The sequence below is a fragment of the Virgibacillus halodenitrificans JCM 12304 genome (genome assembly GCF_001310895.1).
Taxonomy (GTDB): Bacteria; Bacillota; Bacilli; order Bacillales; family Amphibacillaceae; genus Virgibacillus_Q; species Virgibacillus_Q halodenitrificans.
In genome coordinates this window covers 57672-113813 of sequence record NZ_BAZS01000008.1, presented here as the reverse complement: position 1 = coordinate 113813, position 56142 = coordinate 57672, and the positions used below count along the sequence as shown (strand labels likewise).

At 36.8% G+C, this 56142-nt stretch carries 57 protein-coding genes, 1 pseudogene and 1 other annotated feature (1 of these 59 cut by a window edge); of the genes and pseudogenes, 42 read left to right on the top strand and 16 right to left on the bottom strand.

The genetic code is table 11. The features are described 5' to 3' along the window. Positions 1 to 925: 925 nt before the first annotated feature. The 3 genes from JCM12304_RS06820 to JCM12304_RS06810 form a co-directional block, all read right to left on the bottom strand. Positions 926 to 2116 carry a dicarboxylate/amino acid:cation symporter gene (locus JCM12304_RS06820; protein ID WP_060679270.1) on the bottom strand — a complete coding sequence of 397 codons (1191 nt, stop codon included), beginning with the start codon at positions 2114 to 2116 and terminating at the stop codon, positions 926 to 928. A 155-nt stretch (positions 2117 to 2271) separates the two neighbouring features. Next, positions 2272 to 2493: a hypothetical protein gene (locus JCM12304_RS06815; RefSeq protein ID WP_223280606.1), complete on the bottom strand. Its 222-nt coding sequence runs from the start codon at positions 2491 to 2493 to the stop codon at positions 2272 to 2274. A gap of 82 nt (positions 2494 to 2575) precedes the next feature. Next, positions 2576 to 3838 (bottom strand): BaiN/RdsA family NAD(P)/FAD-dependent oxidoreductase, encoded by a 1263-nt coding sequence (locus JCM12304_RS06810; RefSeq protein ID WP_060679268.1) that lies wholly within the window; start codon positions 3836 to 3838, stop codon positions 2576 to 2578. Positions 3839 to 4018: 180 nt separating this feature from the next. Here JCM12304_RS06810 and JCM12304_RS06805 point away from each other — a divergent pair, with 180 nt between their 5' ends. The 6 genes from JCM12304_RS06805 (at position 4019) to JCM12304_RS06780 (ending at position 8776) form a co-directional block, all read left to right on the top strand. Then, positions 4019 to 5638 carry a putative polysaccharide biosynthesis protein gene (locus tag JCM12304_RS06805; RefSeq protein WP_060679266.1) on the top strand — a complete coding sequence of 540 codons (1620 nt, stop codon included), beginning with the start codon at positions 4019 to 4021 and terminating at the stop codon, positions 5636 to 5638. Between the two features lie 13 nt (positions 5639 to 5651). Next, complete coding sequence (locus JCM12304_RS06800; RefSeq protein ID WP_060679264.1) at positions 5652 to 6374, top strand: pseudouridine synthase; 723 nt, start codon at positions 5652 to 5654, stop codon at positions 6372 to 6374. Between the two features lie 6 nt (positions 6375 to 6380). After that, positions 6381 to 6962: an RNA 2',3'-cyclic phosphodiesterase gene (gene thpR / locus JCM12304_RS06795; RefSeq protein ID WP_060679262.1), complete on the top strand. Its 582-nt coding sequence runs from the start codon at positions 6381 to 6383 to the stop codon at positions 6960 to 6962. Then, positions 6943 to 7407, top strand: coding sequence for a hypothetical protein (locus tag JCM12304_RS19965; RefSeq protein ID WP_060679260.1), 465 nt, complete (start codon positions 6943 to 6945; stop codon positions 7405 to 7407). The genes thpR and JCM12304_RS19965 overlap by 20 nt, the downstream gene beginning before the upstream one ends. Beyond that, the gene (locus JCM12304_RS19960) at positions 7365 to 7874 is read left to right on the top strand and encodes a hypothetical protein (RefSeq protein WP_256200777.1); all 510 of its coding nucleotides are present in this window, start codon (positions 7365 to 7367) and stop codon (positions 7872 to 7874) included. The genes JCM12304_RS19965 and JCM12304_RS19960 overlap by 43 nt, the downstream gene beginning before the upstream one ends. A gap of 83 nt (positions 7875 to 7957) precedes the next feature. Continuing rightward, a complete protein-coding gene (locus tag JCM12304_RS06780) occupies positions 7958 to 8776 on the top strand; it encodes a phosphotransferase family protein (RefSeq protein WP_019378177.1) in 819 nt (272 codons plus the stop codon). Here JCM12304_RS06780 and JCM12304_RS06775 read toward each other — a convergent pair. Next, on the bottom strand, positions 8763 to 9050 hold the full coding sequence (locus tag JCM12304_RS06775; protein ID WP_019378176.1) for a YtzH-like family protein: 288 nt from the start codon (positions 9048 to 9050) through the stop codon (positions 8763 to 8765). The genes JCM12304_RS06780 and JCM12304_RS06775 overlap by 14 nt on opposite strands. Before the next feature lie 78 nt (positions 9051 to 9128). On the opposite strand from JCM12304_RS06775, the gene trmB reads away from it, so the two are divergent. Continuing rightward, on the top strand, positions 9129 to 9767 hold the full coding sequence (trmB, locus tag JCM12304_RS06770) for a tRNA (guanosine(46)-N7)-methyltransferase TrmB (protein ID WP_060679256.1): 639 nt from the start codon (positions 9129 to 9131) through the stop codon (positions 9765 to 9767). Between the two features lie 256 nt (positions 9768 to 10023). Here the strand turns inward: trmB and JCM12304_RS19525 are convergent, their stop codons facing one another. Continuing rightward, a complete protein-coding gene (locus JCM12304_RS19525; protein WP_060679254.1) occupies positions 10024 to 10272 on the bottom strand; it encodes a hypothetical protein in 249 nt (82 codons plus the stop codon). Between the two features lie 194 nt (positions 10273 to 10466). Between JCM12304_RS19525 and JCM12304_RS06760 the strand changes: the two genes are divergently transcribed. Next, on the top strand, positions 10467 to 11321 hold the full coding sequence (locus JCM12304_RS06760; RefSeq protein WP_060679252.1) for a YtnP family quorum-quenching lactonase: 855 nt from the start codon (positions 10467 to 10469) through the stop codon (positions 11319 to 11321). A gap of 39 nt (positions 11322 to 11360) precedes the next feature. On the opposite strand, the gene JCM12304_RS06755 is transcribed toward JCM12304_RS06760, so the two are convergent. Next, positions 11361 to 11675: a PepSY domain-containing protein gene (locus JCM12304_RS06755; protein WP_019378173.1), complete on the bottom strand. Its 315-nt coding sequence runs from the start codon at positions 11673 to 11675 to the stop codon at positions 11361 to 11363. Between the two features lie 178 nt (positions 11676 to 11853). Here JCM12304_RS06755 and JCM12304_RS06750 point away from each other — a divergent pair, with 178 nt between their 5' ends. Continuing rightward, positions 11854 to 12921 (top strand): M42 family metallopeptidase, encoded by a 1068-nt coding sequence (locus tag JCM12304_RS06750; protein ID WP_060679250.1) that lies wholly within the window; start codon positions 11854 to 11856, stop codon positions 12919 to 12921. 109 nt (positions 12922 to 13030) lie between these two features. Continuing rightward, positions 13031 to 13537, top strand: coding sequence for a DUF84 family protein (locus tag JCM12304_RS06745; protein ID WP_060679248.1), 507 nt, complete (start codon positions 13031 to 13033; stop codon positions 13535 to 13537). A gap of 32 nt (positions 13538 to 13569) precedes the next feature. Here the strand turns inward: JCM12304_RS06745 and JCM12304_RS06740 are convergent, their stop codons facing one another. Beyond that, positions 13570 to 14010 carry a YtoQ family protein gene (locus tag JCM12304_RS06740; RefSeq protein WP_060679246.1) on the bottom strand — a complete coding sequence of 147 codons (441 nt, stop codon included), beginning with the start codon at positions 14008 to 14010 and terminating at the stop codon, positions 13570 to 13572. A gap of 186 nt (positions 14011 to 14196) precedes the next feature. On the opposite strand from JCM12304_RS06740, the gene JCM12304_RS06735 reads away from it, so the two are divergent. From JCM12304_RS06735 to motS, 12 genes and pseudogenes are all read left to right on the top strand, one after another. Beyond that, entirely contained in the window at positions 14197 to 14514 is a 318-nt protein-coding gene (locus JCM12304_RS06735; protein WP_060679244.1) for a thioredoxin family protein, read from the top strand. 32 nt (positions 14515 to 14546) lie between these two features. Then, on the top strand, positions 14547 to 15350 hold the full coding sequence (locus JCM12304_RS06730; RefSeq protein ID WP_060679243.1) for a DUF1444 domain-containing protein: 804 nt from the start codon (positions 14547 to 14549) through the stop codon (positions 15348 to 15350). Between the two features lie 16 nt (positions 15351 to 15366). Next, a complete protein-coding gene (gene ytpR, locus JCM12304_RS06725; RefSeq protein WP_019378167.1) occupies positions 15367 to 15975 on the top strand; it encodes a YtpR family tRNA-binding protein in 609 nt (202 codons plus the stop codon). A 115-nt stretch (positions 15976 to 16090) separates the two neighbouring features. Beyond that, positions 16091 to 18417: pseudogene (locus JCM12304_RS06720) on the top strand (DNA translocase FtsK). A gap of 97 nt (positions 18418 to 18514) precedes the next feature. Beyond that, the gene (locus tag JCM12304_RS06715) at positions 18515 to 19627 is read left to right on the top strand and encodes a nicotinate phosphoribosyltransferase (protein ID WP_060679241.1); all 1113 of its coding nucleotides are present in this window, start codon (positions 18515 to 18517) and stop codon (positions 19625 to 19627) included. A 124-nt stretch (positions 19628 to 19751) separates the two neighbouring features. After that, complete coding sequence (murC, locus tag JCM12304_RS06710) at positions 19752 to 21053, top strand: UDP-N-acetylmuramate--L-alanine ligase (protein WP_019378164.1); 1302 nt, start codon at positions 19752 to 19754, stop codon at positions 21051 to 21053. A gap of 308 nt (positions 21054 to 21361) precedes the next feature. Continuing rightward, positions 21362 to 21766, top strand: coding sequence for a DUF948 domain-containing protein (locus tag JCM12304_RS06705; RefSeq protein ID WP_060679239.1), 405 nt, complete (start codon positions 21362 to 21364; stop codon positions 21764 to 21766). Between the two features lie 23 nt (positions 21767 to 21789). Beyond that, on the top strand, positions 21790 to 22221 hold the full coding sequence (locus tag JCM12304_RS06700) for a YtxH domain-containing protein (protein WP_019378162.1): 432 nt from the start codon (positions 21790 to 21792) through the stop codon (positions 22219 to 22221). Between the two features lie 349 nt (positions 22222 to 22570). Continuing rightward, complete coding sequence (locus JCM12304_RS06695; protein ID WP_019378161.1) at positions 22571 to 23659, top strand: bifunctional 3-deoxy-7-phosphoheptulonate synthase/chorismate mutase; 1089 nt, start codon at positions 22571 to 22573, stop codon at positions 23657 to 23659. 154 nt (positions 23660 to 23813) lie between these two features. Continuing rightward, entirely contained in the window at positions 23814 to 24809 is a 996-nt protein-coding gene (gene ccpA / locus JCM12304_RS06690; protein WP_019378160.1) for a catabolite control protein A, read from the top strand. A 56-nt stretch (positions 24810 to 24865) separates the two neighbouring features. Further along, positions 24866 to 25690, top strand: coding sequence for a flagellar motor protein MotP (motP, locus tag JCM12304_RS06685; protein WP_060679237.1), 825 nt, complete (start codon positions 24866 to 24868; stop codon positions 25688 to 25690). Continuing rightward, positions 25680 to 26468, top strand: a complete 789-nt coding sequence (gene motS / locus JCM12304_RS06680) for a flagellar motor protein MotS (protein WP_019378158.1) — start codon at positions 25680 to 25682, stop codon at positions 26466 to 26468. The genes motP and motS overlap by 11 nt, the downstream gene beginning before the upstream one ends. Positions 26469 to 26705: 237 nt before the next feature. Here motS and JCM12304_RS06675 read toward each other — a convergent pair whose 3' ends face one another. From JCM12304_RS06675 to JCM12304_RS06660, 4 genes are all read right to left on the bottom strand, one after another. Further along, a complete protein-coding gene (locus tag JCM12304_RS06675) occupies positions 26706 to 27863 on the bottom strand; it encodes an acetoin utilization protein AcuC (RefSeq protein WP_060679235.1) in 1158 nt (385 codons plus the stop codon). Then, the gene (locus tag JCM12304_RS06670; protein WP_019378156.1) at positions 27860 to 28513 is read right to left on the bottom strand and encodes an acetoin utilization AcuB family protein; all 654 of its coding nucleotides are present in this window, start codon (positions 28511 to 28513) and stop codon (positions 27860 to 27862) included. The genes JCM12304_RS06675 and JCM12304_RS06670 overlap by 4 nt, the downstream gene beginning before the upstream one ends. Beyond that, the gene (locus JCM12304_RS06665; protein ID WP_019378155.1) at positions 28514 to 29167 is read right to left on the bottom strand and encodes a GNAT family N-acetyltransferase; all 654 of its coding nucleotides are present in this window, start codon (positions 29165 to 29167) and stop codon (positions 28514 to 28516) included. Positions 29168 to 29645: 478 nt separating this feature from the next. Continuing rightward, positions 29646 to 32642 (bottom strand): transglycosylase domain-containing protein, encoded by a 2997-nt coding sequence (locus JCM12304_RS06660; RefSeq protein ID WP_060679233.1) that lies wholly within the window; start codon positions 32640 to 32642, stop codon positions 29646 to 29648. Between the two features lie 116 nt (positions 32643 to 32758). Next, positions 32759 to 32981: a binding site (T-box leader), on the top strand. A gap of 92 nt (positions 32982 to 33073) precedes the next feature. Between JCM12304_RS06660 and tyrS the strand changes: the two genes are divergently transcribed. Beyond that, entirely contained in the window at positions 33074 to 34345 is a 1272-nt protein-coding gene (tyrS, locus tag JCM12304_RS06655) for a tyrosine--tRNA ligase (protein WP_060679231.1), read from the top strand. A gap of 290 nt (positions 34346 to 34635) precedes the next feature. On the opposite strand, the gene rpsD is transcribed toward tyrS, so the two are convergent. Beyond that, a complete protein-coding gene (gene rpsD / locus JCM12304_RS06650) occupies positions 34636 to 35238 on the bottom strand; it encodes a 30S ribosomal protein S4 (RefSeq protein WP_019378152.1) in 603 nt (200 codons plus the stop codon). Positions 35239 to 35579: 341 nt separating this feature from the next. Here rpsD and JCM12304_RS06645 point away from each other — a divergent pair, with 341 nt between their 5' ends. Further along, on the top strand, positions 35580 to 37430 hold the full coding sequence (locus JCM12304_RS06645; RefSeq protein ID WP_060679229.1) for a sensor domain-containing diguanylate cyclase: 1851 nt from the start codon (positions 35580 to 35582) through the stop codon (positions 37428 to 37430). Between the two features lie 238 nt (positions 37431 to 37668). Here the strand turns inward: JCM12304_RS06645 and msrC are convergent, their stop codons facing one another. Beyond that, positions 37669 to 38151 carry a free L-methionine (R)-S-oxide reductase MsrC gene (gene msrC, locus JCM12304_RS06640; RefSeq protein ID WP_060679227.1) on the bottom strand — a complete coding sequence of 161 codons (483 nt, stop codon included), beginning with the start codon at positions 38149 to 38151 and terminating at the stop codon, positions 37669 to 37671. Positions 38152 to 38278: 127 nt separating this feature from the next. Here msrC and refZ point away from each other — a divergent pair, with 127 nt between their 5' ends. From refZ to JCM12304_RS06615, 5 genes are all read left to right on the top strand, one after another. Further along, positions 38279 to 38905 (top strand): forespore capture DNA-binding protein RefZ, encoded by a 627-nt coding sequence (gene refZ / locus JCM12304_RS06635; RefSeq protein ID WP_082387996.1) that lies wholly within the window; start codon positions 38279 to 38281, stop codon positions 38903 to 38905. A gap of 185 nt (positions 38906 to 39090) precedes the next feature. Further along, positions 39091 to 40782 carry a septation ring formation regulator EzrA gene (gene ezrA, locus JCM12304_RS06630; RefSeq protein WP_060679225.1) on the top strand — a complete coding sequence of 564 codons (1692 nt, stop codon included), beginning with the start codon at positions 39091 to 39093 and terminating at the stop codon, positions 40780 to 40782. A 71-nt stretch (positions 40783 to 40853) separates the two neighbouring features. Continuing rightward, positions 40854 to 41993: a cysteine desulfurase family protein gene (locus JCM12304_RS06625; RefSeq protein ID WP_060679223.1), complete on the top strand. Its 1140-nt coding sequence runs from the start codon at positions 40854 to 40856 to the stop codon at positions 41991 to 41993. A 6-nt stretch (positions 41994 to 41999) separates the two neighbouring features. Continuing rightward, on the top strand, positions 42000 to 43202 hold the full coding sequence (gene thiI, locus JCM12304_RS06620; RefSeq protein ID WP_060679221.1) for a tRNA uracil 4-sulfurtransferase ThiI: 1203 nt from the start codon (positions 42000 to 42002) through the stop codon (positions 43200 to 43202). A 916-nt stretch (positions 43203 to 44118) separates the two neighbouring features. Continuing rightward, positions 44119 to 44319: an alpha/beta-type small acid-soluble spore protein gene (locus tag JCM12304_RS06615; RefSeq protein ID WP_060679219.1), complete on the top strand. Its 201-nt coding sequence runs from the start codon at positions 44119 to 44121 to the stop codon at positions 44317 to 44319. Positions 44320 to 44374: 55 nt separating this feature from the next. Here JCM12304_RS06615 and JCM12304_RS06610 read toward each other — a convergent pair whose 3' ends face one another. Further along, positions 44375 to 45175 (bottom strand): NAD kinase, encoded by an 801-nt coding sequence (locus JCM12304_RS06610; protein ID WP_019378566.1) that lies wholly within the window; start codon positions 45173 to 45175, stop codon positions 44375 to 44377. A 346-nt stretch (positions 45176 to 45521) separates the two neighbouring features. Here JCM12304_RS06610 and JCM12304_RS19520 point away from each other — a divergent pair, with 346 nt between their 5' ends. The 6 genes from JCM12304_RS19520 (at position 45522) to JCM12304_RS06580 (ending at position 49841) form a co-directional block, all read left to right on the top strand. Then, positions 45522 to 45920, top strand: coding sequence for a DUF2953 domain-containing protein (locus JCM12304_RS19520; protein WP_172675261.1), 399 nt, complete (start codon positions 45522 to 45524; stop codon positions 45918 to 45920). Then, on the top strand, positions 45893 to 46354 hold the full coding sequence (gene ytfJ, locus JCM12304_RS06600; protein ID WP_060679215.1) for a GerW family sporulation protein: 462 nt from the start codon (positions 45893 to 45895) through the stop codon (positions 46352 to 46354). The genes JCM12304_RS19520 and ytfJ overlap by 28 nt, the downstream gene beginning before the upstream one ends. An 88-nt stretch (positions 46355 to 46442) precedes the next feature. Next, on the top strand, positions 46443 to 46943 hold the full coding sequence (tpx, locus tag JCM12304_RS06595) for a thiol peroxidase (protein ID WP_019378569.1): 501 nt from the start codon (positions 46443 to 46445) through the stop codon (positions 46941 to 46943). A 176-nt stretch (positions 46944 to 47119) separates the two neighbouring features. After that, positions 47120 to 48124: a class I SAM-dependent methyltransferase gene (locus JCM12304_RS06590; protein WP_060679213.1), complete on the top strand. Its 1005-nt coding sequence runs from the start codon at positions 47120 to 47122 to the stop codon at positions 48122 to 48124. Then, a complete protein-coding gene (locus JCM12304_RS06585; RefSeq protein WP_060679211.1) occupies positions 48117 to 49307 on the top strand; it encodes an acetate kinase in 1191 nt (396 codons plus the stop codon). Before JCM12304_RS06590 ends, JCM12304_RS06585 begins: the two co-directional genes overlap by 8 nt. Before the next feature lie 21 nt (positions 49308 to 49328). Further along, positions 49329 to 49841, top strand: coding sequence for a MogA/MoaB family molybdenum cofactor biosynthesis protein (locus tag JCM12304_RS06580; protein ID WP_060679209.1), 513 nt, complete (start codon positions 49329 to 49331; stop codon positions 49839 to 49841). Positions 49842 to 49873: 32 nt separating this feature from the next. On the opposite strand, the gene JCM12304_RS06575 is transcribed toward JCM12304_RS06580, so the two are convergent. Beyond that, on the bottom strand, positions 49874 to 50302 hold the full coding sequence (locus JCM12304_RS06575; protein WP_040955106.1) for a universal stress protein: 429 nt from the start codon (positions 50300 to 50302) through the stop codon (positions 49874 to 49876). Between the two features lie 130 nt (positions 50303 to 50432). Here JCM12304_RS06575 and JCM12304_RS19515 point away from each other — a divergent pair, with 130 nt between their 5' ends. The 7 genes from JCM12304_RS19515 (at position 50433) to JCM12304_RS06545 (ending at position 55492) form a co-directional block, all read left to right on the top strand. Next, positions 50433 to 50597: a hypothetical protein gene (locus JCM12304_RS19515; protein ID WP_019378574.1), complete on the top strand. Its 165-nt coding sequence runs from the start codon at positions 50433 to 50435 to the stop codon at positions 50595 to 50597. A gap of 173 nt (positions 50598 to 50770) precedes the next feature. Further along, the gene (locus JCM12304_RS06570) at positions 50771 to 51280 is read left to right on the top strand and encodes a DUF4178 domain-containing protein (protein ID WP_060679207.1); all 510 of its coding nucleotides are present in this window, start codon (positions 50771 to 50773) and stop codon (positions 51278 to 51280) included. A 12-nt stretch (positions 51281 to 51292) separates the two neighbouring features. Then, complete coding sequence (locus tag JCM12304_RS06565; RefSeq protein WP_060679205.1) at positions 51293 to 51961, top strand: PspA/IM30 family protein; 669 nt, start codon at positions 51293 to 51295, stop codon at positions 51959 to 51961. A 69-nt stretch (positions 51962 to 52030) separates the two neighbouring features. Then, complete coding sequence (locus JCM12304_RS06560) at positions 52031 to 52666, top strand: DUF4247 domain-containing protein (protein WP_060679204.1); 636 nt, start codon at positions 52031 to 52033, stop codon at positions 52664 to 52666. A gap of 15 nt (positions 52667 to 52681) precedes the next feature. After that, positions 52682 to 53077: a DUF350 domain-containing protein gene (locus JCM12304_RS06555; RefSeq protein WP_019378578.1), complete on the top strand. Its 396-nt coding sequence runs from the start codon at positions 52682 to 52684 to the stop codon at positions 53075 to 53077. Positions 53078 to 53179: 102 nt separating this feature from the next. Continuing rightward, positions 53180 to 54730: a polyamine aminopropyltransferase gene (locus JCM12304_RS06550; RefSeq protein WP_369813141.1), complete on the top strand. Its 1551-nt coding sequence runs from the start codon at positions 53180 to 53182 to the stop codon at positions 54728 to 54730. Positions 54731 to 54811: 81 nt separating this feature from the next. Next, entirely contained in the window at positions 54812 to 55492 is a 681-nt protein-coding gene (locus JCM12304_RS06545; RefSeq protein WP_019378580.1) for a metal-dependent hydrolase, read from the top strand. Positions 55493 to 55533: 41 nt separating this feature from the next. On the opposite strand, the gene JCM12304_RS06540 is transcribed toward JCM12304_RS06545, so the two are convergent. Beyond that, positions 55534 to 56142, bottom strand: the 3' portion of a protein-coding gene (locus tag JCM12304_RS06540) for a prepilin-type N-terminal cleavage/methylation domain-containing protein (protein WP_060679202.1). The gene runs 255 nt beyond the window's last position; only the last 609 of its 864 coding nucleotides appear in the window; its start codon lies beyond the right edge, outside the window; the stop codon is at positions 55534 to 55536.

Here is a 56142-nt window from a genome sequence, read left to right as displayed (position 1 = left end):
ACAATTCAAAAAGCATTGTGATACGTAGAGTATCGCAATGCTTTTTTATATGGGTGATTTCTAGGATGAATTGTCATACCGCGCCAGTTTATTTTTGAAGGTTTCGGGTCCGTAAATATTGATTAGAGATAAAACTTGAGACAGTCATTATGAATTGTGCTATATAGCTCATCTCTAATGGACAAAATCCCCATCCAAACGCCAGGAACTGTCCAATAGCACCTCCCTAATGGACAAAATCCCCATCCAAACGCCAGGAACTGTCCAATAGCTCATCTCTAATGGACAAAACCTTCATCCAAACGCCAGAAACTGTCCAATAGCACCTCTCTAATGGACAAATTCCTATTCAAACGCCAGAAAGTGTCCATTAGATCATCTCTAATGGACAAAAGCCCCATCCAAATGCCAACAACTGTCCAATAGCACCTCTCTAATGGACAAAAGCCCCATCCAAATGCCAACAACTGTCCAATAACTCATCCCTAATGGACAAAAGCCCCATCCCAACGATAGAAGCCTAGCTAATAGCAACAATAACTTAAAATTTAGAAATTCTATGAATGTAAAACGAGAAGATTATCATATGAACTAATAGTAGGTGAGGGGAAGAGCTTATTAAAAGAGAGGGAATAAATTATTTCTTCTAAGAAAATAGGCTGTAGGCTAGCTACTAAGAAACAAATTGATGAAAAACTAAAGAGCTATAAGTGCCACATTAGAGCTCATCCGCTTATAAAAAAACTAGCGATAAATTAGCATGCTTTCTCTAAATTTAAGTGAAATTTTGTTATAGAAAAACGCAGAAGGGCAATGTTCTTGGAAGATTGAGTAGTTAAATAAACCTAACTCAGGATTAGAAAGACAGTGCCTTGGGGTGTGCACTGTCTGACTTCCTAAAGTTAAAAAATATCCTTATTTATTTTTATAATGCTTCAACTTGTTCTGTTTCTGTATGGTTCTTGTTTTTGCTTAATGAGTTTGTTATTGAAGTGATAGCGCCATCTCCTGTAACATTACATGCAGTACCAAGACTGTCTTGAGCAAGATATAGTGCAATCATTAAGGATACCATTGTAGGACCAAATCCAAGCATCGATTCCAACAAACCGATTGCTGCCATTACTGCTCCCCCAGGTACCCCTGGTGCAGCTACCATAGTAACCCCTAACATTAATATAAAAGGGAATACTGCAGAAAATGTAGCCGTATCTCCTTGTAGAAACATAACTGCAAGTGCACAGCTAACTAATGTTATCGTGCTTCCTGATAAATGAATATTAGCTAATAATGGTACGGTAAAGTCGGCAACTCTATCACGTACTTTAAGTGTTTTTGTATGTTTTAGTGTAACAGGAATTGTAGCTGCGGATGATTGAGTTCCCAATGCAGTAAAATATGCTGGTAACATTCTTTTAAGCATAGAAAATGGGTTCTGTTTACTTAATGTTCCTGCAACTGTGTATTGAACCGTTAGATAAAGTATATGTAGAATAACGATCATAACAAATACTTTTGCAAATACACTTAAAATAGTACTTACTTGTCCAGCATAAGTCATATTTGCGAATATCCCAAAAATGTGAAAAGGTAAAAGTGGAATAATTACTTTTTCGATAACCAAATGGATAATATCACGGAATTCTTCTGTAAATCGTAACAAGGTATCACCTTTTATTGAAGCAATTCCCAATCCAATTACAAAAGAGAGAAGCAAAGCTGTCATTACTCCCATTAATGGAGCCATTTCTACTTCAAAAAAAGCTTTACTCAAACCTTCACTGGGATCAGAAAACGCTTTCAACGATTGACCGCTCAGTAAAGTTGGATAGATTGATTTAGCCACGATAAATGCTAAAACACCTGCTAAAATTGTTGACGTATATGCAATAGCTCCAGTTAGACCTAAAAATTTTCCTGCACCTCTTCCCATAGAGCCAATCCCGGGTGCTATAAAACCTAGAATAATTAATGGAATTACAAAACCGAGAAAATTACCAAAAAGCCCGTTAAATGTAGCGAATAATTGAATCCACCATTCATTTGAGAAAGAGCCGATGGCAATACCTAAAACAATTGCGATTATTATTTTAATTAATAGTCCAATGCCCTTCAATGATGTTACCTCCTTTTATGTAATACACCTATTCTACAATACAATATCGTATTTCGTCTAATATATTTTTAAGAAACAAATCCAAACCATTAAAGCTTGCTGAGCAGTAAAAAGAACAACGTACCTATCTAAATGACAGGTACGCTGTATTCTGTCTAGCTCATACCAAAGGGACCAAGCTGTTGAGAGTTACTTTGATTTCCATTCGTTGACATTTGTGTGACGAATGGGATCATTTTCTGCATGGTTTGTCCAAAATTTTGATTGCTTTTGGTCATTGTATAAAATGTTGCTGCTCCAACACCTACGGAAGCAATAATTGGTATCCACATTCCATTTTTTTGCATTTCATACTCCATCCTCTCATGATCCTTCATTTTGTACCCAAATTATCTTGGAAAGGTAATCGCCTTCCAGACATTCTTAGGTTGGCACTTATGAAAGAAATCATTCTAGGTATCATCTGCCAGAAACTTCTTTTGCTGCATTAACCCCAGCGAGTCTGCCTGTTACTAGTGCAGAGGTAATATTATAACCCCCCGTATAACCATGGATGTCTAAAATTTCTCCACAAAAATATAGGCCGTGCATTTTCTTTGATTGCATTGTATTTGGGACAATTTCTTTAATAGAAACACCGCCACCTGTGACAAAAGCTTTTTCTAATGGAAGTGATCCATGAACATGGAAGGTAAAATGTTTCATATCGTGAAGAATTGCTCGTATGGATTCCTTAGCAATATTAGCGGCCTTTTGCTCTTCAGCTACATTATTTTTTTGCAGAATATATTGCAGGAATCGTTCTGGAACAATCCCTTTAAAAATATTTTTTATAGTCTTCTTAGGATTTTTCTTAAGCATTGTATTTATTTCTCTAAATAAAGCTTCTTCATTGTGGTCAGGTAAAGCATCAATTTCTATTGGTATTTCTTCCCGGCCTTTCATCAATTCTTTTACTACAAATTGTGAACAACGAAGCACCGCTGGTCCGGAAATGCCAAAATGAGTGAAAATCATATCCATCTCATGAGTAATAATTGGTTTGCTTTTTTTATTTAATACCGATACAGCAACATTTCTAAGCGATAATCCTTGTAAGTCTTTGTTTTTTATAAAATCTTCTTTAGAAGTGAGAGCCACTTCTGTTGGATATAGTGTTGTAATGGTATGGCCTGCTTTTTTTGCCCATGCATAACCATCACCTGTGGATCCGGTGTGTGGGACGGCCTTTCCTCCAACAGCAATAATTACGGCATTCGTTTCTATTTTTTCGCCATCTGAGAGAATAATCGTATGTCCTTCTTCTGAGTAATGAATAGCTTTCACGGATGTATTTTTACGAACATCAACATGCAGCTTTTCCATCTTGTTAAGTAGAGAATCAACAACTGATTGGGCAGAGTTAGAAACAGGAAACATTCTCCCATGATCTTCTTCTTTCAGTTGGACACCAAGGTCTTCAAAGAAGCGAATAATATCATAATTATTAAATACAGAAAATGCACTATATAGAAATCTCCCATTACCAGGGATATGTTTAATTACTTCTTCTTCCGGCAGACGGTTGGTAACATTACATCTCCCGCCACCAGAAATAGCAAGCTTTTTACCGAGTTTTTTTCCTTTTTCAAGCAGCAAAGTTTTTGCTCCATGTTCAGCTGCTGCTATGGAAGCCATTAAACCAGAAGGCCCACCACCGATAACAATTACATCATAAGTCACTATACTTCATTCCTTTCCTATGTATCTTACCACTTGCAGGTTGTTCTGCTCAATATTTACATATGGAAAACAAATATATTGTCACTTTTTAGTTGTGTAAGAAACGACATATTATATAGGATAGAAGACGAAGTGTGATAAAATAACAATAAAATTAATAAAGGTAATGCAGGTGAAATAATGTCGAATATTGTCAGAGGCACTATGCTACTAACTGGTGCATCGTTTTTATCAAAATTTCTTGGAATGATTTATGTTATTCCATTCAATGCTTTAGTAGGTGAGACTGGTGGTACGTTATTTGCTTATGCGTACACACCCTATAGTATTTTTATAAGTATCTCTACTGTAGGAGTCCCATTAGCAGTATCAAAGTTTGTTTCGAAATATAACGCAGTTGGTGATTATGAAACTGGTATGCGGATGTTTAAGGCTGGGATTTCTTTAATGGCAGTAACAGGTTTCTTAGCTTTTCTTACGATGTTTTTCAGTGCAGACTGGCTTGCGGGAAGAATGATTACTAGCGATGATCCAGTTAATATAACTGTGAATGATGTGGCTTTTGTTATTCGAATGGTAAGTGTCGCTCTAATCGTAATCCCAGCAATGAGTATTGTAAGAGGCTTCTTTCAAGGGCATAATTCAATGGGACCGACTGCTGTCTCTCAGGTTGTTGAGCAAATTATTCGTATTGTGTTTTTATTAGGGGGAGCATTTGTCATCCTCAAGTTTATGAATGGGACCATCACTGCAGCGGTTGGTTTTTCCACCTTTGCAGCATTTATTGGTGCCATGGCATCCTGTCTGGTCTTGTTTGTTTACTGGAAAAAAAGAAAAACTTATTTAAATAGACAAATTGAGCAGCAAACATATACACACGAAATACCTAAGAAAGATTTATTTATTGAAATTTTCCGTTATGCTGGCCCTTTTGTTTTAGTGGGACTAGCCATACCGCTGTATCAAATGGTTGATCAATTTACATTTGAGAGAGCAATGGTTGCTGCAGATCAAAAGGATATTTGGGAATTTGCTTATTCGGCAATTAACTTTTATGGACATAAATTAGTAATCATACCTATTACGCTGGCTACAGGGTTGTCACTGGCTATTTTACCGACGCTAACTAATTCGTACACCCAGCAAAATAGGCAATTGCTTAACAAACAAATAAATCAGGCTTTACAAATTATTCTTGTACTTGTCATACCAGCAGTAGTTGGCATGTCAATGCTTGCAAACGAGGCATATGGATCACTATATGGTATGGGTAAAATTGAAACTACTGGTACTTTACTTGCCTGGTATGCACCTGTTGCACTGCTTTTTGCCTTGTTTAGTGTTTCTTCCTCTATTTTACAAGGGATCAATCAACAAAAATACGCGGTATTTAGCCTGCTGGCAGGCCTGTTAATAAAAGTTTTATTTAACATTCAACTTATCTATATTTTTGGTGCAAAAGGGGCAATCTTTGGTACGGCTCTTGCAGCTGGAACTGCAGTTGCAATGAATCTATGGCGTATCCGCTCAGCAATTGATTTTTCCTTTAAGGAAATTATTAAGCGTACGATACTTATAGGGATTTTTATTCTCTTTATGTGTATAGCTATTTTACTCACCAAATATATTTTTGGTTTCTTCCTGCCATTTGAAGAGCAACGTTGGGCAGCATTAGTAATGCTTATTATAGGTGTAGGTATCGGTGGTATGGTTTATTTATGGTTTGCATATAAATCCACCCTGTTGGAACGTGTATTGGGTGAAAAAGTTCGCTTCTTAGATCGATTTTTAAGTAAATAAGGGAGGCGGTAGAATGCGACTTGATAAGTTACTGTCTAACAGTGGTGTTGGTACGAGAAAAGAAGTAAAAGCGCTGCTAAAAAAGAAACATGTGAAGGTAAATGATCTGATAATAAAGGACGGGAGTAAACATATAAATCCCGAAAAAGATATAATAAAAGTTAATGAAGAAATTGTTTATTATCAAAAATATATTTATTTAATGCTGCATAAACCTTCAGGCTGTATCTCGGCAACAGTAGATAAGCAGGAGAAAACAGTTATTGACCTTCTTGGTAAAGAACTCCAACATTATAAGCCTTTTCCTGTAGGCAGATTAGACAAAGATACAGAAGGTCTACTTCTGCTGACTAATGATGGAGAATTAGCGCATCAATTAACCTCGCCAAAAAAAGATATAGAAAAGGTATATTATGCAAAAATAAAAGGCAGAGTAACTGCTGAAGATGTAAATGCTTTTGAAGAAGGAGTTATTCTTGAGGACGGTTATCAAGCTAAATCAGCACGGTTACGTATTATGGCGCAAGATGAGATATCAGAAATAGAAGTAACTGTAACGGAGGGTAAATTTCATCAGGTTAAACGTATGTTTGAAGCGGTAGATAAAAAAGTCATCTATCTAAAACGAATTCGGATGGGGAATATAATTCTTGACGATACATTAAAGCGAGGTACATGGAGAGAATTAAGCGAAAGTGAAAAAGAATACTGTCTCTCTTTAAGATCTGGAGGATGATAAAGAATGGCCTCACCACATTATTTTATTGCTATACCAGTCCCTTTCAGCTTTCAAAGTCTTTTTTCTACATGGCAAAAACAGTTAAGGGAACACGTATCCTATAAACAATGGCCCCATCTGGAGGATTTACACATTACTTTAAAGTTTTTGGGCCCCGTTGCCGATACTAAGATACAGTCTGTTACAGAAATGTTGAAGCCAATTGAAGAAATAAATGCATTTTCAGTAAATGTAGGAAACCTGGGAAGCTTTGGTAATCAAGTAAACCCGAGGGTCTTATGGGCAGGTGTGGAAGTGAATAAAGGGCTATTAGAGCTCTACAATAAGGTTGAAGAAGCTCTTTCACATGTTGGCTTTTCCAAAGAAAATAGACCATACCGTCCACATATTACGCTTGCTAAAAAGTGGACTGGAGTTCCATTCAAAACAAGCATTGATGAACTAGCTGAAAAGTTTAAGGAAAAGTATGCTTTTGATGTTGATCATGTCGTTATATACAAAATACATCCAGAAAAATCACCAAAGTACGAAGAAATCGCTATTTTTAAATTGAAAAGGGGTGACCTTGCTGGCTCAATTAATTAAACTTCAAGATTATGTATCTAGATATGAGTGGAACGCCTATAGATATCCCAGTCAGTTTATCCGGTTAAAACAAGATAATTGGAAAAAACTATATGCCCGTTGGCAAGAACCACTTACAGAGGTAGCTGAAGAAATTGAACAGGAATCTCCTAAATTAGGGGCGCTATCCAAAATAAAAGCATTGATGAGAAAAAATGACGTTGATGAAGAGAAGCAAAATTTAAAAGAAGAGAATTTACCAGAAACAGAGGCTGAGCTCAAACAGCACTTTTTAAATAGAATATTTGACTTTCAGCTTAAATGGGCAACTTCTACTGTCACTGAGCTGTCTTATATGAACCGTTCCTATTATACGGACAGTTTGTTAAAGTTTTTTCTACAACGTTTTCCTGATAATTATCTTTGTATGTATTATCCTATTTTTACTGTGAAATCAGCCCGGTAGATGGGGAGATTATCCTTATTAGTCCAATAGGTATTGAAATAATTTATATTGTTGAAGAAGATAATATGGCGAAGGTTTTTGTGGAAAGTGGGAGAACGTGGAAGATAATTTCTGATAAACAGGAAAAGAAAATCTTAAGCCCTCAAATCGCATTAAAGCGAACAGAGCAAATTGTAACTAGTATCCTTCGTTCGTTCAATATTGAATTTCCTGTACAAAAAACGGTTCTCTCTCGCAGAAATACATTTATTTTCAATGAGGAGTTATATCAGACAAAATTAGTTGGTGTTCAACAGTATGAAGAATGGTTTAAGCAAAAAAGAAGTCTCGCCTCTCCTTTAAAGAGCCAGCAATTAAAGGTGGCAGAAGCCTTACTGAAACATTCTCAAACGACATCAGTAAAACGTCCGGAATGGGAAGAGGATGAAGATCCATTTTTGACCACCGATCATGATATAAGTAAATGAACGCCATTTCCTAGTTGTATTTTTTAATCGATAAATATAAAATGAATAATTGAGCGCTAAAACTTGAAAGATGTGAGGAATGTATGGTGGATTGGCTGAAAAGGATATTGGGTGAGGATTGGAAAGTTGCTCCCGCTGGTGGATTGACAGGTGATGCCTATCATGCTGTTAAGGGAAACCAACGATTATTTTTAAAGAGAAACTCTTCCCCTTTCCTTGCTGTATTATCAGCAGAAGGTATTGTACCAAAACTAATATGGACAAAGCGATTGGAAAATGGAGATGTTATCACTGCCCAAGAATGGCTTGAAGGAAGAGAACTTAAGCCACAGGAAATGCAAAATGATCGTGTCGCAAAGCTGTTACAAAAAATTCATCATTCCTCTGAATTATTACACATGCTTATGCGTCTAGGTAAAAAACCGGTCACCTCTGATGAGGGCTTTGCTGTAATCAAACAGAATATAGGTAGGATAGAGGGGATCCATCGTTATCCAGCTGTAGAAGAAGCGCTTTATTATTTGGATTTTTTATTACCTGAAACAAGAGGCCAGGATTTAGTTGTTTGTCATGGCGATCTTAATCATAACAATGTGCTTTTAACAGATGAAGGAAATCTGTATCTTATAGATTGGGACAATGCACTTATTGCTGACCCGGTCATCGATTATGGAATGGTTCTAAAATGGTATATTCCTATGAAGGATTGGGATACTTGGCTTAATAAATATGGGGTGGCGAATAATCAGCAACTGTATAGACGTATGTTCTGGTATTTATTGCTTGATTCTCTCCATTATTTAATTTGGCATTACGATCGTAAAGAAACCTGGAAGGTTATGGAAAGATTAACTGACCTGCAGGAGTTAAATGAGCAGGTTAGAATGACTATTCTAACCTAGTTTGTTCGAGTACATTTACCCAATTTTCGATGCTTTCTTTATTTGCAGAAATATGCTCAGCGGCATTGGAGGCACTTTCGCCTTGTAGCCCATAATTATAAATTTCCGGAAGCAATTGAACTAATTGATCGTTTGAAATTTCTTGATTAGCTAGTAGTGATTTAACTAATCTTCTGATCTGTTGATATTCAGATATATTTCCAAAATGCTCTCCCGAGTGTTCGTCCAATAAGTCATAAAGTAATGTGATTTGATTTTGGACAGTTAATGTCATGGATAATCACCTCAGATCTTAGTTTAATCATTTTAATTTTTAATATACTATAATTCAAAGAGTAAAAGAGGTGGACATATGAGGCAACGGAATAAGCCATGGGCGGATGACTTTTTACAAGAAAAGAAGCATATTGTATTGCAGAATCCAAACCAGTATCATAATAATTGGAAAGAATTTTTTGGTAATAACAACCCCATCCATGTAGAAATAGGCACGGGGAAAGGACAGTTTATTACGGGAATGGCTAAACAGTTTCCGAATATAAATTTTATAGGTATTGAACTTGCTAAGAGTATAGTAGTTGCAGCTGCTCAAAAAGTAATGGAGGCAGGACAAGATAATGTAGTGCTTTTAAATGAAAATGCAGCGGATCTTCTAGAAATCTTTGCGGAAAACGAACTGGATACCATTTACTTAAATTTTTCTGATCCATGGCCAAAAAATAGGCATGAAAAAAGAAGATTGACCTATCGTACGTTTTTAGAACAATATGAGAAAGTACTTCATCCTAAGGGAGAAATTGTTTTCAAAACCGATAATAGAGGTCTATTTGAATATTCATTAGTAAGCTTTTCTCAGTATGGGATGAAATTAGAAGAAGTGCTTTTGGATCTTCATGCACATGAAGACCCTACAAATATAATGACAGAATATGAAGAGAAGTTTTCTGCAAAAGGCCAGCAGATCTATCGTTGTAAAACTACTTTCAAATAGTAAAAAAGGAACCTGAAAAGGGTTCCTTTTTTATTGCTTACTTTCATGTTCTAATATATATGTTGGGGTTATTCAATGATTCGGAAAATAGATAAACTATGAACTAACTAAGAATATAGAGGCTGCGTAAATCACCGCTACGGGGAAATATTCCGCTTTCCGCGGGCGGCTGATGAGCCTCCTCACGCTATTGGGCGTTCCGGGGTCTCATCGAGGCCTCTCCTCCCGCAGGAGTCTCCATATTTCCCCTTCGCTACTATTTATTATTATATCTAGGAAGAAAATTTGCGTTCGCATACTCCGAGAATGTGCTGGATACCAATTGATTGGAGTGAAATGCGGCGACTCCTGCCGGAATAGGATGAGGCGAAGACCCTGGACGGAGCGTAGCGGAGGAAGCGGCTGAGGCCATGCCGGCGGAAAGCGTCCGCATGCAACGGAAATCAATGGGGCTTACCTCTTCAACTATTTCAATGAGCTTTCCAGCAACACAGTTATTTTCCATAATCTAAACACGAATAGTTACTTCGGAGTTTCCTCCAACTGCGCATAATAAGGCTATCATTTTAGCAGCCAGCTTTTAAGTAAGATTCTTTAACGTATTTTGTGCCAAATACTTTAAATAAGGAATGCTGCTTGTTAGCGTTTACAGTGTGTTTTTGCTACACTTGGTCCTGTATAGATAAGGGAGGCAGACAAATGGAGAAACTTCAAGTTGGAAGAGCAAAATTGACCTGGTTGAGTGGTGGTGTGAATTTTCTCGACGGTGGGGCCATGTTCGGTGTTGTGCCAAAAGCACTTTGGAGCAAAAAATATCCTCATAATGAAAAAAATCAGATAGAATTACGCACCGATCCTATTTTGTTGCAGATAGATAACAAAAATTATCTAATTGACACTGGCATGGGAAATAATAAATTAAATGAGAAGCTATTACGTAATTTTGGTGTACTGGAAGAATCCTATTTAGAAAGCTCCTTGGCAAATTTAGGGCTTACTGTAGATGATATTGATGCTGTATTAATGACACATTTACATTTTGATCATGCTTGTGGTTTAACAAGACCCGAGGGTAATACATACGAATCTGTTTTTAAAAATGCCACTATTTATACTTCTGCAGTAGAATGGAATGAAATGAAAAATCCCAATATACGTTCGGTAAATACCTATTGGAAAATGAATTGGGAACCTATAGTAGATCAAGTAGAGACATTTGATACTGAGTTGGAAATCACTGAAGGATTAAAGATGGTGCATACCGGGGGACACAGTGACGGTCATTGTATACTAACTTTTACGGATGGAGAAGAATACTTTATCCATATGGCGGATTTAATGCCAACACATGCTCACCAAAACAAGTTATGGGCCCTGGCCTATGATGACTATCCTGTTACTTCCGTTCATGAGAAAGAAAAATGGATGAATAAGGGCTATAAAAAAGAAGCATGGTACACGTTCTACCATGATGCGTATTTCCGTGCTATTAAGTTTAATCAAGAAGGAAATAAGGTAGACGAAGTAGCACGAGAAAGATATGAATATAAATAATACAAAACATGGATTGAGTTTCCATGCGTTTTGTATTATTTAGGCAGTTTGAATTGTGTCAATTACAGCACCGGTTTCCACATCTACATAAAACTCGTACTGCATGTTTTCTCCATCTTTGTTTCTGGTTACTCCACCGCGATAAGCATTGTACATTAGACCATTTCTTTCTACTTCTTCTGGCTTCATATAGATCCAGGAACCGCTGATAGGTCCATTTTTCTTAAAGGTTTCTTTTGCTTTTTTTAAAGCCTTTTCAGGAGTGATTTTTTGATAGTTATCCAGCTGCTGTTTTGCTACATATCCAACTGCAACACCTACACCAGCTGCAAGAACTGCTTTTTTTACATTCATTCTTGTCACCTCTTGCTATATATTTTTAATTCCAGATTCCTATAGTAGCGCTTAATTTAGTATAACGCATCATTGATAAAATAGAAAATAATATACCAATATGAGCGAATAGTGGAAAAAGCAAAAAGTTTTCCGTTATACTTAAATTTAGTACATAGTATATCCAGGAGGGAAACTCATGAATAAAGAAACGATGGACCTTTTTAAAAATTTAACAGAATTACAAGGAGCACCAGGAAATGAACACCGTGTAAGAACTTTTATGAAGAAAGAATTGGAAACGTATGCTGATTCCGTTATACAGGATAATCTTGGTGGGGTATTCGGTGTCCGTGAGGGTCAGGGGCCAAGAGTAATGGTCGCGGGTCACATGGATGAAGTAGGCTTTATGGTTACACAGATAACTAAAAATGGGATGATACGTTTTCAGACACTTGGTGGCTGGTGGAGTCAGGTACTTCTTGCACAGCGAGTACAAATCATGACAGAAGCAGGTCCGGTAATTGGTGTAATTGGTTCCATACCACCACATAACTTAACAGAAGAACAACGAAAAAAGCCAATGGAAATGAAGAATATGCTTATCGATATCGGTGCAGATGATAAAGAAGATGCAGAAAAGATAGGTGTTCGACCAGGTCAATCTATCTTACCTGTTACACCTTTTACACCAATGTCCAATGAAAAAAAGATTCTTGCAAAAGCTTGGGATAATCGCTATGGCTGTGGGTTAGCTATAGAACTGCTAAAAGAATTACAAGGGGTAACACTTCCAAATAAACTGTACTCAGGTGCTACCGTGCAGGAAGAAGTTGGCCTTCGTGGTGCTCAAGTAGCTGCAAATATGATTAATCCGGACATATTCTATGCGTTGGATGCGTCTCCGGCGAACGATGCTTCTGGCGATAAGGAAGCGTTTGGACAATTGGGCAAGGGTGCCTTACTGCGGATTTTTGACCGGTCAATGATTACGCACAGAGGTATGAGAGAGTTTATTCTGGATACAGCTGAATCAAACAATATACCATATCAATATTTCATATCTCAAGGAGGCACAGACGCTGGGCGTGTGCACTTGGCAAATGACGGCGTCCCATCGGCAGTTGTAGGAATCTGTTCCCGTTATATCCATACGCATGCTTCCATCATTCACGTAGATGATTATGCCGCTGCAAAAGAATTAATTGTTAAGCTAGTGAAAGAGACAGATCAAAATACTGTAGATCAAATTCGTAAAAATAGTTAAGGTTTTCTAGTGCTAGCAGGTTAAATAAAGACGCCTTCGAGGTAAGTGCAGTATATGCTTAAGTATTATGAATGTCTTGATAAGACAAAGCTAAGAAGGATGATAATAATTGAATATATTAATTGGTTCAAAAAATCCCACGAAGGTGGCTGCAGTTAAGAATGTATTCCCAAATGTTGAAGTAAAAGGTGTAAACGTTGCTTCTCTCGTGTCCGACCAGCCTTTTTCTGATGAAGAAACAAGAGAAGGTGCAATTAAACGTGCGAAAAATTGTCTCATTGAACACTCGGGCACATTAAGTATAGGACTCGAAGGTGGAGTTATGTATGTAGATGGACAACTGTTTTTATGCAATTGGGGTGCGTTAATCACTGCAGAAGGAAAAATCCATACGGCAAGTGGAGCGAGAATAGCGCTTCCTTCTACCATTGATCGACAGTTGAAGCAAGGTATAGAACTTGGAGTAATAATGGATGATTATGCCAAAAGACAGGAAGTACGTAATAATGAAGGTGCCATTGGCATATTTACGAATGATCTAGTATCACGTCAATTGATGTTTGAGCATGTAGTAATGCTCTTAAAAGGTCAATGGGAATATAGTCAAAATCATTAAAAGCAGCGGACATATCCGCTGCTTTTTGCTTTTTATTCAAAGATATAGCTTAGAACATCTAAAGCTTGGTCGATAGTTTCAACTGTCACGGTTGCCTTGTTAGACAACTCCTTTAAAGGGTGAATAAGTTCTTCTGGCCTAACAATAATAGTGGGCTTGTTCATTGTAATTGCTGTGCTTGCATCCATTGCTGTATTCCACTGTTTATATTTCTCACCAAATAACGCAATTACGATATCAGACTTTTGCATAAGCACCTGCGTGCGCAAATTATTAATACTTGAAGCAGCATCATCACGATACAGTTTTCCAGGTTGCTCACCTAGAATTGCTTCTCCAATATCATCTGAACGATCGTGATTTGTTTGTGGGGCAACAAATTGTAGTGGTAGCCCTTTTTCATTTGCTTTCTGTGTTACCTTTTCTCTCCAATCATCGTGAATTTGACCAGCTAAATAAACGGTTAATTCCATATTATCCCTCCAAATAATTCATGTACCTTAATAGTAAACAATATTTGAAAGATTGCCAAGAAAACAGCCGTTAGATTGTAATGAAGATGTTTATAATACAGACTATTGATTGTTTGCTTATCCCGATTCTTGATATTTGAAAGGTGAGAGCAACAAAGATATGATAATTACAGGAGATGATAAAAAATGAAAAAACCAGAAACTATTGAACAATTAAATGAATGGATAAATCAAGAAAAAGTTGTATTATATTTTACGGCAGGATGGTGCCCGGATTGTGTGGTAATTGAGCCAGTCTTACCGGAAATAGAAGAAAAATTCCAAGCCTATACATTTATCAAAGTAGACAGGGATGAATTTATTGACATATGTCAGCAGTATGACGTTTTTGGTATACCAAGTTTTATAGCATTAGCAGAAGGCAAGGAATTAGGACGGTTTGTAAGTAAGAACAGGAAGAGTCAAGAAGAGATCGAAACATTTTTAAGTGATTTGCCAGGATAGTTTATCACTAAATAGAAGAAGGAGAAAAGATTATGAAAATGACATCTTTAAAATTAAAGAAAATACTTGATGATAAATTAGCAAACGACAATTATCGTACCAGCTATAACCGGGATAAAGATACATTTCGGATTGAGTGGAAGGAAAGCAGAAGAGGTATGACTATTACGCTTCCGAATGTTGTAGCAAAATATAATACACGAGGAGAAGCTGCAATTGAAGAACTGGTAGACCATATTAATGAGGCTTTAAGAATTATGAATGAAGAACACCAATTGACAGGTATGGAAAAGCATATTTTTCCTGTTATACGAGCAACTTCATTTCCAACCACCACCAAATCAGAAATAAAACTGGTTTATAAAGAGCATACTGCTGAGACGAGAGTTTATTATGCGCTTGATTTAGGGAAATCTTATCGCTTAATTGATGAAGATTTATTAGAAAAAGAAGGTTGGAATAAAGATAGAATCGATGAGATTGCTACTTTCAATTTAAGATCCTTGGAGACGGAGTATAAAATGGATCGGGTAGCCGACAACAATTTTTATTTTTTTGCCAAACAGGACGGTTATGACGCGAGTCGTATACTTAATGAAGCATTACTAGAAGAAATGAAAGCAAACAGTTCAGGAGAATTGGCTATCGCAGTCCCACATCAGGATGTGTTAATAATAGCTGACATACAGAACAAAACAGGGTATGATATATTAGCACAAATGACAATGAAGTTCTTTGCCGAAGGGCGAATACCGATCACTTCGTTACCATTTGTTTATGAAAATAAAGAATTAGAGCCGATTTTCATTCTTGCAAAAAACAAACCCGAAAAATAAAGAAAGGATGACTAAAATGGATGTATTTTACAACCCTAAAGGCGTAGGTGATGTGCTATTAATCCCTATAGAGGAGGGCGATCGTTATGAACGCTCTTACACTAAACATGGAGATGTTGTTCGTATTACAAACAAAAATGATAAGGTTTTTGGATATAATATTTTTCAGGCTTCCAGCCACTTTGATCTTAACCAAACTGGGAAAATACAATTAACTGAGGATTTGTTAGAAGAAATAAAGAAACAATTTAAACAAAATAATATAAACGATTCTTTGGATTTTGATCTTAGTCCCAAATTTGTTGTCGGCCATGTCATTAGCAAGGAAGTACATGAAAATGCTGATAAACTGAGTGTTTGTCAAGTAGATGTTGGGAACGAAACATTGCAAATTGTATGTGGAGCACCAAATGTGGACGTAGAGCAAAAAGTAGTTGTAGCAAAGGTAGGAGCAACTATGCCAAGTGGATTGAAAATTAAACCGACAGAATTAAGAGGGGTACCTTCGAATGGTATGATATGTTCGCAAAAAGAATTGGGTATGCCAAATGCCCCTAAAGAGAAAGGAATTTATGTCTTAGATGACAATGTAGAGGTCGGAAAGGAATTCTCTTTAACAACCTAAGTACTTCAGGTTGTTTTTCTTTTGTACTTTCTATTTTCTAACCAAATTTGGATCGAAAACTGCTAAAATAGGATAAAAGCAATTTTTAAATAGAAAAGAGAAATGAGTGAATGATATGTGGCAACGATGGAAAGACAAAATAAAATCATTTTTTACAGAAGAAATTGAAGAGCAAGAATACATTGAAGAACAAAAGTATGTTATGAATAATTCCAGGCAACAACATCAACCAGAAGCTAGAATGGTTTATCGTTATCCGGAAAGAAAATCGTTTCGTTTTCCAGTGATACCGGATGATTCAAAGAAAATGGAACGAAATACAGAACCGAAAAGGAAACGTAATACAGAAAGAAATATAGATATGGAGAAACAAAAACCAAAACCAAGTACAGAATCATCAATACGAAAGATACAACCTTCCATACAAAAAAGGAAAGCCGCTGACTATGAAAGAAAAAGTCAAAGTACCACCAGTGGATGGAAGTCGAGGGAGAGCGGGAACAAGGTATATAAAAAAGATTCCCAACCGTTCACACCTACAGAGGTTCCTTCTCCAATCTATGGTTTCCAGCCTAGGAAGCAAGAAAAAATAATTGAAGATGTGCCAGCATTTCAACGTAAAAAAGAGAAACTATTGGAAGAAACTAATTTGTCTTCTCACATAGAGCCTAATCATAAGGTGGATACATACAAGGAGAGCGAAAACTACTTACACCAGTTGGATGAACCGCAAGAGTTAATTCAATTGGAAGAGGATAATTTATCAATTGACCAAAGTCATAGAGAAATAGAAGTGGAGGAGAAGTTGGAAAACGAATCCGAGTTAATACCTGAAACGGAAACAGAAACAGTATCTCCACTGAAAGAAAGCGAAAAGAAAGAAACAGCAACAGCAAAATCGAATAGCCAACAAGAAAAAAGAGAAAACAAGGAATCAAAGCATGTACCGTTCAATGTTATGATGACACCCAGAGACAAAAAGAATTTGTTAGATAAACATAAAAAAACACAAGAGTCCTCCAAAACGATAAAAAAAGAAGTAGCTATTCCTCATCATTTGTTAAATGATCCAGTGGTTAAGAATAGTGAGGATCATATATGGGTCGAACAACAGAAAGAATTATTGGAACAAACATTAAAGCATTTTAATGTACGTGCTAAAGTAGTTAATGCTACACAAGGGCCTTCTGTCACGCGGTTTGAAGTACAACCTGAGCTAGGTGTGAAAGTTAGCAAAGTGAAAAACCTTAGTGATGATTTAAAATTAAATATGGCTGCGAAGGATATTCGAATTGAGGCACCAATCCCAGGCAGAAATACAATTGGGATTGAGATTCCTAATCTAAAAGCTGAAATGGTGGGCCTTCAGAGTATATTTGATTCAGAAGAATTTAGTCAAAGTAGTTCTCCATTAACAATTGCGTTGGGATTAAGTATTGAAGGGAAACCACTAATTACAAACATTCAAAAGATGCCCCACGGACTAATAGCTGGAGCTACAGGATCAGGGAAAAGTGTTTGTATTAATACAATTTTAATTAGCTTAATATACAAAGCAAGTCATGAAGATGTAAAGTTTATGTTAATTGATCCTAAAATGGTCGAATTAGCGCCATATAATGGAATTCCTCATCTGGTTTCACCTGTAATTACAGATGTTAAGGCTGCAACTGCTGCGTTGAAGTGGGCAGTTAGTGAAATGGAAGACCGATATGAAAAATTTGTGCAAGAAGGCGTTCGAGACATTGAGCGATATAATCAAAAGGTTAAAAAACAAGGAAGAGCACATGAGAAAATGCCTTATATTGTAATAGTTATTGACGAACTGGCAGATCTTATGATGGTCTCCCCTCAAGACGTAGAGGATTCGATTAGCCGTATTGCGCAAAAAGCCAGGGCCTGTGGCATTCATTTGTTGCTCGCAACACAACGACCTTCTGTTGATGTAATAACTGGCTTAATTAAAGCGAATATTCCTACCAGAATTGCTTTCAGCGTTTCTTCCCAGGTTGATTCAAGAACCATCCTTGATACGAGCGGGGCTGAAAAGCTGCTCGGAAAAGGAGATATGCTCTTTATAGAGAACGGAACAGGTAAGAGTATTCGTCTACAAGGTCCATTTGTGTCGGATGATGAAATAGAGCGGGTCACCAATTTTGCAAGAAACATTGCCGAACCAAATTATTTATTCGAGCAGGAACAATTATTGGAGCAAATCACCATGGATGAAGAAGAAGATGAACTACTTCAAGAAGCCATTGATTTTATAGTTGAACATAATAGTGCCAGTACTTCCCTTCTGCAACGACATTTTAAAATAGGTACAATCGCGCTGCAAGGCTGATTGATACACTTGAACAAAGAGGTATGATTTCGGGGCAAAATGGGAGTAAACCCAGAGAAGTTCTAATTACAAATTCCCAGTTGGATGAAATAAGGTAGTTTTTAGTAGTATAAGTGGATTATTCTTGTTTCATGATATATTTTTATATATCATTAGAAGAAATGGAAAACAATAACCTTTATAAGGAGAAACATAATGAAAGAAATCACTCAAAAGTTAGAAGGGAAAATTAATCGGCTTACAAATAAAACATTTAAATTCGATGAACGAATAAAGGAAGGCTGGTTTTCTGCAGTTTATTTTTTAAAGACAAAAGAAATTGCTGAAAATAAGTTGCCTGATAACTATGTCACTATGCAATTTTTTCAAAAAGAAAATGCTGTTCTATGTGGAACGGACGAAGCTATTGCTTTGCTGCATACTTTCGCGGAAAATCCTGAAACGCTTGAAATCCACTCCTTAAAAGATGGAGACAGAATAGGTCCTTATGAATCAGTACTTACCGTCTCAGGAGCATATCAACAATTCGGTTTTCTGGAAGGGATTATTGACGGAATATTGGGAAGAAGAACATCTGTGGCTACAAATGTATACAATGTTGTAAAAGCGGCGAGAACATCCGGAAAACAGAAGCCCGTCATATTTATGGGAGATCGAGATGATCACTATACCCAACAGGCTGGTGACGGCTATGCTGCATTTATCGGAGGTTCTACTGCACAGGCTACACATGCAATGAATGAATGGTGGGGGAAAAAGGGAATGGGCACGATGCCCCACGCATTGATTCAAATGTTCCGTGGAGATATTGTTGCTGCATCAAAGGCCTATCATGAAATGTACCCAGAGGACGACCTTGTTGCATTAGTCGATTACAATAATGATGTAATTACAGATTCCTTAAAAGTAGCCCATGAATTTGGAAAGGACTTGCAGGCTGTTCGCATTGATACATCAAGAACATTGGTGGATAAATACTTTTTAAGAAACCATCATTTAATGGGCACGTTTGATCCTAGAGGAGTAAATCCGGAATTAACGTTTGCTTTGCGAAAAGCACTTGATGACGAAGGTTTTAGCCATGTGAGAATTATGCTTAGTGGGGGCTTTACAGAGAGTCGTATTACCCATTTTGAAAAATTAGGTGTACCTGTTGATATGTATGGAGTAGGAGGAAGTCTTTTAAAGATCAATATTGGTTTTACAGGTGACAATGTATTGTTAAATGGTTCACCTGAAGCAAAAGAAGGAAGAAGATTCCGCCCAAATCCTCGTTTGGAAAAGGTGACGATGAACCAAGCTGATTAACAGACAAACCCCCTATTCTATTTCAATCCATTATTTGATATAATAAAACGATAGTTGACAAAATTACTATTGAAAATATGGATAATTAATTTGATTTTCAGGTACAATTTGGAGGTTCTTTTTTATGACAACTTACCATTTTATTGGTATAAAGGGGACTGGAATGAGTGCACTAGCCCACATACTCCATGATTCTGGAGAAACTGTGCAGGGGTCAGATGTAGAAAAGCAATTTTTTACACAGGAAGCACTTGAAGAGAAAAATATTCCTATTTACCCTTTTTCAGAAACCAACATCAAAGAAAATTTCACGGTGATCGCAGGTAATGCATTTTCTGATGATCATATTGAAATACAAGAAGCTAAAAAACAAGGTGTTACGTTTTATAGGTATCATGAATTTTTAGGAGAATGGCTAAAACAATATACAAGTATTGCAGTAACTGGAGCTCATGGTAAAACGTCTACAACAGGCCTGCTTGCACATGTGCTTAATGAAAGCTTTCCTATCTCTTACCTTATAGGTGATGGTACAGGTAAGGGTCATGTAGACAGTAAGTATTTTGTCTTCGAAGCTTGCGAATATCGCCGACACTTTTTGAGTTATGAACCGGATTATGCGATCATGACGAATATTGATTTCGATCATCCTGATTATTTTACAAGTGTTGAAGATGTTTTTCAGGCCTTCCAGTCAATGGCAGATCGTGTTAAAAAAGGGATAATCGCTTGTGGTGATGATGACCAACTACAACAAATCCATGCTAAAGTTCCGGTTGTTTATTATGGTTTTGCTGCTACAAATGATTTCCAAGCTCAAAATATAACGGAAACTCCTGAAGGAACTCAGTTTGACGTTTTTGTTAGAAATACGTATTACGATACATTCCAAATCCCCATGTTTGGCGAGCATAACGTGTTAAATGCATTATCTGTTATAGCTATTTGTCATTATGAAGGGATTAAGGCAGAACACATTAAAAATTTAAGCACGTTTAAAGGTGTTAAGAGAAGATTTACCGAGAAAAAACGAGGTAACCAGATACTTATTGATGATTACGCACATCATCCAAAAGAAATAACTGCGACGATTAACTCGGCTAGAAAAAAATATCCTCATAAAGAAATTGTGGCGATTTTTCAACCACATACTTTTACAAGAACAAAAACGTTTTTACAGGAATTTGCTGATAGCTTAAATGAGGCAGATCATGTATACTTGTGTGATATTTTTGGTTCTGCGAGGGAAGAAACTGGTAAATTAACTATTAACGATCTACTTAAACTTATCCAAAATGGGAAGGTACTGGAATTATCAAAAACCGAAGTGCTTTCCGAATTTAATGACAGTGTACTTATTTTTATGGGTGCTGGGGATATTCAGAAGTTCCAGGCAGCATATGAAGAAAATAGTCCGGTAAAATAACTCAAATTAGAGAGCCTGCCATGTTGCAGACTCTCTTTTTAATTGGCTCGGCACAATGAAATTCGTATCATATAGGAGGATATCTAATTGATAGAATTTCAACAAAACCAAACTCATTAGAAGGAAATTAGATATAGTTGTCGAAATAATGTATAGAAAGATAATTTTTATGGGAGAATAGAAGGTTTGATATTTTCTTTGCAGGGTATTATTAAAAAAGGTTGTTTTTTGGTATACTAACAACAGGTTCGACACAAAAAGCCTCTGACACAGCATATTCCAACATAAGACAAGGAGTGAACATGAAAATGGAAATTTTAGGATACATAGCTGCAATTATTGCTGCATTGGCGTTCGTAGTACTAGTTGTATATGTTATTATCACATTAAAAGCAACAAAAGAAACTCTTAACAATGTATCGGAAACAATGACTAATTTAGAAAAGCAAATGCAGGGTGTTACTAGTGAAACAACAGAACTGCTTGTCAAAACAAATAAGTTGGCAGACGATGTCAATTATAAGTCAAGTAAGTTAAATGGTTTATTTGACGGAGCCAAAGGTATTGGTGATACTGTAAAGGATTTTAATGATTCCTTAAAACAATTATCTGAAAGCATTAGACGGACATCAAAAGAAAATCCGGAAAAAGCTGCTCAAGCAATTAAATGGGGCTCTGCAATGATGGACTTATGGAAAAAGAAAAATAAATAAAATGTTTAAGAGGAGGAATTAGAATGGAAGAGACAAAAAATAGTAATAGTAATATTAACACAAAAGATTTTATTATCGGCACATTAATCGGTGGTATAGTGGGAGTTTTTGCTGCCTTATTATTTGCTCCTAAAAGCGGAAAAGATCTGAGAAGTGATATTAATGAGGGTGCCTACCAAATGAAAGGAAAAGCTTCCGAGTTTAAAGACACTGCCCAAGAAAAAGGTTACCACTGGAAAGATAAGGCATATACCACCGGATCTGAGCTTAAGAGAAGAGCAATGGACACGACTTCTCAGTTAACTAAAAATGCCTCTGATAAAACTAAAGAATTAACGAAGACTGTTCAAAGCAAGCTACAGGATAAACGTACTAAAGAAGATGAAGCATTAGAGGCTGCCGAAGAAGTTGCTGAGGCAATCGAGGAAGCTGCAGAAGAAATGAAAACAAAATAATCCAGAAAATGACTGTTCTCTTGTAGAGCAGTCTTTTTTCATTGTTAACCATAGTACTTTGTGGTTGGCGGTAATTTCTATTAATGAACTAGCTTTTTAAGCTACTTTTACTTTAGCTGCATTCCATTGAGATAAAAATTAAATAGAAGGCTCTATTAAAGCCTGTCGAAGCTGGCTAAGTTACTTACGCTTTTGATATAAATAAAGGAAGTAAAGGCTCGAGAAAGATAAATAACAAAAAAATTTTGCTTAAATAAAAATTTCCCATCGACAATGAGAAGTATTTTAGCTATAATTGTCTCTAATTATTAAAAAATTGTGATCAAATACGTAAGAGGAGGAAGATTAGATGAAAGATTTAGAGCAGTTGAGAGAACAATTGGATGATGTGAACTTAGAGATTTTGAAGCTAATTAACCAGCGAGCATTACTTGTACAGGATATTGGCCAAATCAAAACAAAGCAAAGTATGAAGCGTTTTGATCCAGTAAGGGAAAGAGATATGCTTGATCAAATCACTTCACAAAATGATGGACCATTTGAAAAAGCAACAATTGAACATATTTTTAAAGAAATATTCAAAGCAAGTTTAGAGCTGCAGGAAGATGATCATCGAAAAGCTTTGCTTGTTTCCCGTAAAAAGAAGCCGGAAGATACTATCATTGATATTAAAGGAGCTAAAATTGGGGATGGCAATACTCATTACGTTATAGGGCCTTGTGCAGTAGAAAGCTATGAACAGGTTGAAAAGGTAGCTGCCGCTGTGAAAAGCAAAGGGATTAAATTATTACGTGGGGGCGCATTCAAACCTAGAACATCACCATATGACTTCCAAGGGTTAGGGATTGAAGGGCTGCAAATTCTAAAGCGTGCTGCAGATAAACATGGACTGGCTGTTGTAAGTGAAATTGTTAACCCTGCTCATATTGAAGAAGCTCTTGATTATGTTGACGTAATCCAAATTGGAGCTAGAAATATGCAAAACTTTGAATTATTGAAAGCTGCAGGAGACGTGAATAAACCTGTATTATTAAAACGGGGGCTTTCTGCTACTATTTCTGAATTTATTAATGCAGCTGAATACATTAATTCAAGAGGAAATGGAAATATCATTCTTTGTGAACGTGGCATACGTACATATGAGAAGGCGACTAGAAATACATTGGATATCTCGGCGGTTCCAATTCTAAAGCAAGAAACCCATTTACCGGTCATGGTAGACGTAACGCATTCAACAGGAAGAAGAGATTTACTACTACCAACTGCTAAAGCCGCACTTGCAATTGGCGCAGATGGAGTAATGGCAGAGGTTCACCCAGATCCAGCTGTTGCATTATCTGATTCTGCTCAACAGATGGACATACCAATGTTTGATCATTTTATTGAAGAATTAAAAGAAATGGATCAACGAATTAAATTGGTTGGAGAAAAAAATTAATCTTCTCAGATTCAACATTTAATGCTACTTTTCTATTTAAAGGCTGTTCAACCTAGTTGAATTAGCCTTTAAATTTTTGTATTTTTTTTCGGAGTAGAGTATGATAAAGAAAATAGAGGACGATTTGTCATGTTAACTAGGAGGTAGAGTAAGAATGAATATAACAATTTATGATGTAGCAAGAGAGGCAAACGTATCCATGGCAACGGTTTCCCGTGTAGTTAACGGTAACCCCAATGTGAAGCCTACAACAAGAAAAAAAGTATTAGCAACTATTGAGAGATTAGGCTATCGTCCTAATGCAGTAGCAAGAGGGCTCGCGAGCAAAAAAACGACAACCGTCGGTGCAATTATTCCTGATATCTCAAGTATCTTCTTTGCTGAGTTAGCAAGAGGAATTGAAGATATCGCAACAATGTATAAATATAATATTATACTAAGCAACTCTGACCAAAATAAGGATAAAGAGCTTCAATTAATAAATACAATGCTGGAAAAACAAGTAGATGGCATTATTTTTATGGGTGGAGACATTACAGAAGAACATGTGCAGCAATTTAAAACATCTTCAGTTCCTGTGGTACTTGCTGCTACTTACGATGAAAATGAAGACATACCATCCGTAAATATAGATTATGAAGAAGCAGCCTATGAAGCAACCAAATTTCTAATAGAACAGGGTAATAAGCAGCCTGCTTTTGTATCGGGACAGGAAGATACTCATATTAGCCTTTTGAAATATAATGGATACCGACGTGCAATCGACGAATCCGGAACTAAGATAGATGAGGAAAGAATAGTTAAAGGAGATTATTCTTATGACTCTGGAATAGAAGCGATTAATCACTTACTGCAGTTAGAAGAAAAGCCAACTGCTGTTTTTGTTGCTTCAGATGAAATGGCATTAGGAGTTATACATGGTGCCCAGGATAAAGGCTACAAGGTTCCGGAAGATATTGAAGTATTCGGATTTGATAACACAAGACTTGCTACAATGGTACGTCCTACACTTTCAACCATTGTTCAACCAATGTATGATATTGGCGCAGTCGCTATGCGATTGTTAACGAAGTTTATGAATAAGGAAGAGGTTACAGATCAAAAGGTAGTTTTACCTCATCGAATTGAAAAAAGAAATTCAACAAAATAGAACTTATGCCGATATAAGAATTAGAATCAATTCTACACGGTTTGGGGAGAGAAAATATGAGAAAACGAGATATATTGACTCCGATCGGCATAACGTTAGGTTTTATTATGATCATGCTAGCAATAATGTCCAAGGGAGGTACCTCAGGCGCCTCTCTTTTTCTAGACATATCATCAATCTTTATTGTGATTGGTGGTTTAATTGCTTCTATGTTAATTAATTTTAAAATGGAACAAATAAAGCTGACTAACAAAATAATTAGTGAAGCATTCCATAAAAACGATCTAAAATTACCTGAGCTTATTAGTTTGTTTATCCGATTGTCTGAGCGAGCCAGAAGAGAAGGGCTTCTCGCACTCGAGAACGAATTAGAAGAGGTGGAAGATCCTTTTATTCGTAAAGGAATCTTACTTGCTGTTGATGGCATTGAACCCGAGGTAATCAAGGATATTATGAATGCAGAGATAACTGCAATGGAAGATAGACATTATAGAGGAAGAACACTTGTTGAAAAGGCGGGTGAGTATGCACCAGCCTGGGGGATGATTGGTACATTAGTGGGGCTTGTGCTCATGTTAAATAACCTTCAGGACCCCACAGCCTTAGGACCAAGCATGGCTGTAGCATTGCTAACAACATTGTATGGTACGGTGCTTGCAAATTTAGTATTTGTACCCATGGCAAGTAAGTTGGAAACGAAAACGGAAGAAGAAGTTTTTATTAAACAAATTATTATTGAAGGTGTTATTGGTGTTCAATCCGGCCAAAACCCGCGTATTTTAGAAGAGAAGCTTAGTGCATTTCTCCCCAACGATGTAAAAGACAAACAAGAAGAACAAGAGGACGCTGGCTTCGTGGGGGAAAAAATTAATGAAGCGTAGGGGAATCAAAAAAAGGCAAAATAATGGTGCGCCAAAGTGGATGGTTACATATTCAGACATGGTTACACTGATTTTAGTATTTTTTATTTTATTGTTTTCCATGTCACAAATTGATTTGGTAAAGTTTGATGCGATATCTGAATCCTTTCGAAATCGCATGATATTTGATTTTTATCCATCACCAGTACCAATGGAGAATCCAACACAAAGCTCCAGTGAAAAAGAAACAGGTAAAGACTCGAATGAGTTTGAGGCTCCAACAGAAATAGAAGAGGAACAGTTAGAGATGTCGGAAACTGAGTCACTAAATGGACTAATGGATGAAATAGAGAAATATCTAGATAAAAATGAATTAAATAATGTGATTTCTGCTAATAGAACTGAAAGAGGCGTTGTTTTAGTATTGCAGGAGAAAATTCTTTTTGATTCCGGAGAAGCTAATATCATCGATGGCGGTAAACCGTTCCTTAATAAGATAGGTTCATTGTTAAAAAAGATGCCCAATCAGGTGAAAGTAGAAGGTCACACGGACAGCAGGCCAATTTCAAATTATCGCTATCCCTCTAACTGGGAACTCTCAGGGGCACGTGCAAGTAGTGTAATAAGATATCTTATTGATAAGAATCAATTCGATGAATCCCGTTTTTCTTCTGTTGGTTATGCAGATACCAGGCCTTTAGTGCCAAATACTTCTTCGGTTAATTGGAAAAAGAATAGAAGAGTCGAGATAGTAATTCTAGATGAGGAAGCTACAATAAAAGAAGGAGATAACTCTTAAAAGTTATCTCCTTCTTTTATTGTAGAAAAATCGAAGTATAAGATTCTCCCTACGTATTTATTACCAGGAGGCGAGCATGCTTCTAGCCGCTTCATCAAAAACCTTCCAAGACAAAGACCGCCATTTTGGTTTCTTTCTTAAATGTAAAGGGAAGCCTGCATGACAGTGGGGCGAGTAAACGCAGCCCCATAGGGTGGCTAGTTTAGCAGTCTATCTTATTTTAAGAAAACTGTATTCTTAGGTCCTTTTTTTCGTGTATTTTAACAGACTTTCTAATAGTTTAGCATTTTTTTCAGTGATCTCTGTTTTTCGTGGAATATTTGGTACTATATCATCTGGATCATGCCAATATGAAGGCAGATTAACCGGAGATTGTTGCTGCCATCGAGATAACCAAGTAGCAGGAAGCATACCGGTTGCTGGTTTACCTGTAGCCATCACATTCCAAACTTGAGACCAAGCCCGTGGTACGACACGCCAAATATCGTAGCCTCCACCGCCAACTGCAATCCATTTTCCATCACAGTATTGATGTGCTAACTCATGTGCCAACAATGGAATTTGTTCATAAATTTTCATTGTAGCACATAAATGTGTCAAAGGATCAAGACAATGCGCATCAGCTCCATTTTGAGAGACAATAACATCTGGCTGAAAGAAATCCGTAATTTCCCTTAAAGCAGTTTCATAAACTTGGAGGAAGGAATCATCTTCGGTGAATGCGTCTATTGGCAGATTGAATGAATAACCATGCCCTTCTTTTATACCCCTCTCATTTACATTACCTGTTCCAGGAAACAAATATCTGCCGGTTTCATGTATAGAGAACGTGCAAACATTAGGATCATCATAAAAAGCCCATTGAACACCGTCACCATGATGTGCGTCTGTATCGATATAGAGCACCTTTAAGTTGTATTTCTCTCTAATGTACTTTATTGCTACAGCACTGTCATTGTAAATGCAAAATCCTGCTGCTTTTCTTTTAAATCCATGATGAAGTCCACCACCTAGGTTAAGGGCATGTTGGCTTTTTCCAGTTAAAACTTCATCTACTGCCGTTAATGTCCCGCCTACTAAATAACTTGACGCATCATGCATACCAGGGAAAATAGGTGTATCTTCTGTTCCCAATCCGTACTCAAATCCATCTTCTGATGCAAGTTTACCATTACCTGCTTTTTTTACTGCATCAATATAGACAGGATCGTGAAATAATGCTAATTCTTCCTCTGTGGCCATACGTGGAGGAATAATCTGGGATTCACTTAAATAATCCATTTCATCAAGTAATTCTTTTGCCATGAGAACTCGTTTTTGATTGAATGGATGATCTTCATTAAAATGATAGTTCAGGAATTCTTTAGCGAATACAAAAGCTGACTTGCACGTCATAGCTTTGGCTCCGGTACATTATTTGGCCACATTAACTCAAAGCCTGCAGTGCGGAGATCATTTATAATTGGTAGCGGATTCATAGTTTGAATACGGAAAACTAGTATCTTATAATTTGGATCATTTTTAAAAGGGTACACCAGGACAGAAATTATATTGGTTTTTCTTTTTCCAAAAACTGCGGTAACCTCAGGTAATATGCCGGGACGATGGGGTACTTTTACTTCAATATGGGAACCTTGTGTGTGTGTACCTGTTAATTGAATTAATGTATGAAGCATATCTTTTTCAGTTACTATCCCAACAAGTTTATTGTTGTCTCTTACCACTGGAAGTGCTGCAAATTCTTCATCATAAAAAACGCGCGCAATTTCCTCTACGAAATCCAGAGGATGTATTGTTATAACGGGTGTGCTCATAATTGTTTGGATTTCATTTTCAAGTTCCTCTGATATTGAATTTGTATCAAATACCGAAGGACTAGCATCGCGAACGTCCCGATCGGAGACGATTCCAATAACTTGATATTCTTCATTCACAATGGGGATATGTCTGATTCTATGCTTTTGCAATAATTGTAAAGCTTCAGCAATGGTAGCAGTTGGCGGCAAAGTAACCACGGATGTTTTCATTATTTCTTCAACTAGCACTTATAACCCCTCCCTCATATTACGATATTGATGTCTTTTCAAAAAACGCAAGGTATCGAATCTTTCTACAGAGGCCTGGGATACATTTTTGCCAATGCGCACCATTAGACAATTTGCCGGATGGGATATTATTTCAGGATCGTCTGTGGGGGCTGGTACAAGACCTCCAGCAGCCATCATCTTTTCCATTACTTTCCGATAATCCCAAATACTTAGCCGGGTTCTGTCAAGATCCCAATGCCAGTAATACTCTGTAGAGATAACGATATAATTCTCCATATATTCATCTAACATGGAGACCTTTAATAAATTGGATGCAATTTTCGCCCCCCGGTAGGCAGGGATAACTTCTATAGCTCCCAATTCAATGAGTTCTTCCATTTTAAACTCAGACCATCTTTCCAGAGGATCTGGATGTAAATAGGTTACATATCCAACTATCGTGTCTTCTGTACGTGCAATGATAAGGCGTCCTTCCGGGAAATCAGCTATACTTTGGATAGCTTCAAACTGTTTAGGTGCTGGACGGAATGCGGTTAAATGTTCATGAAATTGGTATTTTTTTAATTCACCCGAGGATAAAGGACCTTCAATGGTAATTGTTTCGTCTGCTGTGTGCTTAGTTAGGGAATGATAGTTTTTCGTGTGCTCCAATCATTTCACCACCTGTTTAAAATAATGTTTAGATTACTGTACGCTTATGTTCATTATACTAGATAAAGCTATATAATTTTAGTTATTTATGGAATTTGTTGAAATTATCTCACATATGATAAGCAGATTCATTATTAGAAGCTTGATAATTTTTTAGGCCAAAATATGATTTATCGTTAAAAATTTTGCGTAGTTGGAGGGAAATGCGAAGTAGAGCGGGGACTATCAGCAGAAGAGCGAGATAATCTGCCGGAGAATGAGTTAATCAGCTGCAGAACGAAGCAATCCGCCGGAGAGAAAATTAATCGTCAGGAGAGCGAAATAATCCGCCGGGACCATTTACAAACAACCAAGTTACGTCGGAGTTTATATATAATCCGTAGTTACTAATTTAGACACATGTGTTATTGAACTAACAAAAAGCCAGCTGTGATATTTTTTCACGGCTGGCTTTTTTAATCATTATGAGTGAAGAGGCTTATGGATTGGCATTTTCCTCTTTATCAACAGTATTGGTTTCTCCACCATTATTTTCACTTGCTTCTTCTGAGTCTTGTTTCTCTTCATCTGGTTTGGAATCGTCCTGATCTTCTTTATCTTTCTTATCCTTATTTTCTTCTTTTTTGTCATCAGGTTTTTTCTCATCTTTTTTCTTATCCTGGTCTTTTTCTGGTTTTTCAGGTTCTTTTTTATCTGTATCTCCAACAATCAATTCTTTTGAAGGGGAGGACTCTTTGCCGAAATAATCAACCGCTTTTACTCGATAGACCGCACTTTCGCCTCCAATTGGATAGGAAGTGTCTACTGTACTTCCAACAAGGGATAAATCGCCGCCTGCGCTTGCTTTGTAAATGCGATAGCCGACCACGTCATTGCTTCCAGATTTACTCCAAGTCAACTTACCACCTGATTTAGAGAGGGAGGAAGGAGCTGCAGGAGATTTACCATCATCCTTTATAGCACTTCCAACCTTGCCACCACTTGGCCCGCTAATCTTTTCCCACTTTTCTGTTCCGGTTCTTGGATAAAGCTGGGAAAGATCACTAAGATTATCATAACCATTGCGTTTTAACCATTCTGGATTAAATGCTAAGCCATCACCTTTTACAAACTCGCTTGGCGTGTTTGGTCCTGCTACGACAGCTTTACCATTAACTGTGACATAGCTGCCACCGATCAAGCTATCATCCTTTTTAGTTGGAACATATTTGACGTTAAACAGGTCAGTTTTAACTAGACCGGCTTTTGCGCAAAGTTCGGATGGTAACATTCCTGATATTGCACAATAGCTTCTACTTACAATGCCTTCCGGTTGCTTGAATCTATCAGAAGGGGTGATTAGCTCTGGCTTAATATCTGCAGCGCTATTGATTAATTGTGCCCATAGTTTAATATTACGTTTGCTATAGCTTAGAGACATTCCAGTATTGTAAATGGAGTGTGGTGTATCATAGCCAATCCACGTCCCAAACGTCACATTTGGATTTGTTGCAATAAACCATGCATCTTTATAATCCTGTGATGTCCCTGTTTTACCAGCCCAATCAACTCCACCATTGCTTAGCTGTGATCTTAAATAGGCACCAGTTCCTTGGTTAATTACATCACGCATCATATCGACACTTAGGTACGTTGTTTGTGGTGAGAACACGTCCGTTGGCTTTGTCTCATGTTGATAAATTACATCACCGTCATTTGTAGTTATTTTTTCAATCATATAACCATCAACAAACTTACCGTTATTTCCGAAGGTAGAAAAAGCACTCACATTCTCTTCAACTGTAATTCCTTTTTCAGTAGCTCCAATCGCTAGTGAAGGATATGCTTGTTCTTCTTTGGTTAACGTACTAATTCCCATTTTATCTACTAAATATTCCTTTGCAGGGTTTTCGTGAATCATTCTAGTATATATTTCAGCTGCGGGCATGTTATATGAATTGGTAAGTGCAGTTCTTGCAGATACTATTCCATAATGTCCACCACCGTAGTTACTAGGTTCGTTATAGTCCCAACCCGGCAACTTTTTTGCATAGTCAGCTAGCACAGTACCAGGCTGAATATAGCCTTTCTCCATAGCTGGTGCATAGTCTAGTAATGGTTTAATGGTACTCCCTGGTGATCTGAGCGTTTCAGTAGCATGTCTATTTTGGTTGTCCTTATGCCCACGCCCGCCAACAAAGCTAATTATTTTACCTGTGCTATTTTCTCTTAAAACAGCTCCTGTTTGTACTTTTTCAGTTATTTCAACTGTTTTGCCGGTTTCCGGATTGGTATCCGTAAATGTGCGGTCTGGGCCATAGTGTTCGTAGTTCTTTGCTACTTTCTGAAACACGTCGTAAATTTTCTTATCTATAGTAGAATAGATATGAAAACCATCTGTTTCAATAGAACGTTCAGCAAGAATCGAATATTCTTCATTTAACTTTTTATTCCCTTTCACATCTTCCAGGGTGTATCCGTCTTTTTCAATCAAGTATTCTTTTATAATATTTTTTGCCCTTTCTTGCAATTCTACAGTCAAGTAAGGGTATTCTTCAATTGGTGATTTTTTACCCTTGGCGAAATCTGACTTAATATCGTATTCCATGGCTTCTTTGTATTGTTTTTCTGAAATATATTCTGCATCATACATTCTATTAAGCACAGATTTCATTCTGTTAATTCCAGGCTGCAAACCGCTTTCTTCTTTTAACCCACCGCCATTTGCAAAAGGTGTATAGGCAGAAGGGCTCTGTGGAAGTCCAGCAAGATATGCAGCCTGAGCCAAGTTTACTTCGTCCGCATTTAATCCAAATATACCTTGAGCCGCTGTTTGAATACCAGCGATGTTTTGACCGGAAGCGTTTCTGCCATATGGAACGATGTTTAAATATGCTTCCAAAATCTCGTCTTTTTCAAAGAAACGTTCTAAACGTAATGCAAGAAGTATTTCTTTTGCTTTTCTCTCAAAAGACACTTCGTTAGTTAAGATTTGGTTTTTAATTAATTGCTGAGTTAATGTACTACCACCAGTCTTTACATCGGAATTAAGAGCTTCCTGCATGATAGCTCTGACAATTGCTTTAGGAACTACTCCTTTATGTTCTTCAAAATATTCATCTTCCGTAGCGATTACTGCATCAATTAAGGTTGGGGATATTTTATCTAACGAGGTTTCTTCTCTATGTATGTCGGATCGCACATCACCCAAATAAATTTTATCGGCAAAATAGAGACTCGTAGTTTCTTCATAATTATAGATGTCTTTTTTCATCGCTTCTTTGCTTCGAATTGGTTCATCTTTTACTAGTGAGGCAAAGTAGCCAGCTCCAATTCCACCTGCAAAGAACATGCCTATGAAACTAATAATCAAAAAGAAAAGAATAACATTCCAAACTACATCATATGTAACTCGAGAAGACTTTTGCACCTTTCCTGTTTTCCATAAGTGTTTAACTTTCTTGCTATATTTTTGAAATAATTGCTTGAAATCCATAGCAAAACCTCCTAAATTCAAGTACTATTATAGCATAATTAAAATTAAGGGGTATACAAAATTTATAAGAGCCTTGCATTTAAAAATGGAATATGGTATTAATAAATGTACTATATTATTTTGCAATGAAGGAATTACAGTAGTTATGCAGATCACTGTTTAAGAGACCTGACGGTTGGTGGAAGTCAGGACAAATTTGCAGGCGAATTACAATCTGGAGCATACTTTCCTTTCATCTTTATACAGATAACTGGAAAGCGGTGGAAACATCGTTAACAATCCTAAGTGGCAAATTTATTTGCAACAAGGGTGGTACCGCGTGTTAAACTCGTCCCTTTTCTATAGGGAGGAGTTTTTTTATTTGGCTATTTTTTTAACAGTAGACCTACAAAAGTAATTGCAATTAATTTTATGATGGAGTGTGAGGAAGAATGGATATTTTGCAGGACTTAGAAAAAAGAGGTTTAATTAATCAAACAACGGATAGAGAAGGACTGGAAAAACACTTGGCAGAAAACCAAGTTACCTTATATTGTGGATTTGATCCAACAGCAGACAGCCTTCATATTGGCCATCTGTTACCAATTACTATGTTAAAAAGATTCCAAAAAGCCGGGCATAAACCAATTGCGCTTGTTGGTGGTGGTACCGGTATGATAGGCGATCCAAGTGGTCGTACTAGTGAGCGTTCTTTGAATGAAGCTCATGTAGTTAAAGGGTTTAGTGAAAAAATAAAGCAGCAAATAGCTAAACTTGTTGAGTTTGACCAAGGAGATAATCCTGTAGTTGCACGTAACAATCATGATTGGTTATCCAATATGACTATTATTGATTTTCTTAGAGATGCAGGAAAGCATTTTGGGATAAACTATATGCTCGCAAAAGAATCCGTATCGGCAAGAATCGAGCAGGGAATTACGTACACAGAATTCAGTTATATGATTTTGCAATCTCTTGACTTTCTTAAGCTATATGAACAAGAGAACTGTACGCTGCAAATTGGCGGAAGTGATCAATGGGGAAATATTACAGCAGGCATGGAACTTATTCGCCGATCTCGCGAGCAGGAAAGCGATGAAATTAAGGTATTTGGTCTTACGGTTCCTTTAATTACAAAAGCGGATGGGACAAAGTTTGGAAAGACAGCAGGCGGCGCTGTGTGGCTTGATCCGGAAAAAACCTCTCCTTATGAATTCTACCAGTTTTGGGTTAATACAGATGATCGAGATGTAATTAAGTTCCTACGTTACTTCACATTTATTTCTGATGAAGAGATGGCTGAACTGGAAAGTGAAGTTAAAGACCAACCTGAAAAAAGGGTAGCTCAACGAAGATTAGCTGAGGAAATGACTAAAGAGGTTCATAGTCAGGAGGCTCTTGAACAGGCACAGAAAATTTCAGCCGCATTATTCAGTGGAGATATCAAACAATTAACTGCAACAGAAATTAAACAAGGCTTTAAGGATGTACCAACATACAAAGCTGCGAAAAACGAAATAGATTTAATAGAACTACTTGTTGATGCCTCTATTTCTTCATCTAAAAGACAGGCAAGAGAAGATATTTCCAATGGAGCTGTCTATATTAATGGAGAACGTCAACAGGAACTAGGCTATGTAGTAAGTGAAGAGGATCGTATTGGTGATATGTTTACTGTAATCCGAAGAGGGAAGAAGAAATATTTTCTTATTGAATTTAGTTAATGCTGGCAAGGGCAATTTATAATTGTCCTTGCTTTTTAAATGGAGATAGAGTAAAGCGATGGGAGATACCCGCCGCAGAATAAGATAATCCGCCTTACCTATTCATGAACTACTATATAGGGTTTAACTTAGCATGCATTATTTCCTGAAATGGCTGTTTGCAGTATTATCAATTTAGTTCGCAGGTTATATATTTTGCGAATCATTGAATAACCCCAACATTTATACTAAAGCTATTTCATAGATTTCAAAGCTACAAAAAAACCGGAGGATATCCTCCGGTTTTTAGCTTAACGAGAGTAGAATTCTACGATAAGCGCTTCGTTGATTTCAGCTGGAAGTTCAGAACGTTCAGGGAAACGAACGAGAGTACCTTCCATTTTATCTGCATCAAATGTTAAATATTCAGGAATGAAGTTATTAACTTCAATCGCTTCTTTAACAATATCAAGATTTTTAGACTTTTCACGCAAGCTAACAGCTTGGCCAGGCTTTAAACGGTATGATGGAATATCCACACGAGAACCATCAACAAGAACATGACCATGGTTAACTAGCTGACGAGCTTGTCTGCGAGTACGAGCAAGTCCCAAGCGGTAAACGATATTATCAAGGCGAGAATCAAGAAGAATCATGAAGTTTTCACCATGAATACCTTTCATTTTACCAGCAAGGTTGAATAAATTACGGAATTGACGTTCGGTCAACCCGTACATGAAGCGAAGCTTTTGCTTCTCTTGCATTTGTAAACCATATTCTGTGATTTTCTTGCGTTGATTCGGTCCATGTTGACCAGGAGCGTAAGGGCGTTTATCTAATTCCTTACCAGTTCCAGTTAATGAAATGCCAAGACGACGTGATTTTTTCCATACTGATCCAGTATAGCGAGCCATAAGACATTTCCTCCTTTTTATTTTATTTGCATAAAATAAACGAGCGTGTTCCAATCCGTTGTCCATTATGTTTTCATGTACCATCGCTCCAGCAGCTAAGAGTTACGCGATACACCTCGTGAGAGAGGAACAAAATGGGTTCAAGCGTCGGTTCACATAGGCTACTTTATTATTTTACACAAAGACTATTGTATATTTTTTGTGGAAAGAAGTCAACCATTCTTTTAAATTATACAAATAAAGTTTAATATATAGGTTATACGTACTAGTTAGTATATAATGAGTATAAAGATAATTTAAATATAGGTGATGAAAAATCATTTCATTTTAGGGTGATGAGAATGACTGAACCAAAAGAATCGATAATGTCTATGAAAAATAAATATTTTGATATATGTACACACTTGGAAGAGTATAACTACCAGCAAATTATTAGCATGCTTGTTTCTTCTTTGAAGATGGTTCTCAATACTCCATTTGTGGCCATGTACACATATAATAAATGGGAAAAAAACTATAAGCTAATCAATGAGATAAATGTGCAGGAAAACTTTTCTCCTAAAAAGATAATAGTGAATGATCAGGAATTGAAACAAATGAGTCCAAAAACTATGTTTAATGCTGTGTTATCAATACAACCTCTTAAAGAATTTAACATCTTATTGTATGTTGGCTGGCTCGAGAAGCAACCATTTTCACAAGAAAATATAGATGAAATACGAGAAGAAACGGAGCGGTTTTTAACTATTATTAAATCCTACTACTTGCAAAAACAGAGCAGAGAGAAAGCTGATCTTTTGTATGAATTCTCTTCAGACTTATTGCCAATGAAGGACAAAGAAGAGATCTTACATTATATTATCCAGAAATTGAGTTTTCTGTATCCAAACTGCGAGTTCCATCTATTATTATCGCATGATCTGGAGACAAATTCCGATTTGCCTGTAAAGACAATTGAATATAGTGATGATGTCACCAAAAGGGCAAGTACCCAGGTGTTTATTTCAGGGAGTCTCCAAATTGAAATTGGTGAGACAGGGGAAAATCCTACTTTATATGCTCCGTTAAGTGGGAAACAAGGTGTATACGGAGTACTTCAGGTAATAACGAAAAGTGACTTGCATTTTCTAGATGATATGGCAGATTTTATAAAGGGTGTCGCTGAAATTACTGGAAAAGCGATAGAGAATGCCTCATTATTTGCGCATATAAATCAGTCGATTTCCGATTTGAAACTAATTAATGATACAACACATAAATTAAATTCTAATCTGCAGTTGTCCGAGATAACGAAACATATTAGAAATTTAATTATAGAAGTTTGTCATGCTTCCCAAATTGGATTTATTTATTATTCAGAAACAAAAGAAAGCGATTATGAAATTTTGACTGGTAGTACAGCATATTTCACTACAAAACAAGGTCACATGCTTGCAGAATATTTGGTTGGCAGAAACCTGAAAGAAGCAATTTTTTCTGGAGATTTTAAAGAAATTCCGCATTTCCCATATAGGTCCGTGATGGTAACACCGATGACTAATTCAAATACTATTTATGGTTTTATTGTAGTTATGCATGAAGAGCAAGCTTACTTTAGTTTCGAAAGATTTAAGTTATTACAGTTATTAACTCATCATTCAACACTTGCCTTAACAAATACAAGTTTGCGTGAACGGCTGGAACGAGCAGTAATTACAGACCACCTTACGAAGCTATATTCAAGAAACCATTTGGAAGAGGAAATTAGCAATCATATGGTTGTCGGAGAGATGGGGGCACTTCTATTATTTGATATCGATGATTTTAAAAAGGTGAATGATACATTTGGACATCATGTTGGAGACCAAGTTCTAAAACAAGTAGCTCAAGTTATTAAAACCTTCATCGAAACGGAAGATATACCAGCAAGATGGGGCGGGGAAGAATTAGCTATATATGCTCCGAATATCACATTGAATGAAGGTGTACAGGTAGCAGGGCTAATTCGTCGCCAAGTAGAAAAATTTACAGATCCTGTAGTCACTCTTTCTTGTGGTGTTGCTGCCTGGGATCTAGAGGAAGAAGATACGATCAAGGATTTGTTTCTGCGAGCGGATAAAGCATTATATGAAGCAAAAAACACTGGTAAAAATTGTGTTGCTAAACATACTTTGGCTTCCTATGCAATAGATGCGAATACGAATAAGCAATAGATAAGAAAGTATAGATTTCCTTATCGCAAAAAACTTCACTAAATAGCGGAGTTCATCCGCCGGAGACATCGCAAACTAGCTATAGTTTGTTCACTATACGCTATTTTCCGAAACGGCCGTTTACAGTACTATCAAGTTACTTAGGAGTTTATATAGTTTGCGAATCATAACCCCAACATATTAAAACCGTAAAATTGAAATAGAAAAGCGGCTCACATGATTGTAAGCCGCCGTTTTTTTAAGCTAGGTATTCTTGTAAAATGGCAACGAATTCTTCAAGGTAATGTTGATCAGTCTCATCAAAACGGTTGGTAATGGGACTGTCAATATCTAATACCCCATATACGGAATTTTCCCGTTCAATTGGTATAACGATTTCCGATTTGCTCGCACTGTCACAGGCAATATGGCCAGGGAAAGCTGTTACATCTGCAACAAGCTGTGTAGCACGTTGTTCTATGGCAGTTCCGCATACACCCTTGCCTGCTGGAATGCGGATGCATGCAGGCAACCCCTGGAACGGACCGAGCACCAATTCATTTTTCTTAAAAAGATAGAAACCAACCCAGTTTACTTCTGATAAAAATTGATTTAATAGGGCAGAGGCATTGGATAAAAGGGCAATCTCGTCTGTTTCTCCTTCACTTAAAGCGCGCAATTGTTTATTTAACAATTCATAGTCTTTTGCTCTATTTCCTGAATAATTCGTTACTTGAAACATATGCATTTTCCTTTCATAATAGATTTCATTATCTATCCTATTTCGACATCTGATGATTTATTTGTCGAGAAGATATTGCAGGAATAATAAGGTCTTTTGTCGTAATGGAAAAGTAAGGAGTTGAATAATGATGAAAATAAACGCCTCTAAACAAAAAGTCCTGGAAGCAGCTTCTTCTTTATTTTTCCAAAAAGGGTTTCACGGTACTTCTGTGCGTGATATAGCAGAGAAAGCTTCTGTCAATGTTTCCCTGATCAGTTATTACTTTAAAGGAAAACAGGGATTATTGGAATATGCTGTCACCCATTACTATGAGAATTATCTAACTGTTATAGAAGAGACAATAGAGGATGTAAAAACATTATCCCCTCTCGATCAGTTGAAAGAACTAATTTTTCACATTATACAGTACAAGCAGAGTAATCATCAATTATCTTGTTTCATTCAACGGGAGCTATCCTTGGATTCTGTATTTGTTAGAGAAATGGCAGTTACATACTTAGCGAAAGAAAACTATTATATTCGGAACTTATTTTTCACTTTAATAAAAGATCAAAAAAAGAATGAGGACGATAGAAATTACTTGCTTATGCAGTTAAAGGGAATGTTGATTACTCCCTACATCATGCATAATGAATGGAAAAACCAAGTTGTTGGCTCGTATTCACATGATGTCTTTGTCAATAAGTATGCACGAAATATACAACAATGGCTTGATTTTCTATCTAAAACAAATACAAATGTTGCTAATTAAAATATCCCCAGATAAAAAATTGACAAAAAGCCAATTAATTTGTGTTTTTTTAGCCAAAAAAGGAAGTAACATGGTATTATAGTTACTATAATTATAAAAACGACAGTATTATTTGCTATTTGTTCATCAAGAGGCTTTGAGAGAAATGTTCCTCTTAAAATAGGAATATTGTTAGGAGGCATTATATGGCGTATATCATAGGAATAATTCTTGTAATCATTGCTCTAATTATTATTGGCCTAATCATGCGGAAACGAATATACGATCATGTGGACCGCTATGAGGCATGGAAAATGGATATTATGGGCAGAAATGTAGCTGCACATCTTAGTAAAATTAAAACGTTAAACTTATCTGGGGAAACACAGGAAAAATTTGAAGCTTGGAAAGAACGCTGGGAATTTATTATTACAAAGGAATTACCAGATATTGAAGAGCATTTGTTTGATGCTGAGGAAAGTGCAGATCGTTACCGTTTTTCCAAAGCGAAAAAAATCCTACATAATGTTGAAGAAATTCTCCAATCAATTGAAAAAGAAATTGAGAAGCTGCTTGCAGAAGTAGACGAATTATTGCAATCAGAGGAATCCAGCAGACAAGAGGTAGAAGAAATTTTACCACATATAAAAGCATGTAGAAAAAAACTTTCCCAAAATCGGTATCAATATGGAAAGGCAGAGGCATATTTTGATAAAGAAATTGATGTACTTGAGAAAAAACTGAATAACTACTATAGTCTGGTGGAGCAAGGAAATTATCTCGAGGCAAAGCAGATTGTCGATGAGATTAAATTAAGTCTTGACCAATTGGAACAACAGTTGGAGGTATTTCCAAGAATATATAAACTATGTAAGTATGAGTTACCTTCACAACTGGATAATCTTTATAGCGGTATAAAAGGAATGAAGGAAGATGGTTACCGAGTAGAGCATTTGGCATTTGAAAAAGAAATTCGTAAATATCAAGAGCAACTTTTGTTAATGGTGAAAAAACTGGAAGCTGGAGACTTACAAAATACAGAGTCTCTTATAGAAGATGTGGAAGTACGAATTAAAGAGATGTATCAGTTGTTGGAAAAAGAAGCCCTAGCGAAAAACTACTTAGATACACAGATACCCAGCTATGAAGAGTCTTTAGGCGATATTAATAATGCCTTTCTTGATACAAAGCTGGAAGTGGAAAAATTAAAACATGCCTATTATTTTGAAGATCATGATATGGAACGTTATTTAATGTTGGAAAACACGATAGCTAAGCTGAAAACTGAGTTAGAAGAACTACTGCTGGAGTTAGAAAATGAAGATACCTCTCATTCTAAACTACGTGAACAGGTGGAGCAGGGGTTTGAACAGCTGAAGGAATTAAATGAAAAACATGATGCATTTAGAAAACGAGTCCATAACCTTAGAAAAGATGAACTTGAAGCAAAAGAAAAATTAATTGAAATACGCAATAAATTAGCAGATACCCAACGTAAATTAAAGAAAAGTAATGTGCCGGGAGTACCACAGTTTATTTGGGATATGATAAGAAAAGCTTCAGATAAGAATACTCGTGTCATGAAAGTACTTGAGAAACAGCCGCTTGAGATGTCAAATGTACAAGAAGCCTTAGCAGAAGCAAATGATGCTGTAGAGCATGTAATTGAGCAAACGAATGTGATGTTGGATCAAGCTTACTTGACTGAACAGGTCATCCAATATGCAAACAGATATAGAAGTCAATATCCGCTTTTGGCTGCTAAATTAGCTGAAGCTGAACGATTATTTAGAACGTACGATTATGAACTTGCTTTAGAGCATGCAGCGAAGGCAATTGAGGAAATTGAACCAGGTGCCCTAAAAAAAATCGAAGAATTCCAGCAAACAGCAAACTAACAAAATAGTAATAAACAAAGAAAAGGATATTTTAAAAATATCCTTTTCTTTGCTGAAATGAGGTATGAAAAATGATTTATTTAGATAACAGTGCTACTACTATACCAGACCCATCCGTAATGAAAAGCTTTGAACAGGCCTCTACTCAATATTTTGCTAACCCATCGTCTATTCACCAATTAGGAGGGCACTCAGAACATCTTCTGACCAAAGCAAAGAACCAGGTGGCCTCAATACTAGATGTTACTCCATCAGAGGTTATATTCACATCTGGTGGGACCGAAGGCAATAATACTGCAATTAAAGGTATTGCATTAGAGCACCGTAAACGGGGAAAGCATATTATTACTACAGAGATTGAGCATCCTTCTGTTTATGATGCCTGTAAAAGTCTGGAGGATTTAGGTTTTGAAGTAACGTATTTACCAGTGAATAAAAATGGTGTAATATCTATAGAGGATTTAAAAGCTGCTATACGGAAGGATACAATTTTAATAAGTATTATGCATGTGAATAATGAAATTGGAACCATTCAACCAATAGAAAAAATAGGGGAGATATGCAAGCAATTTCCAAAGTTGTTTCTCCATGTAGATCATGTTCAGGGCTTTGGAAAGGTTCCTTTAGAGCTACGTAATAGTGGTATAGATCTTTGTACTTTATCAGGGCATAAGATCCATGGATTAAAAGGGACAGGCATTCTGTATATGAGACAAGGGGTCAACCTGTTTCCATTATTTCATGGAGGAAACCAAGAACAGTCCTTTCGCTCAGGTACAGAAAATCTTGCAGGGGCAGTTTCTTTGGGCAAAGCTCTTAGACTTATTAAGGAAATGGAGCAAACTCAGGGAACAGAGCTTAAAAGCTTACAAGCGATACTTAGAGAGAAATTAACTGAAATTGATGAGGTACAAATAAATACACCTCCTGAGGCTGCTCCACACATCATGAATTTTTCCGTTCCAGGCACAAAACCAGAAGTGATTATTCATATGCTTGGTGAGCAGGAAGTTTATATTTCCACTAAATCTGCATGTTCTTCAAAACAAAAAGAAGAAAGCAGAATTTTACTTGCATGCGGTTATTCGAAGGAGCGAGCATCCTCGGCTTATCGTGTCAGTATGTCTTATTCAACTACAGAAGAGGATATCCTGCAATTCGCGGATTACCTTCAACAAGCAATAAACCAATTTAGAAAAGTGATGGAGTAGATTATTATGCAATATGACCATATATTGATCAGATACGGTGAAATGGCCCTTAAAGGGAAGAACAGAAAAATGTTTATACTAAAATTGCAGGAGAATATTCAGCATAAGCTTAATGATTTTCCTAATGTGAAAGTGAAACGTACACAGGGGAGAATGTTCATCTTATTAAATGGACACCAACCTGAACCAATTATTGAAAGATGTAAGCATATATTTGGAATTCAAAGTATGAGCTTAGCCATAAAAGTGGAAAATGAAGAAAGTGTTATCAAAGAGGCAGCCTTATTTGCTTTGAAAAAGAATCCAACTATTGAAACATTTAAAATAACAGTAAAGCGGATTAATAAAGATTTTCCAATACGGTCACAAGAAATGAACCAACTTTTAGGACGTTATTTACTTACAAATACTGATAATTATACCGTAGATGTGCATCAGCCTGATATGGAAATAAGAGTTGAGATTCGCCTGGAGGCAACCTATATCACTTCTAGTGTTATAAAAGGCCCTGGAGGACTTCCCGTAGGTACATCAGGAAAATCTTTGCTATTACTTTCCGGAGGGATCGATAGCCCTGTAGCTGGTTACTTAGCTATGAAGCGCGGAGTACAGATTGAGGCTATTCATTTCCACTCCCCACCTTTTACAAGTGAAAGAGCGAAGCAAAAAGTACTTGATCTCACAAAACAATTGACCAAGTTTGGTAAGTCTATCCAAGTACACATTGTTCCTTTTACGAAATTACAACAAGAAATTTTTAGAACAATGCCAGATGGTTATGCAATGACTATCATGCGTAGAATGATGATGCGTATTAGTGAACAGGTTTGCGATCAACAATCGATTTTATCGTTGACAACAGGTGAGAATTTGGGTCAGGTTGCTAGTCAGACAATGGAAAGTATGAATGCAATAAATGAAGTAACAACATATCCGATTATTAGACCACTAATCACAATGGATAAATCGGATATCATCAGCATTTCCCAGGAAATTGGCACTTATGAGACGTCAATTTTACCTTATGAGGATTGCTGCACTATATTTGTTCCTAAGTCTCCTAAAACAAAGCCAAAACGTGAGAAAGCAAGTCATTTTGAACAGAAAAATGATTTTAGTGAATTATTAAAGGAAGCTGTAGAAGGAATTGAAACTATAAAGGTAACAGCAAAGGATAATAAAAAAGATAAATTCGATGATCTCCTGTAATATTTAATAAATGATATTATTTAAGTAGAAGGTTTAAACATAAAAAGGCTGAACAATGGTTTAAACACCGAGTTGTTCAGCTTTTTTATATGAAAGCAGAAGGCGGATAGTCCAAACTACAATTATTTACACTAAAGATACCACACAATCGCTTCAGCCACCGTGGCAAAGAGCATTTATATATATATTTAGGTCCTGATATATATGATGGTCAATGATTCGGAAAATATATAAACTGCGACGTAATTTGTGGAGAATGAAGTAATTCATTTTACAGAGGAAGCACCCATTGATTTGCGTTTCAGGCGGACGCTTTCACACCTCCGGGTACAAGCGCGACATCTGTTCGTAACCTCACAGTGTCTTCTTTGCCGCCCGGCATGGCCTCAGCCGCTTCCTCCGCTACGCTCCGTCCAGGGTCTTCGCCTCATGCTATTCCGGCAGGAGTCGCCCCCTTCCGCTCCAATCAATTGGTAAGTGCTATTGACTAATTTGAGGTATCTAAGAATTGAATAAGTAGCTCTTATCTTTAATAGCTCTGAGATATACACCTTAGCGAAGGGGAAATATGAAGACTCCTGCGGGAAATGCGAGACTAGCGAGACCCCACAGAACGGAACGTTAGTGTAGTTCGAGGAGGCTTGCAGGCCGCCCGCGGAAAGCGGAATATTTCCCCGTAGCGGTGATTTACGCAGTCTTTATATTCTAAGTTACGTCGCAGTTTACTCCAACTATGAAGAAATAAAATGCTTTTGTACTCCAATATTTGCAGTAGAACCTATGCTTATAAATCCTCCTGAAGGCTTCTAGACCTTCTCTTTTCCTATCTCGTTAATTGTCAACAACTACCAATGATATTAATGAATGCTTTTCTTCGTTACTACACATTCTAGTAGTACCAAGGAGGTGAACTCACATGGCAAGTAACAATTCTAACCAATTAGTAGTTCCTGGTGTTCAACAAGCTTTAGATCAAATGAAAACTGAAATTGCTTCAGAATTTGGTGTGCAACTTGGTGCTGATACTACTTCTCGTGCCAACGGTTCTGTTGGAGGAGAAATTACTAAACGCCTAGTTCAAATGGCTGAACAGCAATTTGGCGGGCAAGGGCAATAACAATTAAATAAATTGGTTTAGGGCTATCCCAATGAAGGGATAGCCCTTTCATTCTTTATAAGAAGGTTCTTTTAACACGATCCCAGTAGGAATTATTTTTTAACTTAACAGTTTTAATTACATTTCCTTCTAAGGATATCGTAAGATCTTGAATGTTTTTTATAGAATACGCTTCATTATCTAAACCTACAATCGGATAATCATTTCCATCCTGTCTGATCCGCAAAGTAAGCTTGCGGTCTTTATTAAGTACAAAGGATGAGCCAAGTGTACGATAGCGATTATTGTTTATTGATGCTAATTCAGATACTTGGATACAAGGTATTTTAGGATCAATTACCGCTCCATGTGTAGATTTGTTATAGCCAGTGCTTCCAGTAGGTGTTGCAACAATTAAGCCATCACCACGAAAAGTTTCAAAATAATCATCATCAATAAGCACATCAATTACAATGGATTTAATAATGGTGGAGCGAACGCTCACTTCATTTAAACAATAAAAGGAAGACTCCCCATTAACTTCTACTTTAATAACTGGAAATCTCCGTACTTCCATTTCTTCATTTCGGAATGTATGGAGCAATTCGTTAAAATTGTCTAAATTAAAGTCACAGTATAAACCTGACTCATCGGTTCGGGTGATGCCAGCATATAAACAATCTTGCCTAAATCCGGATTTTCGCACTGCTTGGAGAAATGTGCCGTCTCCTCCTATGCTAACAATAATATTCGCCTCGTTTGCTTGTTCTACGAATTCAAAGCCTTCATCCTCAGCTGCTTTTCTTAAAGAGGTTATTTTATCAGCAAGCGTATCATCTGGGGCATAGTAGAAATAAATTTTATTTCGAGCAACCATATCATTTTCCCTCCAATTTTATATATCTAGTTTAATTTTAGCATTTTAAAGAAGTATATCCTACTATTCCACGATTAAATTTGGTGAACTGTGGCAAAATAATCCAAAGAAATAAGAGAAGAGGGAAAATATGCTTTGGGTTGTACTAATTTCTTTTCTAACTATAATTCTGTTGTCCTTATTAATTGCAAAAATTAATTTGCAGCTTCACTTAGCTTATTCAGATAAAGACCAGTACTTATATATGGAATTTTTCATATTTAACTTAAAATTATACAAAAAAAAGATGTTATTTCGCTTAACTTCAGAGGGAAACTCTATGGAGTTGAACAACTTTCCCATTAAGTTGAATGAATGGAAGGAGATACTCCAATCATCAAGTAAACTACTTTCCATCATATTAAGTAATATAAGCATCAAAAAATTAAAATGGAAAACTGCAGGCGGGATGGGAGAAGCTTGTGTCACAGGAACAGTTACTGGACTTGTTTGGTCATTAAAAGGGATTATTCTTGGTCAATTAGTTGAAAAAAGCAATATGCGATGTGAGCCCTCAATTTATGTTGAACCATATTTTCAGCAGACTTTTTTTCAAACAGAGTTAACATGCATGATTTCATTTCGAATTGGAAAAGCTATACACGTGTTTTTTAAAGGGTTGCGGCTTATTTCTCAAGATAAGAATAAAAACAATTATAGAAAGAGGAGGATTTTAAAATGGAAGAACATCCTATTCAGGGCTTAATGACAACTGCTATGGAAAACTTAAAAGATATGGTAGAAGTAAATACAATCATTGGAGACCCAGTGGAATCCCCAGATGGAAGTATGATTATACCTGTGTCAAAGGTAGGTTTTGGCTTTGCGGCAGGAGGAAGCGAGTTTGGAGCAAGTTCGTCCCAAGGAGACTCGGAAGCTGCACTTCCCTTTGGTGGGGGTAGTGGTGGAGGGGTATCGATTACTCCTGTAGCTTTTTTAGTTGTGAGTAAGAATGGAATAAAAATGGTTCACTTAGACCAGCACACACATATTTATGAAAAGATGCTTCATTCTGCACCTCAAGTGGTAGAGAAGATACAGCAGATATTAAAGGAAACTAGCAACAAAAATAAACAAGCCTCGAAAAAGAAAGATGAAAAAGAAGAAGGAAATGAGTCACAGAGTCACTATGATATATAAATTTTAAATAAAGGGTATTAGTGGACAACTGTTACCAAATTATTCATACTAAAGTTGATAAATCATTTTTATAGAAGGGATGATTCATATGGCAAATGTTACATTCCAACAAAATCCAGTAACGTTAATAGGTCAAGAAATTAAAGTTGGTGACAGTGCTCCAGATTTTACTGCTCTATCTAATGATTTAAAAGAAGTATCCCTGAAAGATTATCAAGGTAAAGTAAAATTAATTAGTGTAGTTCCATCTATTGATACAGGGGTTTGCGCATTGCAAACAAAGCGTTTCAATGAGGAAGCAGAAAAAATTGGAAATGTAAAGGTACTGACTGTTAGTATGGATTTGCCTTTTGCACAGGATCGTTGGGTGAAAAAACATGAGATTAACAAATTAGACACATTATCTGATCATCGGGATGCAGATTTCGGTGAAAAATATGGTGTGCTTATTAAAGAATTGCGTCTGCTCGCAAGATCTATATTTGTTGTAGATTCTAATGATAAAGTAACCTATACTGAATATGTTAAGGAAGTAAGCGATCATCCTGACTATGACGCAGCTCTGGAAGCTGCAAAAAAAGCAAATTAATTTATAAACTTTGTTAAAAATCTCTCCTGATGCAGGAGGGATTTTTGCTTGTAGAAAAATAGTATTGGTAATACTGAAGAAGACGCTTGCGCTTTTGTTCTCTATTGTTTCACAAATGTGGCTATGATTTGGTACAATAGAAGCGCTTTGAACGGAGTAGATGGAGGAATATTATAATGAAAAAAATAAACGTGGAAATACTATATGAATGGTTAGATAATACTGCGGGCATCATACAACAGCATGTGAATGAGCCCTACTTGGACAGTTTAATATATACGATGGAAATTTTGTTTGAAAAGCATGTTCCGGAGGATTTGGAAGAAATACTTTCAAAAAAATTACAAAGTAACTTGAATGAAGTTGACATTACTTCATATACAACAGAGGAAATTCGAAAAGGGATTCAGCTTGCCGTGTTAAAAGGTATGAAGGATTCTACACAGCAGCAGCATCTTATGACACCGGAAACCGTGGCACTACTTGTTGGTTATCTTGCGGAAAAATTAACTGCGGATAAAGAAGAAGTGCGTTTATTCGATCCAGCTAGTGGGACAGGGAATTTAATAACAACGGTAATGGAACATTTAAAACAAAAGAATCTAATTGCTTTTGCTGGAGAAGTGGATCCTACGCTAATACAGCTAGCTGTTTTAAATGCAAATTTACAACAGAAGAGTATAGAGTTTTTCCATCAAGATAGCTTACGCCCATTCTTACTTGATCCGGTTGACTTAATCATTGCAGATCTCCCAGTTGGATACTATCCTGATGATGTTCAGGCAGATACATATGAGCTAAAAGCAGAGAATGGTAACTCATATGCCCATCATTTATTTATTGAACAAGCAATGAATTATACGAAGCCTGGAGGCTACTTGATTTTTGTCGTCCCGGATTTTATTTTTAATAGCGATCAGTCTGACAAGCTTCACGCTTATTTACAAGAATACGCCCATATTACTGGAGTCATTCGTTTACCAGAGAGTGCGTTTAAATCTGAGAAAAATATTAAAAGTATTTTAGTGCTTCAAAAGAAAGGTCAAAATACACGTTCACCAAAACAGCCACTCTTGGCCCAAATGCCTTCCTTTAAAAATACGACAGGAATGAGTGATATACTTAAGCAAATGAACGATTGGTTTTTCACATATCAAAAGGAGATGAAAGGTAATGAGTAATGTATTAGCTGTTAATGCAGGTAGCTCCTCATTAAAATTCCAATTATTTCAAATGCCTGAAGAAATTGTACTTGCAAAGGGACTAACAGAGCGAATTGGCTTAAAGGATTCCATTTTTACAGTAGAAATAGAAGATAATAAGAAAAAAACAGTTCAGGATATACCAAATCACGAAATCGCTGTTAAACAAGTTCTGGAGACCTTAACAAGTTCAGGAGTTATTCAAAGCCTCGATGAAATTGATGCGGTAGGTCATCGTGTAGTGCATGGAGGAGAGCGTTTTAGTGATTCAGTACCTATTACAGATCAGGTTATTCAGAGTATTGAAGAGCTTTCTGAGCTTGCCCCATTACACAATCCTGCTAATTTGACAGGCATATTAGCGTTTAAAGAGGTCCTCCCTGAGGTTCCAATGGTGGCCGTATTTGATACTGCTTTTCATCAGACAATGCCCGAATCATCTTATTTATACAGTCTCCCATACGAATACTATAAAGATTACGGTATTCGTAAATATGGTTTCCATGGGACTTCACATAAATACGTTTCTCAACGTGCCGCTGAGTTATTAAATATGCCAGTAGAGCAGCTGCGTCTTATTTCATGTCACTTAGGAAACGGAGCTAGTATAGCAGCGATTCAAGAAGGAAAATCTATCGATACATCGATGGGATTTACGCCATTGGCAGGAGTTACGATGGGGACACGTTCAGGGAACATAGATCCAGCACTTATTCCGTATGTTATGGAGAAAACGGGCAAAACTGCAGAAGAAGTTATCCATGTATTAAATAAAGAAAGTGGAATGTTAGCTTTATCCGGATTTTCAAGTGATTTGCGGGATATTGAGCAACAGGCTGGAGATAATGAACGGGCAGAACTAGCATTGGAGGTTTTCGCTGGGCGAATCCATAAATACCTTGGTTCATATGCTGCAAAAATGTCTGGTGTTGATGCAATTATATTTACAGCTGGTGTAGGGGAAAATAGTGATGTTGTAAGGGAGAAAGTACTTCACGGACTTGAATTTATGGGTGTGTATTGGGACCCTGCAAGAAACAAGGTGAGGGGACAGGAAAGATTTATTAATTACCCACATTCACCAGTTAAAGTCATCATCATTCCTACGAATGAAGAAGTAATGATCGCAAGAGATACAGTGGAAAAAGTTCTAAATAAGTAGCTTAAGCAAGGAGGGGATAACTTGTCGGTTACGGAGCATAAGCAAAATAATCAGTCTGTTAATTGTATGATCATCACAGTTAGTGACACACGCACGATAGATACAGATAAAAGCGGTAATTTAATGAAAGAATTACTAGAGCAAGCCGGGCATCATGTCGTAATGAGAGAGATTGTTCCAGATGAATATTCGCTTATTCAAAAAGCAGTTAAGGCAGGATGTGAGCATCCATATATTGAAGTTGTTTTGACAAATGGAGGCACAGGTATTGCAGGCAGAGATGTGACGATAGAAGCCGTAACAGAAATATTTGAAAAGGATATACCTGGATTCGGGGAACTTTTCAGGTACTTAAGCTATAAAGAGGATATTGGATCTGCAGCTATATTATCACGTGCAGCCGCTGGAGTGCTTGGGCAAACGGCAATTATATCCACCCCAGGTTCAACTGGAGCAGTAAAATTAGCAATGAATAGGCTTATTATTCCAGAGCTATCTCATATTAGCCAAGAAATTAAAAAGGACTATAAATAAAGGCTAGCGTATCATACGCTAGCCTTTATTTATTATCGAATTACTAAGACATCACAATTTGCATAGCGTGTAATGCTTTCGGAAACACTACCAATTAAGAAGCGTTCAACTGCACTCATTCCTGTTGCACCGCAAATGATTAGATCTGCTTCAAAATCTTGAGCAATTTCTTTTGCTATTTTAACTTTAGGGGAACCATATTCCACACAGCGAACAAGATTTTTAATACCTGCAGCCTTCGCATGTTCCACATAATTATCCAATAAGTCCTTCGCATACTCTTCGGCACGCTCAGCTAGTGTGCGATCATATGCTTCAGCAGTCGCAAAGGTTCGGGAATCTACAACATGTGCGAGAATAAGTCTAGCATTATTACGTTTAACAATGTCCAATGATTTCTTGAATGCTTTTTCGGATGCTTCAGAACCATCCACGGCTACTACAATATGCTTATATTCCATGTTTATCTCCCCCTTCACTATAATTATATACCCTTCTAATTAAAGGAACAATCTATTTTGCGCATAAATGGTAAATATAAGTTACTATTTCTTTCTTTTTTATGGGTAAACTAATCATGGAGGTGATCGCATGGCTAAAAAGGAGAAAAGGCATACTCCTGAACGAATGTTTGAGGATGAAACTGGAGTAGCTGCAGTTCAGAACCAATTAAATGAAAGCTATCAGAGTGGTGTTATCGAAGATCAACTTCATAATAACAAAGCTATTCACACTTTTAATAACCAAAAAAAATAAATATTATTCCATTGAAGAAGAGCATTCTAGCTCTTCTTCTTTTTACATAGAAATAAACTACGTTATAATAGGTTTGTAAAAAAATAATTTTTGTTATGTTTTTTGAAACCTAAGTCGGGGGTTACTCGTACTAGATAGGGAACAGAGTTCATGAACAATTGTGAGGTGTGGCTATGGGATTCTTTTCCAAGCTTTTTAGTAGTAAGAAAGATAAACCTGAGTTGAAGGAGAGAACTGCATTAACAATACAAGTTGGAGATATTGTTACTTATGACTTAGTCGATTATGAAGTAGTAGGTAAGATCACGTACCGTGATGGTGGTTATGAGTGGCTAGGTTATCAATTATTAGAGGGAAACAATACAATATGGTTATCCGCGGAAATGGATGACGAACTGGAATTAGGTATTTACAAGAAGATTCAACTACCTGTTTCTATCCCTTATCCAAAAGAAATATCGTATGAAAACAGAAAATATTATCTGGAAGAATCAGGTAAAGCAAATGTAGTTGGTGAAGGAAGAAGCGCAAATATCAATGGTACACAGACCCATTACGCTGACTACAGTGATTCCGAAGAGGAACATTTTTTAAGCTTTGAAACATGGGGAACTGAAACAGAAGCAAGTTATGGTTATCCTATTGAAGAATTTGAATTAAAAATATTAGCAGGAACTATATAGGAGGAATAGATTATGTTTAAATTTTTTGGTCGTATGAAAACAGTTGTCAGTTCAGAGTTAAATGCTATGTTGGATAAAGCGGAAGATCCCGTTAAAATGCTCGATCAGTTTATGCGAGATATGTCCGAGGATATTCGCGAGGCAGAAGCTGCTGTAGCCAAGCAAATTGCAAACGAAAAAATGTTGAAACGTAAAGCCAATGATGCGAAAGCTCTTGTAGAAAAGAGACAGAAACAAGCAGAACAAGCAATTGAAGCTGGTAATGAAGATTTGGCAAGACGTGCACTTCAAGATAAAAATGAACATGAATCTAATGCCAACAGTTTATATGAATCATGGGAACGTGCGAAACAGGATGCTGACACACTTCGTAATAAATTGGAAGAAATGAAAAAGGAATACCAAGAAATGAAATTGAAGAAGGATTCCTTAAAAGCACGTGCTGAATCAGCAAGAACTCGCACAAAAATGAATCGCACCATGTCTTCAATTGGTAGTGACGATTCCAAACGTGGTTTTGAACGAATGGAAGAAAAAGTAATGCAATATGAGGCAGAAGCAGAAACGAGTGAAGATATGTCTCAATCCAGCCGTTCATTGGATGATGAGTTTGAAGAATTGAATAATGATAATGTCGACGATGAACTTGCAGCATTAAAAAAGAAAATGGGGAAAGAATAATTACTTGTTCAGGAGCAGTTCCTTAGCTGCTCCTATTCCTTATTTTCATGGTGGGAAGGGGGAAATAAATTGAATAAAAGATGGCTGTTGTTAGGATTTTTCTCTCTCTTGATCCTATTGCTCACTGCATGTTCAGACAGAGGCATGAACGAAGAAATAAGCATCACTTCTGAAGAGCTTCCAGATGAACCGGAAAAAAATGAGCTTATATCCTCTATTAAAGCAGATGAAAGCTATGAAATTGATGACTTAATAGAAGCTCACTTTCCATTAATAGATGTAGTGAATGGTGATACATACGATGCGGAAGTATTTGCGACTAAGCGATTTAACCGTGAGGAAATTGTTTCCTTACTCGCTTCCGTAATAGAGCCTAGAGAGATTAGCGAAGAGAAGGATCAACAACAAATTATGGTTTACGAAGACGATTTTGTTACAGTTAAACAAAGTGAAGACGACAGTAGTGTAATGGTAATAGAAGTGGCAAGCAAAGAATTTGTGCGTAATAATTACTCACCTAGTTTTCTAAGTACGTATTTCACCTATCGGCTGCTTGACAGTATGCTAGGAAACAATTGGAGTGACAGACGTGCCAGAGAATGTCAAAATGGTGGTTGCTACGGTGGATATAGTGGAGGAGCATATGGTGCACCAAAACGAGGAAATACCAGTTATCGCGGAGGCGGGCCTGGTTCAGGAAAATAAAAGGAGGGAAATGGAATGGAACCATTTATTGCAACACTTTTATATTTTGTAATATCAATTGTAATAGTTATTATTGGATTAATTATATTTGAAAACATGACCAGAAAATATAAGGACATGGAAGAAGTAAAGAATGGAAATGAAGCAGTGGCTTTATCTATCCTTGGAAAAATAATCGGTATTTGCATTGTATTAGCCTTTGCAATATATAATAGTTCTGTTATTTATGAAACGATTATATGGGGAGTTGTAGGGGTTATTCTGCAAATGGTTGCTTATGGTCTTTTTGATCTTTTTACAAAGAGCTTCTCAGTGCAGGATGAATTATTGAAAAACAACAAAGCAGTAGGGCTTATTTCAGTCGGTGTATCAATTGGTCTAGCACTTGTGATTGGAGCTTCTATTACATAATTTCACCAGTGCTTTTAATAATAGTGAATTATAACTGGCTTCCGTCATCTAATTGGCGAGAAGCCACCTTTTGTTTCTGAACTGAAATTTGGAGTGATAATAGTGAAAAATTTAGCAGAAAGAAATAGTAACATCATTTACTGGGCTTCGGGAATTGTATCCATTTGTGGTATTATTTTCGAAGTGCTTTTCGGGGCACTTGGTTCGTACATACTAGGGGATGGAGTAAAACAGTATACACTTATTATCTCTCTATTTTTAACTGGGATGGGAATTGGAGCCAGTTTAAGTGAGAAAGTAATGAAACATCTGATTATCGCTTTTGTCTATGTTGAATTTGGTGTAGCAGTTATTGGCGGCTTTTCCAGTTTTACCATGTTTGGGATAACTGCCTTTGCTCCGGAAGGAACGGATGCCTTCTATTTATATCTTATAACATTAGTAATCGGTGCACTAACAGGTTTTGAGCTGCCTATTTTAATACGTAAGGCAAATGAGATTGGTGTTACGTTAAATAAGAGTACCGCAAGAGTGCTATTTTCTGATTATGCAGGTGGATTAATTGGCGGATTATTATTTGTGTTCTTGCTGCGTCCGCAATTTGGTATGGTTAAATCTGCCTTTTTGGTAGGCTGTATTAATGTAACGGTAGCATTGGTTGTCCTCTGGCTGTTTCGAAAAGAAATTAAATACTTTAGTGTACATGTAATTGTTGGAACTGGTATTGCATTACTTTTGGTAATCGGCCTCTTCTTCGGTGAGGAACTCGCCTTTACATTTGAACAAAAGCTTTATAAAGATCCCATTCTTCACATAGAAGAAAGTAGTTACCAGAAGATTATTTTGACCCGTGATGAAGAAGATGTTCGGCTGTATTTAGATGGTTCGTTACAGTTAAGTTCGACAGATGAGCATCGCTATCATGAAGTGTTGGTACACCCGGCCATGTCATCTGTACCAGAACCTAAAAATGTCCTCATTTTAGGCGGTGGGGATGGTGTGGCTGCGAAGGAAGTTTTGAAGTATGATACGGTGGAGAATGTTACACTTGTTGATCTTGATCCGGCAGTCATAGATCTGGCCAACACAAATAAATACTTACTGGAATTAAACGACGGATCATTAAAAAATAAAAAGGTACACGTAAAAAATAAAGATGCCTTTCAGTTTCTTGAAAAAACAGAATCATTTTATGATGTGATTCTCGTTGATTTACCTGATCCTAATAATGAAAGTTTAAATAAGCTTTATACGAAAGAATTTTATTCGCTTGTTCGAAATCATTTATCACCAGAAGGGACCATGATGGTTCAGGCAACAAGTCCGGTTTTTGCAACAGAGGTATACTGGACGATCTCGGAAACCATTTCTTCTACAGGTTTAAATACAGAAAATCTGCATATTGATGTACCCAGTTTCGGAAATTGGGGCTTTGTAATGGCGAGCAGAAAAGAAATAGACTTGGGTGAGCTAAAAATAAATGTTCCAACAAGATATCTAAAGCCTGAGCTGATTCCTAGTCTTGCGGTTTTTGGTAAGGATGAAGACGGAAAAATAGAAGGGAAAAATGGGAAATACCTTACCTTAAAACCAAATACATTAATTGATCCACACTTAATACAAATTTATGAAAAAGCTTGGAAAAACTATTAAAAACAATTAAAAAAGGGTAAAGGTATTAGTGGAGTCTCTGTCGAAACGATAGAGTAGAGTAAATGAAAAAGGAGAGATAATGTGAAAGTATCTTATCATGGTCATTCTGTAGTAAAGGTAGAAACAGACTCCCATAAAATTTTAATTGACCCATTTATTTCTGGAAATGAAGCATGTGACTTGGACCCAAATACAGTGGAAGCAGATGTGATTTTGCTAACACATGGGCATAACGATCACGTTGGTGATACGTTTGATATTGCTAAGCGTAATGATGCTTTAGTAGTCGCCCCCAATGAATTGGCTGTTTACCTCGGGTTTAAAGGATTGAATACACACCCTATGCATATTGGCGGTGCACACGAATTTGATTTTGGTAAAGTGAAATTCACGCAAGCTTTTCACGGTTCCTCTTATACTGAGGAAGACAACACAATTATTTATACAGGAATGCCTGGTGGAATTCTGCTAACGATTGAAGGAAAAACCATTTATCATATGGGTGATACAGCATTATTTACTGATTTAAAAATGTATGGTGACATGAATGATATTGATTTAGCATTTGTCCCAATTGGCGATAATTTCACAATGGGACCAGAGGATGCGTTAATCGCCACAGACTGGATTAAAGCAAAAACCGTAGTACCTGTTCATTATGACACCTTCCCTGTAATCAAGCAGAACCCAGAAGACTTTGCAAGCAAAGTAAAAACTGGTGAAGGAAAGGTAATGAAGATTGGGGAAGAGATGGAGTTGTAAGAAGAAAGAGCAGGCTGGTTGGGCCTGCTCTTTGTTTTATTTTAAGGTTCATATGGTTTATTATTTACAATTATTTTAGCACCTTTGTGTAAATTTATTTCTTGGAATGTTGCAGAGCCTTTAATGTCAATCAGGCTTTCTTTTTTTAATTTTATTCTTTGATTAAATTGTGCAGCTCCCCCAACAATTAATTGGGTGTTTTTAGCGATCTCTACCTCTTGGTGGAAGGTTGCAGATCCACCAATTTTTAGTATAACTCCATCATGTTGTAATGAAAAAGAATTATTAGCTGTTAGGGCACCAGTTATAATGTAGGTATCTTCTGGGCAGCGCCCCTTCATTAGTTTTACTTTTTTATTAGTAGAAATGGAACCATTAATAATACAAGGGAATTTTTCAAAATCATCGGAGTCATCTTCCTCATTATCATCCTCACACCCATTGTTATCATTGTCCTTACAATTATCTATGCTGCTTAGAAGTAAGACATGTTCTTTTCTTCCAGCCCAGGAGGTTTGAAGCTCAATTTCTTGTTTGTTTGCTGTATCACTAAAGGTCAAATTCATCTCTATAGGTTCTTGTTGATCCACATTATTAACACAGCCATCGCTGTCCATTTGCTTTTCTACTCCATTGATAATCTGTGCTTC

Excerpts from the sequence above, each read along its gene's own strand:
- motS (WP_019378158.1), top strand. The coding sequence starts at position 25,680 with ATGAAGCGTAGGGGAATCAAAAAAAGGCAAAATAATGGTGCGCCAAAG.
- JCM12304_RS06555 (WP_019378578.1), top strand. The coding sequence starts at position 52,682 with ATGGAACCATTTATTGCAACACTTTTATATTTTGTAATATCAATTGTA.
- ytfJ (WP_060679215.1), top strand. The coding sequence starts at position 45,893 with ATGGAAGAACATCCTATTCAGGGCTTAATGACAACTGCTATGGAAAAC.
- JCM12304_RS06610 (WP_019378566.1), bottom strand. The coding sequence starts at position 45,175 with ATGGTTGCTCGAAATAAAATTTATTTCTACTATGCCCCAGATGATACG.
- JCM12304_RS19525 (WP_060679254.1), bottom strand. The coding sequence starts at position 10,272 with ATGGAAAATAACTGTGTTGCTGGAAAGCTCATTGAAATAGTTGAAGAG.
- JCM12304_RS06585 (WP_060679211.1), top strand. The coding sequence starts at position 48,117 with ATGAGTAATGTATTAGCTGTTAATGCAGGTAGCTCCTCATTAAAATTC.
- motP (WP_060679237.1), top strand. The coding sequence starts at position 24,866 with ATGAGAAAACGAGATATATTGACTCCGATCGGCATAACGTTAGGTTTT.
- ccpA (WP_019378160.1), top strand. The coding sequence starts at position 23,814 with ATGAATATAACAATTTATGATGTAGCAAGAGAGGCAAACGTATCCATG.
- JCM12304_RS06565 (WP_060679205.1), top strand. The coding sequence starts at position 51,293 with ATGTTTAAATTTTTTGGTCGTATGAAAACAGTTGTCAGTTCAGAGTTA.
- JCM12304_RS06705 (WP_060679239.1), top strand. The coding sequence starts at position 21,362 with ATGGAAATTTTAGGATACATAGCTGCAATTATTGCTGCATTGGCGTTC.
- tpx (WP_019378569.1), top strand. The coding sequence starts at position 46,443 with ATGGCAAATGTTACATTCCAACAAAATCCAGTAACGTTAATAGGTCAA.
- JCM12304_RS06755 (WP_019378173.1), bottom strand. The coding sequence starts at position 11,675 with ATGAATGTAAAAAAAGCAGTTCTTGCAGCTGGTGTAGGTGTTGCAGTT.
- ezrA (WP_060679225.1), top strand. The coding sequence starts at position 39,091 with ATGGCGTATATCATAGGAATAATTCTTGTAATCATTGCTCTAATTATT.
- JCM12304_RS06625 (WP_060679223.1), top strand. The coding sequence starts at position 40,854 with ATGATTTATTTAGATAACAGTGCTACTACTATACCAGACCCATCCGTA.
- JCM12304_RS06645 (WP_060679229.1), top strand. The coding sequence starts at position 35,580 with ATGACTGAACCAAAAGAATCGATAATGTCTATGAAAAATAAATATTTT.
- JCM12304_RS06570 (WP_060679207.1), top strand. The coding sequence starts at position 50,771 with ATGGGATTCTTTTCCAAGCTTTTTAGTAGTAAGAAAGATAAACCTGAG.
- JCM12304_RS06715 (WP_060679241.1), top strand. The coding sequence starts at position 18,515 with ATGAAAGAAATCACTCAAAAGTTAGAAGGGAAAATTAATCGGCTTACA.
- thpR (WP_060679262.1), top strand. The coding sequence starts at position 6,381 with ATGGCCTCACCACATTATTTTATTGCTATACCAGTCCCTTTCAGCTTT.
- trmB (WP_060679256.1), top strand. The coding sequence starts at position 9,129 with ATGAGGCAACGGAATAAGCCATGGGCGGATGACTTTTTACAAGAAAAG.
- JCM12304_RS06805 (WP_060679266.1), top strand. The coding sequence starts at position 4,019 with ATGTCGAATATTGTCAGAGGCACTATGCTACTAACTGGTGCATCGTTT.
- JCM12304_RS06800 (WP_060679264.1), top strand. The coding sequence starts at position 5,652 with ATGCGACTTGATAAGTTACTGTCTAACAGTGGTGTTGGTACGAGAAAA.
- murC (WP_019378164.1), top strand. The coding sequence starts at position 19,752 with ATGACAACTTACCATTTTATTGGTATAAAGGGGACTGGAATGAGTGCA.
- JCM12304_RS06750 (WP_060679250.1), top strand. The coding sequence starts at position 11,854 with ATGAATAAAGAAACGATGGACCTTTTTAAAAATTTAACAGAATTACAA.
- JCM12304_RS06730 (WP_060679243.1), top strand. The coding sequence starts at position 14,547 with ATGAAAATGACATCTTTAAAATTAAAGAAAATACTTGATGATAAATTA.
- JCM12304_RS19515 (WP_019378574.1), top strand. The coding sequence starts at position 50,433 with ATGGCTAAAAAGGAGAAAAGGCATACTCCTGAACGAATGTTTGAGGAT.
- JCM12304_RS06695 (WP_019378161.1), top strand. The coding sequence starts at position 22,571 with ATGAAAGATTTAGAGCAGTTGAGAGAACAATTGGATGATGTGAACTTA.
- JCM12304_RS06780 (WP_019378177.1), top strand. The coding sequence starts at position 7,958 with ATGGTGGATTGGCTGAAAAGGATATTGGGTGAGGATTGGAAAGTTGCT.
- JCM12304_RS06660 (WP_060679233.1), bottom strand. The coding sequence starts at position 32,642 with ATGGATTTCAAGCAATTATTTCAAAAATATAGCAAGAAAGTTAAACAC.
- ytpR (WP_019378167.1), top strand. The coding sequence starts at position 15,367 with ATGGATGTATTTTACAACCCTAAAGGCGTAGGTGATGTGCTATTAATC.
- tyrS (WP_060679231.1), top strand. The coding sequence starts at position 33,074 with ATGGATATTTTGCAGGACTTAGAAAAAAGAGGTTTAATTAATCAAACA.
- JCM12304_RS06775 (WP_019378176.1), bottom strand. The coding sequence starts at position 9,050 with ATGACATTAACTGTCCAAAATCAAATCACATTACTTTATGACTTATTG.
- JCM12304_RS06575 (WP_040955106.1), bottom strand. The coding sequence starts at position 50,302 with ATGGAATATAAGCATATTGTAGTAGCCGTGGATGGTTCTGAAGCATCC.
- JCM12304_RS06675 (WP_060679235.1), bottom strand. The coding sequence starts at position 27,863 with ATGACGTGCAAGTCAGCTTTTGTATTCGCTAAAGAATTCCTGAACTAT.
- thiI (WP_060679221.1), top strand. The coding sequence starts at position 42,000 with ATGCAATATGACCATATATTGATCAGATACGGTGAAATGGCCCTTAAA.
- JCM12304_RS06760 (WP_060679252.1), top strand. The coding sequence starts at position 10,467 with ATGGAGAAACTTCAAGTTGGAAGAGCAAAATTGACCTGGTTGAGTGGT.
- JCM12304_RS06815 (WP_223280606.1), bottom strand. The coding sequence starts at position 2,493 with ATGAAGGATCATGAGAGGATGGAGTATGAAATGCAAAAAAATGGAATG.
- JCM12304_RS06590 (WP_060679213.1), top strand. The coding sequence starts at position 47,120 with ATGAAAAAAATAAACGTGGAAATACTATATGAATGGTTAGATAATACT.
- rpsD (WP_019378152.1), bottom strand. The coding sequence starts at position 35,238 with ATGGCTCGCTATACTGGATCAGTATGGAAAAAATCACGTCGTCTTGGC.
- JCM12304_RS06740 (WP_060679246.1), bottom strand. The coding sequence starts at position 14,010 with ATGGAATTAACCGTTTATTTAGCTGGTCAAATTCACGATGATTGGAGA.
- msrC (WP_060679227.1), bottom strand. The coding sequence starts at position 38,151 with ATGTTTCAAGTAACGAATTATTCAGGAAATAGAGCAAAAGACTATGAA.
- JCM12304_RS06700 (WP_019378162.1), top strand. The coding sequence starts at position 21,790 with ATGGAAGAGACAAAAAATAGTAATAGTAATATTAACACAAAAGATTTT.
- refZ (WP_082387996.1), top strand. The coding sequence starts at position 38,279 with ATGATGAAAATAAACGCCTCTAAACAAAAAGTCCTGGAAGCAGCTTCT.
- JCM12304_RS06735 (WP_060679244.1), top strand. The coding sequence starts at position 14,197 with ATGAAAAAACCAGAAACTATTGAACAATTAAATGAATGGATAAATCAA.
- JCM12304_RS06615 (WP_060679219.1), top strand. The coding sequence starts at position 44,119 with ATGGCAAGTAACAATTCTAACCAATTAGTAGTTCCTGGTGTTCAACAA.